Annotated in this window: 58 protein-coding genes; 22 read left to right on the top strand and 36 right to left on the bottom strand. The window is 60.8% G+C overall.

Annotation, left to right across the window (positions count from 1 at the left end; all coding sequences use genetic code 11):
- Positions 1–41: 41 nt before the first annotated feature.
- The 4 genes from zur to AC1RR7_RS07930 are packed head-to-tail and all read left to right on the top strand — an operon-like array spanning position 42 to position 2,841.
- On the top strand, positions 42–524 hold the full coding sequence (gene zur / locus AC1RR7_RS07945; protein WP_011331783.1) for a zinc uptake transcriptional repressor Zur: 483 nt from the start codon (positions 42–44) through the stop codon (positions 522–524).
- Positions 524–1,309 (top strand): zinc ABC transporter ATP-binding protein ZnuC, encoded by a 786-nt coding sequence (gene znuC / locus AC1RR7_RS07940; RefSeq protein ID WP_096822428.1) that lies wholly within the window; start codon positions 524–526, stop codon positions 1,307–1,309. Before zur ends, znuC begins: the two co-directional genes overlap by 1 nt.
- Entirely contained in the window at positions 1,302–2,090 is a 789-nt protein-coding gene (gene znuB, locus AC1RR7_RS07935) for a zinc ABC transporter permease subunit ZnuB (RefSeq protein WP_065260666.1), read from the top strand. The genes znuC and znuB overlap by 8 nt, the downstream gene beginning before the upstream one ends.
- Positions 2,091–2,127: 37 nt before the next feature.
- Positions 2,128–2,841, top strand: coding sequence for a PA5502 family lipoprotein (locus tag AC1RR7_RS07930; protein WP_102621160.1), 714 nt, complete (start codon positions 2,128–2,130; stop codon positions 2,839–2,841).
- A 37-nt stretch (positions 2,842–2,878) separates the two neighbouring features.
- On the opposite strand, the gene katE is transcribed toward AC1RR7_RS07930, so the two are convergent.
- A complete protein-coding gene (gene katE, locus AC1RR7_RS07925; RefSeq protein WP_493157045.1) occupies positions 2,879–5,020 on the bottom strand; it encodes a catalase HPII in 2,142 nt (713 codons plus the stop codon).
- Positions 5,021–5,279: 259 nt separating this feature from the next.
- Here katE and AC1RR7_RS07920 point away from each other — a divergent pair, with 259 nt between their 5' ends.
- The 3 genes from AC1RR7_RS07920 to AC1RR7_RS07910 all read left to right on the top strand — a co-directional run bounded on the left by AC1RR7_RS07920 (position 5,280) and on the right by AC1RR7_RS07910 (position 7,809).
- Entirely contained in the window at positions 5,280–6,287 is a 1,008-nt protein-coding gene (locus AC1RR7_RS07920; RefSeq protein WP_102621158.1) for a methionine ABC transporter ATP-binding protein, read from the top strand.
- Positions 6,287–6,961 (top strand): methionine ABC transporter permease, encoded by a 675-nt coding sequence (locus AC1RR7_RS07915; RefSeq protein ID WP_096822432.1) that lies wholly within the window; start codon positions 6,287–6,289, stop codon positions 6,959–6,961. The genes AC1RR7_RS07920 and AC1RR7_RS07915 overlap by 1 nt, the downstream gene beginning before the upstream one ends.
- A gap of 74 nt (positions 6,962–7,035) precedes the next feature.
- Positions 7,036–7,809 carry a MetQ/NlpA family ABC transporter substrate-binding protein gene (locus AC1RR7_RS07910; RefSeq protein ID WP_102621157.1) on the top strand — a complete coding sequence of 258 codons (774 nt, stop codon included), beginning with the start codon at positions 7,036–7,038 and terminating at the stop codon, positions 7,807–7,809.
- Between the two features lie 159 nt (positions 7,810–7,968).
- On the opposite strand, the gene AC1RR7_RS07905 is transcribed toward AC1RR7_RS07910, so the two are convergent.
- From AC1RR7_RS07905 to AC1RR7_RS07885, 5 genes are read right to left on the bottom strand one after another with little or no spacing between them, the layout of a single operon-like run.
- Positions 7,969–8,604 carry an SCO family protein gene (locus tag AC1RR7_RS07905; RefSeq protein WP_085733848.1) on the bottom strand — a complete coding sequence of 212 codons (636 nt, stop codon included), beginning with the start codon at positions 8,602–8,604 and terminating at the stop codon, positions 7,969–7,971.
- Positions 8,601–9,500, bottom strand: coding sequence for a heme o synthase (gene cyoE / locus AC1RR7_RS07900; RefSeq protein ID WP_085733847.1), 900 nt, complete (start codon positions 9,498–9,500; stop codon positions 8,601–8,603). The genes AC1RR7_RS07905 and cyoE overlap by 4 nt, the downstream gene beginning before the upstream one ends.
- A complete protein-coding gene (locus AC1RR7_RS07895; protein ID WP_096822435.1) occupies positions 9,488–10,567 on the bottom strand; it encodes a COX15/CtaA family protein in 1,080 nt (359 codons plus the stop codon). Before AC1RR7_RS07895 ends, cyoE begins: the two co-directional genes overlap by 13 nt.
- A gap of 10 nt (positions 10,568–10,577) precedes the next feature.
- Positions 10,578–11,171 (bottom strand): PA_0111/PP_0108 family redox-active disulfide protein, encoded by a 594-nt coding sequence (locus AC1RR7_RS07890; protein ID WP_102621189.1) that lies wholly within the window; start codon positions 11,169–11,171, stop codon positions 10,578–10,580.
- Positions 11,137–11,877 (bottom strand): SURF1 family protein, encoded by a 741-nt coding sequence (locus AC1RR7_RS07885; RefSeq protein ID WP_273537544.1) that lies wholly within the window; start codon positions 11,875–11,877, stop codon positions 11,137–11,139. The genes AC1RR7_RS07890 and AC1RR7_RS07885 overlap by 35 nt, the downstream gene beginning before the upstream one ends.
- A gap of 71 nt (positions 11,878–11,948) precedes the next feature.
- Here AC1RR7_RS07885 and AC1RR7_RS07880 point away from each other — a divergent pair, with 71 nt between their 5' ends.
- On the top strand, positions 11,949–12,152 hold the full coding sequence (locus tag AC1RR7_RS07880; protein ID WP_065260656.1) for a twin transmembrane helix small protein: 204 nt from the start codon (positions 11,949–11,951) through the stop codon (positions 12,150–12,152).
- A 9-nt stretch (positions 12,153–12,161) separates the two neighbouring features.
- Here AC1RR7_RS07880 and AC1RR7_RS07875 read toward each other — a convergent pair whose 3' ends face one another.
- The 4 genes from AC1RR7_RS07875 to coxB all read right to left on the bottom strand — a co-directional run bounded on the left by AC1RR7_RS07875 (position 12,162) and on the right by coxB (position 16,450).
- The gene (locus tag AC1RR7_RS07875) at positions 12,162–13,049 is read right to left on the bottom strand and encodes a cytochrome c oxidase subunit 3 (protein ID WP_085733844.1); all 888 of its coding nucleotides are present in this window, start codon (positions 13,047–13,049) and stop codon (positions 12,162–12,164) included.
- A gap of 25 nt (positions 13,050–13,074) precedes the next feature.
- A complete protein-coding gene (locus AC1RR7_RS07870) occupies positions 13,075–13,626 on the bottom strand; it encodes a cytochrome c oxidase assembly protein (protein ID WP_085733843.1) in 552 nt (183 codons plus the stop codon).
- Positions 13,627–13,653: 27 nt separating this feature from the next.
- Positions 13,654–15,240, bottom strand: coding sequence for a cytochrome c oxidase subunit I (gene ctaD / locus AC1RR7_RS07865; RefSeq protein WP_085713028.1), 1,587 nt, complete (start codon positions 15,238–15,240; stop codon positions 13,654–13,656).
- 82 nt (positions 15,241–15,322) lie between these two features.
- A complete protein-coding gene (coxB, locus tag AC1RR7_RS07860) occupies positions 15,323–16,450 on the bottom strand; it encodes a cytochrome c oxidase subunit II (protein ID WP_102621154.1) in 1,128 nt (375 codons plus the stop codon).
- A gap of 369 nt (positions 16,451–16,819) precedes the next feature.
- Between coxB and AC1RR7_RS07855 the strand changes: the two genes are divergently transcribed.
- A complete protein-coding gene (locus tag AC1RR7_RS07855; RefSeq protein ID WP_096822440.1) occupies positions 16,820–17,452 on the top strand; it encodes a hypothetical protein in 633 nt (210 codons plus the stop codon).
- A gap of 51 nt (positions 17,453–17,503) precedes the next feature.
- Here the strand turns inward: AC1RR7_RS07855 and AC1RR7_RS07850 are convergent, their stop codons facing one another.
- From AC1RR7_RS07850 to AC1RR7_RS07840, 3 genes are all read right to left on the bottom strand, one after another.
- Entirely contained in the window at positions 17,504–19,030 is a 1,527-nt protein-coding gene (locus AC1RR7_RS07850; RefSeq protein WP_102621153.1) for a SulP family inorganic anion transporter, read from the bottom strand.
- Between the two features lie 90 nt (positions 19,031–19,120).
- On the bottom strand, positions 19,121–19,852 hold the full coding sequence (locus tag AC1RR7_RS07845) for a carbonic anhydrase (protein WP_096822442.1): 732 nt from the start codon (positions 19,850–19,852) through the stop codon (positions 19,121–19,123).
- 238 nt (positions 19,853–20,090) lie between these two features.
- The gene (locus tag AC1RR7_RS07840) at positions 20,091–21,149 is read right to left on the bottom strand and encodes a PA0069 family radical SAM protein (RefSeq protein ID WP_493157041.1); all 1,059 of its coding nucleotides are present in this window, start codon (positions 21,147–21,149) and stop codon (positions 20,091–20,093) included.
- 233 nt (positions 21,150–21,382) lie between these two features.
- Here AC1RR7_RS07840 and AC1RR7_RS07835 point away from each other — a divergent pair, with 233 nt between their 5' ends.
- A complete protein-coding gene (locus AC1RR7_RS07835; protein ID WP_102621151.1) occupies positions 21,383–21,685 on the top strand; it encodes a hypothetical protein in 303 nt (100 codons plus the stop codon).
- A 53-nt stretch (positions 21,686–21,738) separates the two neighbouring features.
- On the opposite strand, the gene AC1RR7_RS07830 is transcribed toward AC1RR7_RS07835, so the two are convergent.
- Genes AC1RR7_RS07830 through AC1RR7_RS07820 form a run of 3 tightly spaced genes read right to left on the bottom strand, consistent with a single transcriptional unit; the run spans position 21,739 to position 25,586 of the window.
- Positions 21,739–23,040 carry a c-type cytochrome gene (locus tag AC1RR7_RS07830; protein WP_493157039.1) on the bottom strand — a complete coding sequence of 434 codons (1,302 nt, stop codon included), beginning with the start codon at positions 23,038–23,040 and terminating at the stop codon, positions 21,739–21,741.
- Positions 23,041–23,052: 12 nt separating this feature from the next.
- Complete coding sequence (locus tag AC1RR7_RS07825) at positions 23,053–24,837, bottom strand: GMC family oxidoreductase (RefSeq protein ID WP_096822445.1); 1,785 nt, start codon at positions 24,835–24,837, stop codon at positions 23,053–23,055.
- Positions 24,838–24,839: 2 nt separating this feature from the next.
- Positions 24,840–25,586: a gluconate 2-dehydrogenase subunit 3 family protein gene (locus AC1RR7_RS07820; RefSeq protein ID WP_102621149.1), complete on the bottom strand. Its 747-nt coding sequence runs from the start codon at positions 25,584–25,586 to the stop codon at positions 24,840–24,842.
- A gap of 298 nt (positions 25,587–25,884) precedes the next feature.
- On the opposite strand from AC1RR7_RS07820, the gene AC1RR7_RS07815 reads away from it, so the two are divergent.
- A complete protein-coding gene (locus AC1RR7_RS07815) occupies positions 25,885–26,529 on the top strand; it encodes a dual specificity protein phosphatase family protein (RefSeq protein ID WP_096822447.1) in 645 nt (214 codons plus the stop codon).
- Here the strand turns inward: AC1RR7_RS07815 and AC1RR7_RS07810 are convergent.
- The 3 genes from AC1RR7_RS07810 to prlC form a co-directional block, all read right to left on the bottom strand.
- A complete protein-coding gene (locus tag AC1RR7_RS07810; RefSeq protein ID WP_493157037.1) occupies positions 26,516–28,567 on the bottom strand; it encodes a M3 family metallopeptidase in 2,052 nt (683 codons plus the stop codon). The genes AC1RR7_RS07815 and AC1RR7_RS07810 overlap by 14 nt on opposite strands.
- Positions 28,568–28,679: 112 nt before the next feature.
- Positions 28,680–28,970, bottom strand: coding sequence for a YheV family putative zinc ribbon protein (locus tag AC1RR7_RS07805; protein WP_007953955.1), 291 nt, complete (start codon positions 28,968–28,970; stop codon positions 28,680–28,682).
- Positions 28,967–31,045, bottom strand: coding sequence for an oligopeptidase A (gene prlC / locus AC1RR7_RS07800; protein ID WP_493157035.1), 2,079 nt, complete (start codon positions 31,043–31,045; stop codon positions 28,967–28,969). The genes AC1RR7_RS07805 and prlC overlap by 4 nt, the downstream gene beginning before the upstream one ends.
- Positions 31,046–31,107: 62 nt before the next feature.
- On the opposite strand from prlC, the gene AC1RR7_RS07795 reads away from it, so the two are divergent.
- Together AC1RR7_RS07795 and AC1RR7_RS07790 are read left to right on the top strand one after the other, a co-directional pair.
- Positions 31,108–31,653 (top strand): gamma carbonic anhydrase family protein, encoded by a 546-nt coding sequence (locus tag AC1RR7_RS07795; protein WP_085647197.1) that lies wholly within the window; start codon positions 31,108–31,110, stop codon positions 31,651–31,653.
- A gap of 28 nt (positions 31,654–31,681) precedes the next feature.
- Positions 31,682–32,332, top strand: coding sequence for an HAD family hydrolase (locus AC1RR7_RS07790; protein ID WP_493157033.1), 651 nt, complete (start codon positions 31,682–31,684; stop codon positions 32,330–32,332).
- Positions 32,333–32,335: 3 nt separating this feature from the next.
- Here AC1RR7_RS07790 and AC1RR7_RS07785 read toward each other — a convergent pair whose 3' ends face one another.
- Positions 32,336–33,421 carry an aminopeptidase gene (locus tag AC1RR7_RS07785; RefSeq protein ID WP_493065541.1) on the bottom strand — a complete coding sequence of 362 codons (1,086 nt, stop codon included), beginning with the start codon at positions 33,419–33,421 and terminating at the stop codon, positions 32,336–32,338.
- Positions 33,422–33,480: 59 nt separating this feature from the next.
- Between AC1RR7_RS07785 and AC1RR7_RS07780 the strand changes: the two genes are divergently transcribed.
- The gene (locus tag AC1RR7_RS07780; RefSeq protein ID WP_096822451.1) at positions 33,481–33,903 is read left to right on the top strand and encodes a PA0061/PA0062 family lipoprotein; all 423 of its coding nucleotides are present in this window, start codon (positions 33,481–33,483) and stop codon (positions 33,901–33,903) included.
- Positions 33,904–33,943: 40 nt separating this feature from the next.
- Positions 33,944–34,363, top strand: a complete 420-nt coding sequence (locus AC1RR7_RS07775; RefSeq protein ID WP_096822452.1) for a PA0061/PA0062 family lipoprotein — start codon at positions 33,944–33,946, stop codon at positions 34,361–34,363.
- Between the two features lie 6 nt (positions 34,364–34,369).
- On the opposite strand, the gene AC1RR7_RS07770 is transcribed toward AC1RR7_RS07775, so the two are convergent.
- A complete protein-coding gene (locus AC1RR7_RS07770) occupies positions 34,370–34,609 on the bottom strand; it encodes a DUF1161 domain-containing protein (protein ID WP_074689739.1) in 240 nt (79 codons plus the stop codon).
- 102 nt (positions 34,610–34,711) lie between these two features.
- Positions 34,712–35,143, bottom strand: coding sequence for an OsmC family protein (locus AC1RR7_RS07765; protein ID WP_096822453.1), 432 nt, complete (start codon positions 35,141–35,143; stop codon positions 34,712–34,714).
- A gap of 241 nt (positions 35,144–35,384) precedes the next feature.
- Here AC1RR7_RS07765 and AC1RR7_RS07760 point away from each other — a divergent pair, with 241 nt between their 5' ends.
- Complete coding sequence (locus AC1RR7_RS07760; protein ID WP_039764807.1) at positions 35,385–36,386, top strand: LLM class flavin-dependent oxidoreductase; 1,002 nt, start codon at positions 35,385–35,387, stop codon at positions 36,384–36,386.
- A gap of 79 nt (positions 36,387–36,465) precedes the next feature.
- Here AC1RR7_RS07760 and AC1RR7_RS07755 read toward each other — a convergent pair whose 3' ends face one another.
- Together AC1RR7_RS07755 and AC1RR7_RS07750 are read right to left on the bottom strand one after the other, a co-directional pair.
- Entirely contained in the window at positions 36,466–36,690 is a 225-nt protein-coding gene (locus AC1RR7_RS07755; protein ID WP_096822454.1) for a DUF1161 domain-containing protein, read from the bottom strand.
- A gap of 128 nt (positions 36,691–36,818) precedes the next feature.
- Positions 36,819–37,034 (bottom strand): dodecin, encoded by a 216-nt coding sequence (locus AC1RR7_RS07750; protein WP_096822455.1) that lies wholly within the window; start codon positions 37,032–37,034, stop codon positions 36,819–36,821.
- A gap of 156 nt (positions 37,035–37,190) precedes the next feature.
- On the opposite strand from AC1RR7_RS07750, the gene AC1RR7_RS07745 reads away from it, so the two are divergent.
- The gene (locus AC1RR7_RS07745) at positions 37,191–37,517 is read left to right on the top strand and encodes an ElaB/YgaM/YqjD family protein (RefSeq protein WP_007953918.1); all 327 of its coding nucleotides are present in this window, start codon (positions 37,191–37,193) and stop codon (positions 37,515–37,517) included.
- On the opposite strand, the gene AC1RR7_RS07740 is transcribed toward AC1RR7_RS07745, so the two are convergent.
- Positions 37,490–38,407 (bottom strand): LysR family transcriptional regulator, encoded by a 918-nt coding sequence (locus tag AC1RR7_RS07740; RefSeq protein ID WP_493157031.1) that lies wholly within the window; start codon positions 38,405–38,407, stop codon positions 37,490–37,492. The genes AC1RR7_RS07745 and AC1RR7_RS07740 overlap by 28 nt on opposite strands.
- 112 nt (positions 38,408–38,519) lie before the next feature.
- Here AC1RR7_RS07740 and trpB point away from each other — a divergent pair, with 112 nt between their 5' ends.
- The 3 genes from trpB to AC1RR7_RS07725 all read left to right on the top strand — a co-directional run bounded on the left by trpB (position 38,520) and on the right by AC1RR7_RS07725 (position 41,128).
- A complete protein-coding gene (gene trpB, locus AC1RR7_RS07735) occupies positions 38,520–39,752 on the top strand; it encodes a tryptophan synthase subunit beta (RefSeq protein ID WP_085713009.1) in 1,233 nt (410 codons plus the stop codon).
- A complete protein-coding gene (gene trpA, locus AC1RR7_RS07730) occupies positions 39,752–40,564 on the top strand; it encodes a tryptophan synthase subunit alpha (protein WP_007953915.1) in 813 nt (270 codons plus the stop codon). The genes trpB and trpA overlap by 1 nt, the downstream gene beginning before the upstream one ends.
- A 120-nt stretch (positions 40,565–40,684) precedes the next feature.
- Complete coding sequence (locus AC1RR7_RS07725; RefSeq protein ID WP_102621142.1) at positions 40,685–41,128, top strand: anti-virulence regulator CigR family protein; 444 nt, start codon at positions 40,685–40,687, stop codon at positions 41,126–41,128.
- A 70-nt stretch (positions 41,129–41,198) separates the two neighbouring features.
- Here AC1RR7_RS07725 and AC1RR7_RS07720 read toward each other — a convergent pair whose 3' ends face one another.
- From AC1RR7_RS07720 to AC1RR7_RS07670, 11 genes are all read right to left on the bottom strand, one after another.
- Complete coding sequence (locus tag AC1RR7_RS07720; RefSeq protein ID WP_102621141.1) at positions 41,199–43,160, bottom strand: DUF7844 domain-containing protein; 1,962 nt, start codon at positions 43,158–43,160, stop codon at positions 41,199–41,201.
- Entirely contained in the window at positions 43,157–43,477 is a 321-nt protein-coding gene (locus AC1RR7_RS07715; protein ID WP_065260625.1) for a DUF2388 domain-containing protein, read from the bottom strand. Before AC1RR7_RS07715 ends, AC1RR7_RS07720 begins: the two co-directional genes overlap by 4 nt.
- A gap of 28 nt (positions 43,478–43,505) precedes the next feature.
- Positions 43,506–43,814, bottom strand: coding sequence for a DUF2388 domain-containing protein (locus AC1RR7_RS07710; RefSeq protein WP_102621140.1), 309 nt, complete (start codon positions 43,812–43,814; stop codon positions 43,506–43,508).
- A 107-nt stretch (positions 43,815–43,921) separates the two neighbouring features.
- Positions 43,922–44,239 carry a DUF2388 domain-containing protein gene (locus AC1RR7_RS07705; protein ID WP_085713004.1) on the bottom strand — a complete coding sequence of 106 codons (318 nt, stop codon included), beginning with the start codon at positions 44,237–44,239 and terminating at the stop codon, positions 43,922–43,924.
- 135 nt (positions 44,240–44,374) lie between these two features.
- The gene (locus tag AC1RR7_RS07700) at positions 44,375–44,584 is read right to left on the bottom strand and encodes a DUF1127 domain-containing protein (RefSeq protein ID WP_192559423.1); all 210 of its coding nucleotides are present in this window, start codon (positions 44,582–44,584) and stop codon (positions 44,375–44,377) included.
- 257 nt (positions 44,585–44,841) lie between these two features.
- Positions 44,842–45,057, bottom strand: a complete 216-nt coding sequence (locus tag AC1RR7_RS07695; RefSeq protein ID WP_003220409.1) for a DUF1127 domain-containing protein — start codon at positions 45,055–45,057, stop codon at positions 44,842–44,844.
- Between the two features lie 321 nt (positions 45,058–45,378).
- Positions 45,379–46,872 carry a succinyl-CoA:acetate CoA-transferase ScpC gene (scpC, locus tag AC1RR7_RS07690; protein ID WP_493065540.1) on the bottom strand — a complete coding sequence of 498 codons (1,494 nt, stop codon included), beginning with the start codon at positions 46,870–46,872 and terminating at the stop codon, positions 45,379–45,381.
- A gap of 215 nt (positions 46,873–47,087) precedes the next feature.
- Positions 47,088–48,521, bottom strand: coding sequence for an NAD(P)(+) transhydrogenase (Re/Si-specific) subunit beta (locus AC1RR7_RS07685; protein WP_102621138.1), 1,434 nt, complete (start codon positions 48,519–48,521; stop codon positions 47,088–47,090).
- The gene (locus AC1RR7_RS07680) at positions 48,521–48,841 is read right to left on the bottom strand and encodes an NAD(P) transhydrogenase subunit alpha part 2 (protein ID WP_003187417.1); all 321 of its coding nucleotides are present in this window, start codon (positions 48,839–48,841) and stop codon (positions 48,521–48,523) included. Before AC1RR7_RS07680 ends, AC1RR7_RS07685 begins: the two co-directional genes overlap by 1 nt.
- 15 nt (positions 48,842–48,856) lie before the next feature.
- Positions 48,857–49,978, bottom strand: a complete 1,122-nt coding sequence (locus AC1RR7_RS07675; protein WP_102621137.1) for a Re/Si-specific NAD(P)(+) transhydrogenase subunit alpha — start codon at positions 49,976–49,978, stop codon at positions 48,857–48,859.
- A gap of 434 nt (positions 49,979–50,412) precedes the next feature.
- Positions 50,413–51,312, bottom strand: a complete 900-nt coding sequence (locus AC1RR7_RS07670) for a LysR family transcriptional regulator (RefSeq protein WP_102621136.1) — start codon at positions 51,310–51,312, stop codon at positions 50,413–50,415.
- 158 nt (positions 51,313–51,470) lie between these two features.
- On the opposite strand from AC1RR7_RS07670, the gene AC1RR7_RS07665 reads away from it, so the two are divergent.
- Both AC1RR7_RS07665 and AC1RR7_RS07660 read left to right on the top strand, forming a co-directional pair.
- Entirely contained in the window at positions 51,471–52,652 is a 1,182-nt protein-coding gene (locus tag AC1RR7_RS07665; protein WP_085712999.1) for an acyl-CoA dehydrogenase, read from the top strand.
- A 13-nt stretch (positions 52,653–52,665) separates the two neighbouring features.
- Positions 52,666–53,886: a CaiB/BaiF CoA transferase family protein gene (locus AC1RR7_RS07660; RefSeq protein WP_192559427.1), complete on the top strand. Its 1,221-nt coding sequence runs from the start codon at positions 52,666–52,668 to the stop codon at positions 53,884–53,886.
- Positions 53,887–54,067: the final 181 nt, after the last annotated feature.

Raw genomic sequence — 54,067 nt, 5'->3', positions numbered from 1 at the left:
GGGTAACATAATAACGTCTCTAACCAAACTCGTCGCCGCTCATGCCTATTACCCCGATTGCCAGCCGTCCCCACGACCACTCCCATTGCGTCCACAGCGCCCTGTCCGAGGCCGATGCCTTGTGTGCACAGAAAGGCCTGCGCCTGACCGCATTGCGTCGGCGGGTGCTGGAACTGGTCTGGCAGAGCCACAAGCCGCTGGGTGCCTACGACATCCTCGCTGTGCTCAGCGAGCAGGATGGCCGCCGCGCCGCGCCGCCGACCGTGTACCGCGCACTGGATTTCCTGCTGGAAAATGGCCTGGTTCACCGCATCTCCTCGCTGAACGCCTTTGTCGGCTGCGTTCACCCGAAACATTCGCACCAGGGGCAGTTCCTGATCTGCCGCGAGTGCCACGCCGCCATCGAGCTTGAGCAAAAAACCATCAGCGATGCGATCGTCCACAGCGCCAAGGACGTCGGCTTCATCGTCGAGGCCCAGACTGTCGAAGTGGTCGGCCTCTGCTCCGGTTGCCGGGGGGCTTGATGAGTGATGCGTTGATCCGTCTGGAGCAGGTGGCTGTCCGGTTTGCCGGGCAGAACGTGCTGGACAACATTCACCTGAGCGTCGAACCGGGGCAGATCGTCACCCTGATCGGCCCCAACGGCGCCGGCAAGACCACGCTGGTGCGCGCCGTGCTCGGGCTGTTGAAGCCCGACAGCGGCAGCGTCTGGCGCAAGCCGAAACTGCGCATCGGCTACATGCCGCAAAAACTGCACGTCGATCCGACCTTGCCGCTGTCAGTGCTGCGCTTCCTGCGGCTGGTGCCGGGTGTTGATCGTCCGCGTGCGCTGGCGGCACTCAAGGAAGTCGGCGCCGAGCACGTCATCGACAGCCCGGTGCAAAGCGTTTCCGGCGGCGAAATGCAGCGCGTGCTGCTGGCCCGGGCGCTGTTGCGCGAGCCGGAACTGCTGGTGCTCGACGAGCCGGTGCAAGGTGTCGATGTGGCCGGGCAAGCCGAGCTGTACAGCCTGATCACCCGCCTGCGCGACCGTCATGGCTGCGGCGTGTTGATGGTCTCCCACGACCTGCATCTGGTGATGAGCACCACCGACCAGGTGGTGTGCCTCAACCGTCACGTCTGCTGCTCCGGGCATCCCGAGCAGGTCAGTGGCGACCCGGCTTTCGTCGAGTTGTTCGGCAATCACGCGCCGAGCCTGGCGGTCTATCACCACCATCACGACCACGCCCACGACCTGCACGGTTCGGTGGTCAAAGGGCCTGTGACGGGCCAACCTCACGTTCACGGAGATAGCTGCAAGCATGGCTGATTTTCTGTTTTACGCCCTGCTTGCAGGTCTGGCGCTGGCGGTGGTCGCGGGGCCGCTCGGCTCATTCGTGGTCTGGCGGCGCATGGCCTATTTCGGCGACACCCTGTCCCACGCCGCGCTGCTCGGCGTGGCGCTGGGCTTTCTGCTGGATGTCAGCCCGACCGTTGCGGTCACCGTGGGCTGCCTGCTGCTGGCGGTGCTGCTGGTAACCCTGCAACAACGTCAGCCACTGGCGTCCGACACGTTGTTGGGCATTCTTGCGCCGAGCACGCTCTCTCTCGGGCTGGTGGTACTAAGCTTCATGCATGAAGTGCGGATCGACCTGATGGCCTATCTGTTTGGCGATCTGTTGGCGATCAGTCCGACTGACCTTGCATGGATCCTCGGTGGCAGCGCGGCGGTGCTGGTGCTGCTGGTGACGCTGTGGCGGCCGCTGCTGGCGATCACCGTGCACGAAGAGCTGGCCCGGGTCGAAGGCCTGCCGGTGGCTGGTTTGCGCATGGCGCTGATGTTGCTGATCGCAGTGGTGATCGCCGTGGCGATGAAAATCGTCGGTGTGTTGCTGATTACGTCGTTGTTGATCATCCCGGCAGCTGCGGCACAACGTCACGCCCGCTCGCCGGAGCAGATGGCACTGGGCGCGAGCCTGCTGGGCATGCTCGCCGTGTGTGGCGGGCTGGCGTTGTCCTGGTTCAAGGACACCCCGGCCGGCCCGTCAATCGTTGTGACGGCGGCCGCACTGTTTCTGCTGAGTTTTGTTCTGCCCCGTCGAGGGGTGTAGACTTGCTCGTTTTTTGCGCAAATAGAGAGTCGCAGGAATGAAGCCGTTCGCCTCCCGTTATCTGCTCCTTGTCGCATTTTCAGTGCTGCTGGGCGCCTGCCAAAGCACGCCGCCGGTGGCCGAAGCCCCCGATGCGCGGGCCACGGCCATCGCACAGCTGGAGCAAAGCCTGGCCAGCAGCGAACTGGCCACAGCCGAAGACCAATTGGCAGCCTTGCAGGCCGAAACGCCCAACGATCAGTCCCTTGAGCAATACCAGCGCCAGTTGGCCGAAGCCTATCTGCGCCGCAGCCAGATCGTCCTGCAGAAGGGCGATGTGAATGCTGCCGCAACTGCTTTGGCCCGCGCCCGCGCGCTGATGCCCAAGGCCCCGGCGCTGACCGGTGGCGTCAACGGCGCCATCACCGAAGCCCGCAAGGCTGAGCTGGAGAAAGCCGAAGCGGCACTTCAGGCCGCCGAAGCCAAGCCGAAAGCCAAGGTGATCGATCCGACCGCCGAAAGCACCACGGTTGCGCTGAATATCACCGATAGCCGCAAACTTCGCCGTCAACTCGACGCGATCGCCGCCGATGTGGTGAATTACGACTGTGCGGTGAGCATTCAGGCGCCGCGCACCAATGATTACCCATGGCTGGCGACGTTGATCACCAAGCGCGTGAAGAAGCTCGATCCGGATTTCGATCTGCAGATCGAGAAACAGATCTTGCGCACAGTTCCGGCACAGATGGTCTTGAGCCCACGCAAACCTTGAATGACCGCAGCCTGCATTTCGCAGGCTGCGGTTTTTTTCAGGCCGGAATCGCCTTGGCCTTCGCTTCCCGATCCCAGACCCGATGCTGCCCGATCGCCGCAAAGAACGACTTGGTCAGCGCTTTCACATCCTTGCCCTCGATCAGCCCGGCATCCACCTCCAGCTTCAACACATCCAGTAACTGCCTGGCGTCGCCTTGCAGCGCAATTGCCTTCAGGTGTTTGTAAGCCTCCAGCAGGTAATGCAACGCCACGCCGTCACCACTCAACACCTTGACCGACGCCGCGCCACCCGGCACGAACACCGCGTCGAACGCCACCGAAGGCAAACCTTCCATCGACGCATCAACCGCCAGGCTTTTGCCATCGGCTGTCTTTACCGGCGCCGAGGTCGGGCCGAGCAATTTGGCGTGCGCGCCTTCCGCTGCCAGAGCTTTCTTCATCGCATCGATCGCTGCACCATCGACACCATTGGCCGCCAGAATCGCCACTTTTCGCGTCTTGATGTTCTCCGGCAACAGGTTGGCCTGACTCAGGGCCGGCGAGTGATCCAAAGATGTCTTGCGTGCCTCGACCGTGCCTTTGGCCGGCGCTGGCAACCCAAGGTTGTGCGCCACGCGCTTGGCCAGTTCCAGGTCGATGTTGGCCAGAATCTCGTTCACTTCCCGGGCCCGAATGTGCTCCCGCTCAACCTTGCCCAGTTCGAAGCTGTAGGCCGAAATGATGTGTTCCTGTTCGTGCTTGCTCATGCTCTTGAAGAACAGCCGCGCCTGGGAGAAGTGATCGCTGAACGACTCGCTGCGCTGACGGATCTTGTTGGCGTCGATGCGTTCCGGGTAGCTTTCGAACCCGCCGTCCTGCGCGGCCGGTGGAGTTTCTTTCGGCCAGCCGCCATCAATCGAGTTCGGCTCGTAGGACGCGCGACCCTTGTCGATTACCGTGCGGTGCTGGGCATCGCGCTGGCCGTTGTGGAAGGGCGCGACCGGGCGATTGATCGGCAGCTCATGAAAGTTCGGCCCGCCGAGTCGGCTGATCTGTGTGTCGGTGTAGGAAAACAGCCGACCTTGCAGCAACGGGTCATTGGAGAAGTCGATGCCCGGCACGATATGGCCGGGGCAGAACGCGACCTGTTCGGTTTCGGCGAAGAAGTTGTCGGGGTTGCGGTTGAGGGTCATCTTGCCCAGCGGCGTGATCGGGACGATTTCCTCGGGAATCAGTTTGGTAGGGTCGAGGATGTCGAAATCGAAGTCGTGCTCGTTTTCCTCCTCGATGACTTGTACGCCAAGTTCCCATTCCGGGTAGTCCCCGGTCTCGATGGCCTCCCAGAGGTCGCGCCGATGGTAGTCAGTGTCTTTACCCGCCAGCTTCTGCGCTTCGTCCCACACCAGCGAACAGGTGCCGGCGGTGGGGCGCCAGTGGAATTTGACGAAGCGCGACTTGCCCTCGACGTTGATCAGCCGGAAGGTGTGCACGCCGAAACCCTGCATGCTGCGCAGGCTTTTCGGGATGGCCCGGTCGGACATGGCCCAGATGACCATGTGCGCCGATTCCGGCACCAGCGACACGAAGTCCCAGAACGTGTCGTGAGCCGAGCCGCCGGTGGGCATTTCGTTGTGCGGCTCGGGTTTTACCGCGTGGACGAAGTCGGGAAACTTGATCGCGTCCTGAATGAAGAACACCGGCATGTTGTTGCCGACCAGATCGAAGTTGCCTTCGTCAGTGAAGAACTTCACGGCAAAACCACGGACGTCGCGTACGGTATCGCCGGAGCCGCGTGGCCCTTGCACCGTGGAAAAGCGTACGAAAACCGGGGTTTTCTTCCCCGGGTCCCGTAGGAAACCAGCCTTGGTCAGCGCGGAATGGTTCTCGTAGGTTTGAAAGAAACCATGTGCACCCGTGCCGCGGGCATGGACGATACGCTCGGGAATCCGCTCATGGTCAAAGTGCGTGATTTTCTCACGCATGATGAAGTCTTCGAGAAGCGACGGCCCACGGGGCCCGGCCTTCAGCGTGTTCTGATTGTCAGCGATCTTCACACCCTGATTGGTGCGCAGGGCCTGGCCGGTGGCGTCGGAGCGAAACTTTTCCAGGCTGTCGAGTTTGGCGTTGGTGTTGGCGCGATCCGGGGTGTTGGTCCCGGCCAGTTGGCTTTTGTCGTTGGCAGGCTTTTTGGTACTCATCAGACGTAAACTCCTCGTTTGACCCCGGTCGCGCCGGGGCTCTTGAGTGGTTCCCGGGCACGGTACCCGGAGTTTCAAGTCGCTTAACTAGTGACTGACGAGGGTTTTTGCCGTTCCTTTTTTATGACCTTTGATCGCGTTATTGCCAAATGAAAGGTTGAATGCGGAATAAATGCTAATAACCTCTATACGGACAGGCTAAAATGCGCGCCCGGCTAACCGCTGATCCTTTTCCAACGCGCCCCACAAGGTTCGCTACGTGATCGAGTTTCAAAACGTCCATAAGACTTACCGCGTCGCCGGTAAGGACATCACCGCGCTGCATCCGACCAGTCTCTCCATCGAGAACGGTCAGGTGTTCGGCCTGATTGGCCATTCCGGTGCGGGAAAAAGTACCCTGCTGCGTCTGATCAATCGCCTGGAAGAATCCAGTGGCGGCAAGATCATTGTCGACGGCGAAGAAGTCACCGCGCTGGACGCCAACGGCCTGCGCCGTTTCCGTCAGCAAGTCGGGATGATCTTCCAGCACTTCAACCTGCTGGCGTCCAAGACCGTGGCCGACAACGTCGCGCTGCCGCTGACCCTCGCCGGTGAACTGTCCCGCGCCGAGATCGACCAGCGTGTGGCCGAGTTGCTCAAGCGCGTCGGTTTGTCCGATCACGCGAAAAAATTCCCGGCGCAGTTGTCCGGTGGCCAGAAGCAGCGCGTCGGTATTGCCCGTGCCCTGGCGACCAAGCCGAAAATCCTGCTGTGCGACGAAGCCACCAGCGCCCTCGACCCGCAGACCACCGCGTCGGTGCTGCAACTGCTGGCCGAGATCAACCGTGAGCTGAAGCTGACCATCGTGCTGATCACCCACGAGATGGACGTGATCCGCCGTGTGTGCGATCAGGTGGCGGTGATGGACGCCGGCGTGATCGTCGAGCAAGGCTCGGTGGCCGACGTGTTCCTGCATCCGAAGCACCCGACCACCAAGCGTTTCGTCCAGGAAGACGAGCAGATCGACGAAAGCGAGCAGCGCGATGACTTCGCTCACGTGCCGGGCCGCATCGTACGTCTGACCTTCCAGGGCGAAGCGACCTACGCGCCGTTGCTCGGAACCGTCGCCCGGGAAACCGGTGTGGACTACAGCATCCTGGCCGGTCGTATCGACCGCATCAAAGACATTCCTTACGGGCAATTGACCCTCGCCGTCACCGGTGGCGACATGGACGCGGCGTTCGCCCGCTTCACCGCCGCTGACGTTCACATGGAGGTGTTGCGCTAATGGCAGACCTGATGAGTTTCTTCACCAATATCGACTGGTACGAAATCTGGCTGGCCACTGGCGACACCATGATGATGCTCGGCGGTTCGCTGCTGTTCACCGTGTTGCTCGGCCTGCCGCTGGGCGTGTTGCTGTTCCTCTGCAGCCCGCGTCAGTTGCTTGAAGCCAAGGGCGTATATGCGCTGCTGTCGCTGGTGGTGAACATTCTGCGTTCGTTGCCGTTCATTATTCTGTTGATCGTGATGATCCCGTTCACCGTACTGATCACCGGCACCTCGCTGGGTGTGGCCGGTGCGATTCCGCCGTTGGTGGTGGGTGCAACGCCGTTCTTCGCGCGGTTGGTGGAAACCGCCCTGCGTGAAGTCGATCGCGGCATTATCGAAGCGACCCAGTCGATGGGCGCGACCACTCGGCAGATCATCATGAACGCCTTGTTGCCGGAGGCCCGTCCGGGCATCTTCGCGGCGATTACGGTGACGGCGATTACACTGGTTTCCTACACCGCAATGGCCGGTGTGGTCGGCGCCGGTGGCCTGGGTGACCTGGCGATTCGTTTCGGCTACCAGCGTTTCCAGACCGACGTGATGATCGTCACCGTGGTGTTGCTGCTGATTCTGGTGCAAGTGCTGCAAATGGCAGGCGACCGACTGGTCGTTCACTTTTCGCGCAAATAACCGGTTTTGTAATGACATGAGCCGGCCATTCGCTGGCAGGCGCCAGACGGGCGCCGTAAAAAGGAGTTAGCTGAATGAAAAAACTGATCGTTGCCCTGGCTGCCGTTGCAGCGTTCTCGGCTCACGCCGACGAAACCCTGACCGTTGCCGCCACCCCGGTGCCGCACGCGGAAATCCTCGAATTCGTGAAGCCGGTTCTGGCCAAAGAAGGCGTGGATCTGAAGGTCAAGGTCTTCACCGATTACATCCAGCCGAACGTGCAGGTGGCCGAGAAGCGTCTGGACGCCAACTTCTTCCAGCACCAGCCGTACCTCGATGAGTTCAACAAGGCCAAGGGCACCAGCCTGGTCGCCGTGACCGGCGTGCACCTGGAGCCGCTGGGCGCTTACTCCAGCAAGATCAAGAAGCTCGACGAGCTGCCAAGCGGCGCCAACGTGGTGATCCCGAACGACGCCACCAACGGCGGCCGTGCGCTGTTGCTGCTGGCCAAGGCTGGCGTGATCACCCTGAAGGATCCGACCAACATCCTGTCGACCGTCAAGGACATCGCCCAGAACCCGAAAGACCTGAAAATCCGTGAACTGGAAGCCGCGACCATCCCGCGCGTGCTGACCCAGGTCGACCTGGCGCTGATCAACACCAACTACGCGCTGGAAGCCAAGCTGGATCCGTCCAAGGACGCGCTGATCATCGAAGGCAGCGACTCGCCTTACGTGAACATTCTGGTGTCCCGTGCGGACAACAAGGACAGCGACGCCATGAAGAAACTGGCCGCTGCCCTGCACAGCCCGGAAGTGAAGAAATTCATTACCGAGAAGTACAAAGGCGCGGTGTTGCCGGCGTTCTAATCTGATCGTGCCCATGCTCTGCGTGGGCATGCATCCCCGGACGCTCCGCGTCCACTGGGACGCAGAGCGTCCCTTGCTGCATTCCCACGCAGAGCGTGGGAACGATCAAAAACGAAAAAGGGGACGCCAGTGGCGTCCCCTTTTTTGTGCATTCAGCGTTTACTTGCGGTTCAACATCACCGGCAACTGCGCGACCAGTTTGGCGTTGTTCAACGGCGCACGAATAAACCCACGCTGCGTCCCGTCCGGCCCGATCACCGCAAGGTTTCCGCTGTGATCAACGGTGTAGTTCGGCTTGCTGGTGTCCGCCGGAATGAACGGAATGCTCACCGCGTTGGCTACCTTCTGCAGCTCCTCGATCGACTTCGGTGTCAGGCCGATGAACTGCGGATCGAAGTAGCCCAGGTACTGCTTCAACTGCGCAGGGTTGTCGCGGTTCGGGTCGACGCTGACCAGCACGATCTGCAACTTGTCCACAGCATCCTTCGGCAATTCGCTCTTGATCTGGCGCAGTTGGGCGAGGGTGGTCGGGCAGATGTCCGGGCAGAAGGTGTAACCGAAGAACAGCAGGCTCCACTTGCCCTTGAGCTCGTTGACCGTGACCGGTTGGCCGTCCTGATTGGTCATCGTCACGTCCGGCAGGTTGCGGCTTTGCGGCAGCAGGATGATGCCGGCGTCGATCAGCGCCGTCGGGTCGCCCTGGCCCTTGCCGCTCAGCACTTTGTTGACGGTCAGGCCGAGGATCAGCGCGATCACGGCCACGAGGATGAAGACGGTTTTCTGGGTTCGAGTCATAGGTTCAACAGTAAGTAGTGGTCTACGAGCAGGGCGATGAACAGCAGAAACAAGTACCAGATAGAGTACTTGAAGGTGTTGATCGCCGCGTGCGGCCGAGTGCCACGGTACAGCACCACGGCCCATTGCAGAAACCTTGCGCCCAGGCCGAGGGCGCAGATCAGGTACAGCGCGCCGCTCATGTGGATCACGTACGGCAACAGGCTGACCGCCAGCAGGGCGAAGGTGTACAGCAGAATGTGCACCTTGGTGTAGTGCTCGCCGTGGGTGACCGGCAGCATCGGGATGTCGGCTTTCGCGTATTCCTCCTTGCGGTGGATCGCCAGCGCCCAGAAGTGCGGCGGGGTCCAGGCGAAGATGATCAACACCAGCAGCAACGGTTCGGCGCTGACGTGGCCGGTGGCGGCGGTCCAGCCAAGCAGCGGCGGTGCGGCGCCGGCGAGGCCGCCGATGACGATGTTCTGCGGCGTCGCGCGCTTGAGGAATCCGGTGTAGATCACCGCGTAGCCGAGCAGCGAGGCCAGGGTCAGCCACGCGGTCAGCGGATTGGTGAAGGTCAGCAGCAAGGCCTGGCCGAGCAGCGCCAGCACCAGTGCAAAGGTCAGTGCCGCCGTGGGCGAAACCCGGCCCTCGGCCAGCGGCCGTTTATGGGTGCGCGCCATGACGGCGTCGATGCGCCGGTCCACCACATGATTGACCGCCGCCGCACCACCGGCACACAGCGCGATCCCCAGGTTGCCGAACACCAGCACCGTCCACGGCACGCCAGCGCGGGTCGCGAGGAACATGCCGACCAGCGAGGTGATCAGCATCAGCACCACAACTTTCGGTTTGGTCAGCTCCAGATAGTCTCGCCACAACGCCTGCGCGGGACGTTCGCCGATCAGAATCGCCATGGCGTCTCTCCTTTTATCGTGATGGGCGCCGCCGACTGTTTACGCGGGCTCAGGTGCCAGCGCGCAAGCATCGGTTGCTTGACCCGAACCAGACTGGTTCGCGCGTGATAGTTGACCAGCACCATGGTCAGCAGCAGGGCAGCGCCGCCGGCGTTGTGCGCCACGGCCACCGGCAGCGGCAGGTGAAACAGCACGTTGCTGATGCCGAGGGTGATCTGCGCGCCGAGGGCGATCAGCACCAGCCCGGCCAGCCGCGTCATGCCCACGACTTTCAGTTGCCAGGCCAGACCGAGCAGGACAATCGTCACCAGCAGGGCGCCGATGCGGTGGGTCAGGTGAATCGCCGTGCGCGCATCGCTGTCGAGTTGCCCGCCGAGGTAATTGGGGCCGATGTGTTGGGTCAGGTGAAAGCCGTTGGCGAAGTCCGCCGGCGGCAGCCATTGGCCGTGGCAGGTCGGGAAGTCGATGCAGGCCACTGCCGCATAGTTGGAACTGACCCAGCCGCCGAGGGCGATCTGACCTATTACCAATAGCAGCCCGGCGGTGGCCCAATATTGAAGACGCTTGGGCACGGTCAGCGCCGGCAGCACGCCGGACAGTCTCAATGTCAGCAGAAATAGCAGGCTCAAGGTCGCGAAGCCTCCAAGCAAATGCCCGGTCACCACTTGCGGCCAGAGCTTGAGCGTCACCGTCCACATGCCGAACGCGGCCTGGGCGAACACCACCGCCAGCAGAAACAGCGGCAGCTTCAGCGGTTGGCCCGGATGACGGCGGTTAACCCACGCCCGCCCGGCCAGAATCGAGATCAGCATGCCGAGGGTGCCGGCGAAGTAACGGTGGATCATCTCGTTCCAGCCTTTGTGCGCCTCCACGGGCGAGTCGGGGTAATGCAGTTCGGCATGGGCCAGTTGGGCTTCGCTTTTCGGCACGCTGATAAACCCGTAGCAGCCGGGCCAGTCCGGGCAGCCGAGTCCGGCGTGAGTCAGGCGGGTGTAGGCGCCGAGCAGCACCACGATCAGTGCGAGCAGGGTGGCAAACAGCGCGAGGCGAAATCCAGGTTTGGCCATGACGATGCCCTTATCCGATGTTCGACAGTTTCAGCAGGTGGCGCAGGTCGTTGAGCAGATCCTTGCCCTTGACGCTCGGGTCGTAGCGCAGCACGAGATTGCCGTGGGGATCGACGATCCACAGCTGTGGCGTGGTTTTGTCACCGGTGGCTTTGCCGAACGCGGCGGTGTCCAGCGGATAGCGTTGCAGTTGCGGATATTCGCGGCTCAGCTTGGCTTCGTAGTCGGCCGTCAGCGGTTGCGCGGAAGCGAGTGCATGGCTGGCGCGACCGGCATCGCGGCCGAGGCCGATCTGAATCTGCCGCGCCAGGTACACCAGTTGCTGGCAGTCCACCGCGCAGTCCTTCGGCGCGGTTACCAGCATCTGCCAGCGTTCTTCGTCAGCCGCTACGCCGAGGTCGGCACGGCTCTGGCCGTTGCCGATCAGTTCACCGTGATAGCTGCGACCGTCCGGCACCCAGAACTGCAGCTTGTACATGCCGGTGGCGAGGATCATCGGGCCGATCACGCCGAGCAGGATCAGCAGCAGTTGAATGCGGCCGCGACGGCGACTGGCCGGGGCTTTTGCTTCAGACATGCTGGGTGGATTCATGGCCGCTCCCATGGTGTTTCTCCTTTGCGTTGTGCCAGCCGAGATAGAGGTAAAGACCGAACAGGGCGGTGGCCATGGCGAACCACTGCACGGCGTAACCGAGGTGTTTTTCCGGGCCCATGGCAACCACCGGCCAGTCGACCTGATAGCTGGCGGGGCCGGGTTCTGCGCGTAATTCATAGGCGAAGCCGTCGCGCTCGAGGGTTTTCCACCATTTGGCGGGTTCGACGGCGGTGACGGTTTGCGGCCAGGTGCTGCTGACCGGGTCGGCGTGCAACTGGAAGGTCGCGCCGGGGGCGACATACACCCAGGCGTCGACATTCACGGCATCGGCCGGTGTCTTGAATTGCGGGGTAACGCGCCGGTCCGGCCACGGCAGCCAGCCACGATTGACCAGCAGCCACAGGCCGGTGCGCTGATCCTGAAACGGTTGCAGCAGCTCGACGCCGACCTTGCCGTCACGTTGACGGTTGTCCAGCAGCAGGCTGTGGGCGGCATCGAACTGGCCGTGCAGATGCACCCGGCGAAAGGCCGGATCGGTGCTGTGCACGAGCTCGGTGCTGGCCATCGGTTCGGCGGCGCGGCGTTCGGCGTAGCTGGCGAGCAGGGCGGTTTTCTCCGCGCCCCGGCCCAACTGCCAGAAACCCAGCGAAATCAGCAGCGGCAGCAGCAAGGCGACCACCAGCGTCGGCACGACGCCCGGCCGAAAGCGCTTCATGGCCGCGCCAGAAAAGCAGTGAATGCGACCGCTATACTTGATTGCATCGCCTGTACCCCCGGAGTCTTCCCATGCTCAAAGCAGCTATCGTCCTGATGCTGATTGCCACGGTGATCAGCCTGTTCAGCGGCCTGTTTTTCCTGGTCAAGGACGACAGCAGCTCGAATCGCCTGGTCATCGCCTTGAGTGTTCGGGTGGCATTGGCCGCTTGCACCGTCGGCTTGATTGCCTGGGGTTTCTACAGCGGCCAACTGGTGTCGCACGCGCCTTGGTAGCTCTGTCCTTCAGAGCACGTAAACGAAGATGAACAAGCCGATCCACACCACATCGACGAAGTGCCAGTACCAGCTCGCGGCTTCGAAGCCGAACTGGTGCTCGTTGTCGAAGTGGCCGCGCATGATCCGCATCAGCATCACGAACAGAATGATCGTGCCGATGGTCACGTGGGCGCCGTGGAACCCGGTGAGCATGAAGAACGTCGCGCCGTAGATGCCGGAACCGAGGGTCAGGCCCAGCTCGTGATAGGCGTGCATGTACTCCTCGGCCTGCAAGGCGAGGAAGCCGCAACCCAGCAGCACGGTGATCAACAGCCACAGCTTCAGCGCACCGCGATGACCTTTCTTCAGGGCGTGGTGAGCGATGGTGATGGTCACGCTGGAGCTCACCAGCAGGATGGTGTTGATCAGCGGCAGGCCCCACGGGCTGATGACTTCCTTGGGCGGCGGGAACAGTTTCGGATCCGGCGTGTGCAATAGCGGCCAGGTGAACTGGAAGTTCGGCCAGAGCATGTGGGCGATGCCTTTGGTACCTTCGCCGCCCAACGCCGGACCGGAAATGTGCCGCACATAGAACAGCGCGCCGAAGAAGGCGATGAAGAACATCACCTCGGAGAAGATGAACCAGCTCATGCCCCAGCGGAACGAGCGGTCCAGCTGCGGGCTGTACAACCCCGCGCGGCTTTCCTTGATCACTGTGCCGAACCAGCCGAACAGCATGTACGCCAGCAACAGGCCACCGACGAAAAAGATCAGCGGGCCGTGGGATTCAGGGCGCGCTGCCTTCAGATCGTTGAACCAGGTCGCCAGGCCGTACACCGTGGTGACCATGCCGATGGTCGCGACGATCGGCCATTTGCTCTGGGCCGGGACGTAATAGTGCTCATGAGTTGCCATTTATTGTTCTCCTTATCGGGCACGCTTAACCGCCAGTGTTTGCAGCCACCGGAGGATGTCGGGCGGTGATATCGAACAGCGTGTAGGACAGCGTCAGGTGCTTCACGTCCTTGGGCATGTCGCGGTCAACGATGAAACGCACCGGCATCTCGATCTGCTGACCGGGCTGCAGCACCTGCTGGGTAAAGCAAAAACATTCGGTCTTGTGGAAATACGCCGCCGCTTCGCTCGGGGCGATGCTCGGTACGGCCTGGGCGCTCATCGGTTTGTCGGTGGGATTGCGCGCGATGAAGATCATCTCGTTGACCGCGCCGGGGTTGGCCGTCAGTTCGTCATGCTTGGGATAGAAATCCCAAGGCATGTCGACATTGTTGGTCGACAGGAACTGCACCCGCACCTGCCGGGACTTGTCCACAACCTGCTCGCCTTCGTACTGCCCGGCGGTCTTGCCGTTGATGCCGAACGCCTTGCACATCACGTCGTAGATCGGCACCAGGGCAAAACCGAAGACAAACATCGCCACCACCACGCCGAGCAGTCGGGTCACCAGTTTCTTTAGCGATATCGAGTCAGCCATGGCGGCGGCCCTCAAGGGCTAGGGGTTTCATTTCACTTCCGGCGGCGTGGTGAAGGTGTGATACGGCGCCGGCGACGGCACGCTCCACTCCAGGCCTTCGGCGCCATCCCACGGTTTGGCCGGTGCCGGCTCGCCGCCGCGGATGGTCTTGATCACGATGAACAGGAAGAAAATCTGCGTGGCGCCGAACATGAACGCGCCGATCGACGAGACCATGTTGAAGTCGGCGAACTGCAGGTTGTAGTCCGGAATCCGCCGTGGCATCCCCGCCAGTCCCACGAAGTGCATCGGGAAGAAGGTCAGGTTCATGCCGACGAAGGACAGCCAAAAGTGCAGCTTGCCCAGGGTCTCGTCGTACATGTGGCCGGTCCATTTCGGCAGCCAGTAATAAGCCGAGGCGAAGATCCCGAAGATCGCCCCCGGCACCAGCACGTAGTGGAAGTGCGCCACCACGAAGTAGGTGTCCTGGTACTGGAAATCCGCCGGGGCGATGGCCAGCATCAGCCCGGAGAAACCGCCGATGGAGAACAGGATCACGAACGCCACGGCAAACAGCATCGGCGTCTCGAAGGTCAGCGAGCCTTGCCACATGGTGCTGGCCCAGTTGAACACCTTCACCCCGGTCGGCACCGCGATGAGCATCGTCGCGTACATGAAGAACAGCTCGCCCACCAGCGGAATGCCCACCACGAACATGTGGTGCGCCCAGACGATGAACGACAGGAACGCGATGCTCGCCGTGGCGTAGACCATCGAGGTGTAGCCGAACAGCGGCTTGCGCGAGAAGGTCGGGATGATCTGGCTGACGGCGCCGAAGGCCGGCAGGATCATGATGTACACCTCGGGGTGGCCGAAGAACCAGAACACGTGCTGGAACAGCACCGGGTCACCGCCACCGGCGGCACTGAAGAAACTGGTGCCGAAGTGGATGTCCATCAGCATCATCGTCACGCACCCGGCCAGTACCGGCATCACCGCGATCAGCAGGAACGCGGTGATCAGCCAGGTCCAGACGAACAGCGGCATTTTCATCAGCGTCATGCCGGGGGCGCGCAGGTTGAGGATGGTGGCGATCACGTTGATCGCGCCCATGATCGAACTGATCCCCATCAAGTGGATGGCGAAGATGAAGTAGGTCACGCTTTCCGGCGCATAAGTCGTGGACAGCGGCGCGTAGAAGGTCCAGCCGAAGTTCGGCCCGCCGCCGGCGGTGAACAGGGTCGAGACCAGCAGCAGGAACGCCGCCGGCAGCAGCCAGAAGCTGAAGTTGTTCATCCGTGGCAGCGCCATGTCCGGTGCGCCGATCATCAACGGGATCATCCAGTTGGCGAGGCCGACGAACGCCGGCATCACCGCACCGAACACCATCACCAGCCCGTGCATGGTGGTCATCTGGTTGAAGAACGCCGGTTCGACGATCTGCAGACCGGGCTGGAACAGCTCGGCACGGATCACCATGGCGAACGAGCCGCCGAGCAGGAACATGCAGAACGCGAACCACAGGTACAACGTGCCGATGTCCTTGTGGTTGGTGGTCAGCACCCAGCGCATCAGGCCTTTGGCGGGGCCGTGGGCGTGGTCGGCATGACCGTGGTCATCGATGACAGCGCTCATGGCCGGTCTCCTTCAAGTGAGTGGACTTGGCAGGCCGGGGCGCCTTGCCCCGGCCGGTTCACGAAGTACGCAATAGACCGGCTCATTTGCTTTCCGCCTGTTTCAGCTCCAGCACTTCTTTTGGCGTGACCATGTCGCCCTTGTTGTTGCCCCAGGCGTTACGTTCGTAGGTCACGACCGCTGCGATATCGACTTCCGAGAGTTGCTTGCCGAACGCCGCCATGGCGGTGCCCGGTTTGCCGAAGTACACGCGGTGCAGGTGATCGGCTTTCGGCCCGGTGGCAATCGGCGAGCCCTTGAGCGCCGGGAACATCGGCGGCAGGCCCTGGCCTTCGGCCTGGTGACAGGCTACGCAGGTGGTGTGGTAGATCTTGTCGCCGCGCTCCTTGAGCTCGTCGAGGGTCCATTCCTTGCTCGTCAGCTCTTTGAGCTGCGCAGCCTCGGCCTTGCGATCGGCGAGCCATTTTTCGTAGTCCGCTTTCTCTTTGACCTCGACCACGATCGGCATGAAGCCGTGATCCTTGCCGCACAGCTCGGCGCACTGGCCACGGTAGAGGCCGGGCTTGTCTATGCGCGTCCAGGCTTCATTGACGAACCCGGGGATCGCATCGCGCTTGACCGCGAAGGCCGGCACCCACCAGGAGTGGATCACGTCGGCAGAGGTGACGAGGAAACGCACCTTGGCCCCGGTCGGCAGCACCAGCGGCTTGTCGACCTCGAGCAGGTAATGCTCGCCCTTGGCTTCCTTGTTGTGAATCTGTTCGGCGGGGGTGGCCAGGTTGCTGAAGAACTCGACGTCCTGGCCCAGGTATTTGTAGTGCCACTTCCACTGATAGCCGGTGATCTGGATATCGATATCCGGCTCACTGGTGTCGTACATGCGGATCAGGGTGGCGGTCGCCGGAACCGCCATCGCCACCAGGATCAGCAGCGGGACGACGGTCCAGAGAATCTCGACGGTGGTGCTTTCGTGGAATTTTGCGGCGACCTGCCCGGTAGAACGGCGGTGCACCATCATCGACCAGAACATGGCGCCGAAGACGATGATCCCGATCACCACACAGATCCAGAAAATGGTCATGTGCAGGTCGAATACTGCGTGACTGATTTCAGTCGCTCCAGGCGCCATATTCACAGTCCAGGCAGCGTGCACCGGGCTGAAAATCGACCACAACAGGAGGCCCATCCAGACGTGTGGATGTCGCATCATTGCGGGTTCCCCTTATCGTTCTTGTTATCCCGCCGGCTTTCGCCTGCGGCAAGGGAGCGGCTGCATCAGACTACGAACTTGAATCGCCGGGCCTTGCTGCGGGTGCAGTCGGGCGTCATCAGCTAACTCCATTCAATGGCGAGTATAGACAGCGGCTGAAAAATGCAATGCGCGGACGTCAATCGAGTGAAACAGCTGGCACTTGCGTTCCGGGGCACGAATGGAGAAGGATGCAGACGAGTGGTGGCAAACCGATATAACGCAGGTGTATCAAGGATGAAATAATTATGACAAATGCGTCTTAGCATTTTTCGTAAGCCAGCTAAGTTATGTCTTCCCTATTTCATTGCCTTGTTTCCTGGAGTTTTCATGAACACCGCCGCATTGCGCGAGCAGATCCACATAGCCCGACAACACGAGATTGAAACCGGAAAGCTGACCCGTCAGCTGGAAGCCCAACTGCAACACCTGCACCCGGCGATCCAGTTGCCGGAAACCGACGCCAATGGCGTGCTGACGCGTTTTGTCGCCGCCTACATCGATGAAGTGCCAGACCTGCTGGATGCAGCCAATGAAGTCGCCAGGGAAGCGGGAATCGAGTCACAGATCAAACCGGTGCTGAAAATCGCCGAACAGTACTTTCTCCAGCCGCCGGTCGGCCTGGACAGTCTGCTGGACGAAGCCTATCTGGCGCACCGCTTTGTCGAAGAGGTCAACGACCTGTACATCAAGCATTTCGGCCAGCCACTGATCCCCCTGGACATGACGGTCGCCAATCTGATTGCTCACCAGTTGCTCGGTGAGGAATTTGCCAATCAACTTGATGAAGTGGTGCACCACGCGGTGGACAGCATGCTCGACGACGACAGCTTTGCGCTGGAGTCGGTGGAAGCCTACCGCGAGAAACTCAGCAGCCCGGACACCGGTGCGGCGTGGAAACGCTGGCCGTGCATGAGTCGCCGTCTGGGCGTGGGCCTGGAACTGGATCAGCCTGCGGCTTGATCTCTGCGCAAACGATTGGGGGAACAGATTGCTCTGTTCCCCCAAATGTTTTCAGCCTGCCGCACCGATCCCGGTGGTGGTACGGATTCGTCCCTCAAGCCGTCGCTTCAATCCCCGCGACTCGATCAACAGCTTCGAACCCTTGGCCGCATTGGCCCGGCCCCACTCTTCCAGCAATTCCAGACACGAATGGTCGATGTAGCTCAGGTTGTTGAGTGGCACGTGCACCGTCGTGCCCGCAGGAATGCTGCCGAGCACCTGAGTCAGCGCCGGCACTTTGAGGAATGTTGCCGCGCCCACCAGACGCAACTCCATTTCCCCGTCCTGCGGCAGATCGATCAGGCTGATCTTCAGCCGCGAAGCCTTGAACGCCAGTTTCACCAGGGTCAAACCGAAACCGATCAGCACGCCGGTCAACAGGTCGGTGAAAATGATCGCCAGCGCCGTCGCGGCGTAGGTGAACATCGGCATCCGGCCATACCGCCCCAGACCGCGAAAGGCTTTCAGATCCACCAGTTTGAAACCGGTGTAGACCAGCACCCCAGCCAGGCTCGCCACCGGAATGCTTTGCAGCACACTCGACAGCAACAACACGAAGGCCAACAGCCACAGGCCATGGAAAATCGTCGAGTAGCGCGTGGTGGCGCCGGCCTGGACGTTGGCCGAGCTGCGCACTATCACCCCGGTCATCGGCAGCGCGCCGACCAGCCCGCAGAGCATGTTGCCGACCCCTTGCGCCGACAGTTCGCGGTCGAAGTCCGAGCGCGGGCCGTTGTGCATGCGATCCACCGCGGCGGCGGAGAGCAGGGTTTCTGCGCTGGCGATGAAGGCCACGGCAAACGCGGCAATCAGCAGGGTCGGATCGGCCAGGCTCAGCAGATCCGCCGGTTTCAGCCAGTCGATGGCTTCTGCCAGGTTCGCCGGTACTTCAACCCGCTTCACTTGCAGCGCCAGCAACAGACTGGCGCCTGTCGCCAGCCCGACACCGAGCAGCGCGCCGGGAATGAAACGCAGTGAATGTGGACGGCATTTCTCCCACAGCCACATCACGGCGATGGTCGATAGCCCGAGCAACCCGGCCTGCCATCCAAACGACGGCAAGGCCTGGGCCACCGCACCGGGGAACGCTGTGAGGTTGTCCAGCCCCGAGGGCTTCGGCGCGGCATCCAGCATCACATGCACTTGCGAGAGCACAATCAGCACGCCGATCCCGGCGAGCATCCCGTAGACCACCGCTGGCGCCGTGACCCGAAACCAGCAACCGAGCTTCAGGCGCCCGGCCACCAGTTGCAGCAATCCCGCCAACAACAGGATCGGCCCGAGCATCTCGATCCCGTGCTGGCGCACCAGCTCGAACACCAGCACCGCCAGACCCGCTGCCGGCCCGCTGACCTGCAACGGCGAACCCGCCAGCCAACCCACCACCAGTCCACCGATGATCCCGGTGATCAAACCTTTGGCCGGCGGCAGCCCCGAAGCAATCGCAATGCCCATGCACAGTGGCAGGGCGACCAGAAACACCACCACCGAAGCCAGCAGCTCCCGTGGCAACACAGCTTTCAATTGAGCCGCACGCATGATGACTCTCCCGAAGTTTTCTTCAGGCGTGGCGAAGCCTGGCCGCTGAAACAGCGACCGGCGTCAGACCACACGGATTTTTAGGAGGATTTAGAAGCGCGCTTTGGGCGTCGCCACCGGAATCGGATGGCTGCCATCGAGCGGCAGGAAGCGTCCCTGATCCGCGTCGTAAGCTTTGATTTCGCTGGTTTCGATGTTGTAGACCCAGCCATGGATGAACAGATGACCGTTCGCCATGCGCGAGGCTACCGAAGGATGGGTACGCAAGTGCTGCAGTTGGGCGATGACGTTTTCCTCGGTGAGGATCGGCATGCTTTCTTTTTCGTCGGTGCAGTTGCAGTTGTCATGCACCATGGTTTTCGCGACTTCGGCATGGCGCAGCCAGGCTTTGACTGTCGGCATCTTTTCCAGGCTGTCCGGATTGAGCACTGCGCGCATGGCGCCGCAATCGGAGTGGCCGCAAATGATGATGTGCTGCACGCCAAGCGCCAGTACCGCGTATTCGATGGCGGTGGAAACGCCACCGTTCATCTGGCCGTAGGGCGGAACGACGTTGCCGACGTTACGGGTCACGAACAGATCGCCGGGGGAGCTCTGGGTGATCAGTTCCGGGACGATGCGCGAGTCGGCGCAAGTGATGAACATCGCCCGTGGCGACTGGGCCGTGGCGAGTTTCTTGAAGAGTTCTTCCTGTTGCGGAAAGACCTCATGATGAAAATGCAAAAAGCCGTCAACGATATGTCGCAGCGCTGCATCGGCGGATTCCGCCCCAGGGACGGCTTGCGCCGACGCAGCCAACGGCTGTTTATCCTTGTCACTCATGATTCATCCTCTTTGGCGGATTCGGGGAGTCGTTCCCGTGTATTCCGGTATGAAGCCAGTGGCTGTTTAAAAACATCCGGGTCATCCCGACCCGTCAGTCACTCGATGAACAAGGTAACCGCCGAAACTTAACTCAAACTGAATCAAGCGCTCTAGAACGTGTGTTCCAGGTCACAAAAAACGTGACCAGCGTAACCGGGCAAGCAATTCCCTCCACTCAACCATAGGCCAATTGTCCCTAAATCAGCGCCATCTGGCGACCCGGCGGACAAAAGGCTGTGCAATCCAGATTGAAACCTTCGCGGTGATTGAGTCCCAGGCGTTTCAACGCCTTGGCGAAGCGTTGCGCGAGCAGGTCGGCGAACGGCCCTTCACCGCGCATCCGTGCGCCAAAACGGCTGTCGTACAGCTCGCCGCCACGACTCTGGCGGATCAGGCTCAGCACATGGGCGGCGCGCTGCGGGTAATGTGCTTCAAGCCATTCCTCGAACAGCGGCGCCACTTCCAGCGGCAGGCGCAGCATCATGTACGCGGCGCTCTGGGCACCGGCGGCGTGGGCTTCGGTCAGCAGGCTTTCGATTTCGCTGTCGTTGATCATCGGAATCATCGGCGAGCACAGCACACCGACCGGGATACCCGCTTCGCGCATCACCCGGATCGCCCGCAACCGGGCCTTGGGCGCGGCGGCGCGGGGTTCGAGAATGCGTTTGAGCTCATCGTCCAGGGTGGTGAGGCTGATCATCACCGCCACCAGCCGTTGCTGCGCCAGTTCGGTGAGCAGATCGAGGTCACGCAGGATCAGCGAGCCCTTGGTGACGATGGTCACCGGGTGCCGGTAGCGCAGTAATACTTCGAGGGTCTGGCGAGTGATTTTGTGTTCGCGTTCGATCGGTTGATACGGGTCGGTATTGGAGCCCAGATTGATCGGCGCACATTGATAGCCTTTTTTCCCAAGCTGCTCTTCCAGCACCTGGGCGGCGTTGGTCTTGGCGATCAGCTTCGTTTCGAAATCCAGCCCCGGCGACATGTCCCAATAGGCGTGGCTCGGCCGCGCGTAGCAATAAATGCAGCCATGTTCGCAACCGCGATAGGGATTGATCGAGCGGTCGAAGGGCAAGTCCGGCGAGCTGTTGCGGGTGATGATGGTTTTCGCTGTTTCGATGCTGACTTCGGTGCCCTGGGTCAGTGGCACTTCCTGATACCAGCCATCGTCTTCGGCCACCGAACGACTGGGTGCGAAGCGGTTGTGCGGGTTGGTCGCGGTGCCGCGACCGCGCGGGGGCAAGAGGCTGGTCATCACAGGTGTCCTTTGTCTGTATATGCATACAGTATCCGCAAGGTGGCAGATGATCCACTACCGTTCGGCCGTCCATCAAGAAATCGCGCGGTTAGTTGTAAGTTTATTTAGATGTAAAGTTGTAGTTGCGAAAATTAAAGAAACATAAGTTGGCTGTTCGTTTACTGTTCAAGTTCGTAGTATTCACTCCGCTTCACAACACTTGATCATATAAAAGACAAAAGGAATTGATGATGTCGTTTTTTAATTCGCGCGGTATTTTTCTGCAATTGATGCAACCCGGCCCATCGGAGCCCAATACACTGGTTTCCATGGAACTTGCGCGTAAAGAGTTGGGTTGGGATGCCGAAGCCGGCGTACAGACTGAAATGCTGGTTGACCCGATTTTCGTCACCGCGACCTCCAGGGATGGCGGCCATACCTTCAGCATTGGCCGTCTGGAGCACGATGTGGATCGCGACGGTGAGATCGGTGAGCAGGATCGAGCCAAGCTGGTTGCCCTGGCCAAAGCCTATGCCAGTATTACCAATCCGTAACAACTATTGAATGAACAACCCCTGCATGATTGATCATGCAGGGGTTGTTGTGCTTAGTTGTGACTGGTTACTTGTCCAAGGTCGCCGGCTGATGTTGTAGTCATATCGTCGGTTCGTAACTTGGCAACATCTTTCGCAGTAATGGCGGAGGCCTTGTTACCCCAACTTCCACGAATAAAACTCACGACATCCGCCACTTCCTGATCCGACAGACGCCAGGCGAAGCCAGGCATGGTGAAGGTCGACGGAGCAGTGTGCGTCGCAGGCAGCGTGCCGCCCTTGAGCACGATGTGGATCAGCGACGTCGGGTCTTCCGATTGCAACACCGGGTTGCCCGCCAGCGCCGGGAACACCCGGGTGTAACCGTGGCCATCGGTGCGGTGGCACGCCGCGCAGTTGTCGATGTACACCGACGCGCCACGCTGACTGTCATCACCGTTCCATAAAGCCTTGGCGGCTTTCTCGTCGTACTGATGTGGCTGGTCGGCAGGATCATTGGCCGGCAGCGACTTCAGGTATCGGGCGATCGCAGTCAGGTCGGCGTCGGTCATGTACTGCATGCTGTGGGTGACCACGTCGCTCATGCCGCCGAACACCGCACTGCGGTCGCTGCGGCCGGTCTTGAGGAACTGCACCAGTTGCTCCTCGCTCCAGCCGCCGAGGCCGTCCTTGTGGTCGCCACGCAGGTTCTTGGCGATCCAGCCTTCCAGCGGCGCGCTGCCTGACAGAAAACTGCTGCCTTCGGCCGCGCTCAGGGATTTTTCCTGCATGGTCAGGGCCCGTGGCGTATGGCAGGCGCCGCAATGTCCGAGGCCTTCTACCAGATACGCCCCACGGCTGACGACGGCATCGTCCGACGCGGGTTTGTAGTCCTCGACCTTCGGCGCAAACAACCAGCGCCAGCCCATCAGCGGCCAGCGCATGCTCAATGGCCACGGGATGTCGCTGGCCTTGTTCTCCTGCGCCACCGGTGCAACGCCGTGCATGAAATAGGCGTAGAGCGCCTGCATATCATCCTGACTGACACGGGCGTAGGACGGGTACGGCATCGCCGGGTACAAGGTACTACCGTTTTTGGCGACGCCATGACGCACAGCCTGGTCGAACTCCTCGAAGCTGTAGCCGCCCAGCCCGGTGTTGTCCGGGGTGATGTTGGTCGAGTAGATCGTGCCGATCGGGGTTTCCATCGGCAGGCCGCCGGCGAACGGCTTGCCGTCCTTGGCCGTATGGCAAGCCACGCAGTCACCGGCACGGGCGAGGTATTCACCTTTTTTGATCAAGGATTGATCAACTTCGGCGCCGTAAAGGGAAGCGCTGCCGAGCAGTGCCAGGGTCGCGATAACGAGAGTTTTCATGGTCATCGCTCCTTAAGCCTGAACCAGCGGGCCGGGGTTTTTCAGGTATTGCTCGCGGATCGCTTTCGCCGACCAGTAGGTCAGCGCGGCGACCAGCCCGGTCGGGTTGTAACCCAGGCCCTGCGGGAATGCCGACGCGCCCGGGACAAACACGTTGTGCACGTCCCAGCTCTGCAAGTAGCGGTTCAGCGCGCTGGTCTTCGGATCGGTGCCCATGATCGCGCCACCGTTGAGGTGGGTGGTCTGGTACGACGCAGTGTTGAAGTGCTCACCGACTTTCTTGCCAAGCACGGCAATGGCTTTCGGGCCCATGGCTTGCGCGACCTTGCCCATTTTTTCGACCATGAAGCGGTTCATCTTGATGTCGTTTTCCTGCCAGTCGAAGGTCATCCGCAGCAGCGGCAGGCCGTAGGCATCGCGGTACACCGGGTCCAGATCGAGGTAGTTGCCCCGGTAGGACTGATGCGCGCCGTGAGCGTCCATCGACACTTGGTGGGTGTAGTAATCGGCGGTCGCGCGTTTCCAGTCGCTGCCCCAGGCCGGGGTGCCCGGCGGGTTGGAGGTGCCGGCAATCGGACGGCTGCCGGCCTGGTTGACCCACATCGGCGAGCCCCCGACGAAACCGTGTGGCCCGTGGTCGAAGTTGTCGGCGTTGAAGTCGTCCAGCGCCACGCCGTTGCCGCCGGCGCCGATGAAGTTGTTGGTGTGGGTGTCCTTGTCAAAGAACGCCTTGATGGTCGCCATGTTCTGGTAGGCGAAGTTACGCCCGACTACACCTTCGCCGCTGACCGGGTCGTACGGTTTGCCGATGCCGGAGAGCAGCATCAGGCGCACGTTGTGCAACTGGAACGCGCCGAGGATCACCAGATCCGCCGGTTGCTCGATCTCGCGACCCTGGCCGTCGATGTAGGTGACGCCGGTGGCTTTGGTTTTCGTGCTATCGAGATTGACCCGCAGGACGTGGGCGTTGGGCCGCAGTTCGAAATTCGGCAGCGGTTTCAGCGCCGGCAGAATATTCACGTTCGGCGACGCCTTGGAATACATGTAGCAAACGTAGCCGCTGCAGAAGCCGCAGAAGTTGCACGGGCCCATCTGCGCGCCGTAAGGGTTGGTGTACGGCCCTGACGTATTCGCGGAAGGCAGGTTGTAGGGTTTGTAACCGACTTCGGTAGCCGCTTTGCCGAACAGTTGTGCGGAAACCGTGTTCTTCTGCGCTTCCAGCGGAAACGGGTTCGAACGATCCGGCGCGTATGGGTTACCGCCCTTGCCCTGGCCGACCAGTTGGCCTTTCACGGTCCAGGCCTGGCCGGAGGTGCCGAAGACTTTTTCGGCGAAATCGAAGAACGGTTCCAGTTCTTCATAGCTGACGCCGAAGTCCTGGATGGTCATGTCCTTGGGGATGAAGCTTTTGCCGTAACGCTCTTCGTAGTGGCTGCGCATGCGCAGCTCGATTGGATCGACACGAAAGTGCACGCCCGACCAGTGCAGCCCGGCGCCGCCCACGCCATTGCCCGGCAGGAACGCGCCCAACTGGCGGTTCGGCAGGGCGATGTCATTGACGCTGTGACGGATGGTGACGGTCTCTTTGGAGATGTCCTGGAAGAGTTTTTTCCGCACGCTGTAGGTGAGTTCGTCGATCACCTGGGGATAGTTGCCGTCAGGGTAGGTGTCCTGCATCGGCCCGCGTTCCAGCGCCAGCACGTTGAGACCGGCTTCGGTCAGCTCCTTGGCCATGATTGCGCCTGTCCAGCCGAAACCGACGATCACTGCGTCGACCTTCTTCATTACCGTTGCCATGCTCACGCCCTCTCGCCGCGAATCGAAACTGCCGGGAAGGGGTATTGCTCGTTACGTTCCACCCAATCCATGAAATCGGCGCGGGCGCCGGGGAAGCCGATCATGGTCCAGCCGACCATGCCTTTATTGCCACCGTGGATCGGGTCGCAGAAGAACCCCTCCTTGGTGTTTTGCAGCAAAAGATTGAAGAAAATCTTCGCGGGAACAGCGTCGAATTGCGGTTTTCCGGCTTCAAGCTGCTTGAGCAGATCGTCTCGGGTAGCGCTGTCTTGCTCGGCAAATGTTTTGCCATTGAGGGATTTTGCCCACTGATCCGTGGCGGCGATGCCGAGGCGATAGATCTCTTTTGGCACCAGTTTGCTCTGCCAGCCCATCTCGGGCGCAGCGTCGGCATTGAACGGGCCTTGCATGTACCAGAGAGCACCGGCGGCGTACGGCGTGTTCATCTGACGGTCGATGTATTCCGGCACGCCAGCCTCGAGAGCGCCAGGGCCCTGGGCATCGTTGGGGATCAGTTGCGCGACGGCGGCATTGATGAATGCCCACTCTTCGGCGGTGAAGTAGTTCGGCTGATAGACGCCCGCGTCAGCGCCGGCCGGTTTTGCCGGTGCCGCAGCCGGTGCGCTTTCCGGGGCGGCTTGCAGCACGCTGCTACCGAGTCCGGTGCCGGCGAGGGTGACCACCGGGATCAGGGTCAGGGATTTGCGCAAAAACTCACGCCGCGGGTTGTCTCGATCTTGATCAGACATGGGGTACACCTCATCAGGCATTGATGGTTATCAGCCGCTTCTGGGGACGGCTTTTGAGTGGTCGGTTGCGACGTGGCCGGAAATGACCCGGAAAAGGGGGACGCGTCTGCAACATGATGTGACAAATGGTAGCAGCCTAACCAACCGGATGAATCGATTCAGCCGAAAAAAAGCCCGGATTTGCGACGAAGGATGTCCCTGGCTTCACGTTTCTTTGACAAACGCCTCACAGGGATTTGACTGGACAACCCTCAAGCTGCGGCCCTCACTGACGAATCCCACACGGTCACCACTCAGCATGTCCTTGAAGCGTTTTTCCTCTGCGATCTGTTTCTCGCTGCTTGCCCTGCTCGGCTCGATCCCGGCCCATGCCGCAGATGCGCCGGTTTCTCGTCCTCCGGAATGGGCGCAACCGGTCGAAGTGAAATACAACTTCTTTCAGATGTCGCCCACGCTTTATCGCAGTGCGCTGCCTGACGCCGGTGCCGTGCCGTTGCTGCAAAACCTGAAAGTGGCCACGGTCATCAACTTTCTGCCGGAAGCGGATTCGAGCTGGCTGAACGCTCCTGGCATCAATCAGGTGCAACTGCCGTATCGCACCAATCATGTCGATGACAGCGACGTGCTCAAGACCTTGCGCGCGATCCAGACCGCCGAAGCCAACGGCCCGGTGTTGATGCATTGCAAGCACGGCTCCGACCGCACCGGCCTGATGGCCGCGATGTACCGCATCGTGGTGCAGGGCTGGAGCAAGGAAGACGCCCTGAACGAAATGACCCAGGGCGGTTTCGGTGAAAGCGGTCACTTCAAGGACGGCGTTCGCTACGTCATGCAGGCTGATGTCGAGAAGCTGCGTACCGCGCTGGCCAATGGCGATTGCAGCACCAGTGCGTTCGCTACTTGCTCGATGAAGAGCTGGTTCCAGACCGTCAATCTGAAGTAACCCGCCGGATGATCGAACGGCCGGCACCCACGTCTTCACTGACCGGCCGGCCGACGAATGCTTCTACCGCTTCCAGCAAGGGGCGTCCGGCCCCGGGTGCAAAGAACGTTTCGCGTAATGCCCGGCCGGTTTGCGCGTTGAACACCCAGTCGCGGCTGAAACGCTTGAACGCTTCCTGAGCCAGCACTCCCGACCAGATATAGGCATAAACCGACGCGTCGTACTGGGTCACCATGTAATCGAAACCATTGGCGAACCGGTGACCGTCCGGTAGTTGCAGGTGAGCCATTGTCCGCTGCACGTCGGCGCAAACCGTTTCGACAGAGCGGCCATCGCCGTGGGTCAGGTGCAGCTCGAAATCGATGATCGCGCCCATCAGCAGCAAGGCTTTGTGCCGGCTGGCGTGGGCCTGACTGGCCGTCAGGGCGGCGTCGACCCGTGAGGCACTCAGGCGTTCGCCGGTCTGGAAATGCGCGCCGAGCCACAGCACAAACTCTCGCGACTGACACCACTGCTCGAACAGTTGCCCGGAGAATTCCGCTGCCTCATGGCCCAGTTGCAGGATGCCGGACAGGGTGTGATGAGGTGAACGCGTCAGTACGTGCTGAAGGCAGTGGCCAAACTCATGAAAAAGTACCTGCAGGTCGTCGAGTTCGAGACGGCACGGATGGCTGTCAGTGGCCGGAGTGAAATTGCTGTAGAGCACAGCAATGGGGAGCGCCGGGCGCCCTTCGGCATTGATCCGGCGGTTGCGCAGCGTGGAGGTGCCGGCGAAATCCGCAGCGTTTTCGCGGTGAAACGGGTCGAGGTAGATGTAGCCGATGATCTGCTCGTGCTCGCTGATTTCCAGCAGCCGTACATCGTCATGCCAGTGCCTGCCGCCGATTTGCTCGACGATGCGGATCCCGAACATGCGCTCACAGAACAGACAGAGCCGGCGCAGGGTGCCCTCGAGCGGGAGGTAATCACGCAGGTCGTCCAGCGCACCGGGAAACTGCTGCTGGCGCCATTGTTCGGCGAGAAAGTCTTCATCCCATGGCTGAATCCGGTCGATGCCGCGTTGCAATGCAAAGGCGGCCAGTTGTATGGAGTCTCGCTCGAGAGCCGGCGCCAACTGCGCAACCTGGCGCTGGAGAAAATCACTGACCCACGCTGTCGTCCCGGACATGGTTTTTGCCAGCGTCAGTTGCGCGGCGTTTTCGTGGCCAAGTAAACGGGCTTTCTGTTGGCGCAAGGCAAGCAACGCCGTCAGTACCGGGCCGTTATCGAAGCGGCCGGCCAACGGCCCCTGATCGGAGGCGCGGGTCGCGTAGGCCACACAGCATTCTTCCCGCAAGGCACGGTTCTCGGCGTACTTGAGGATGTGATTGCAGGTGTTCTGATCCAGACGGATCAGCCAGCCGTCATGGCCGGCCTCGCGTGCGGCGCGCGCCAGGCGATCCCTCATCGCCGGTGACAGACCCGCGAGCAGTGCAACGTCGTCGATACGTTTGCTCCAGGTCTCGGTCCAGCGTTCGAGGTGGGTCAAAAACACGGATTCCAGGCCGCCGATTTCAAGGTTCAACCGGGCCAGTTCCTGCTGTTGCTCAGTGGGAAGCTCGATGCCCGACTGCCTGAATTTGCGCAGTATCCGCGCCAGCACGATCTTGCGTGACTCATCGAAGTTGGCCGCGATCGAGCTCCGCGCCAAACGCTGGCAGGCCTCGTACAGCGGGCGATTGCGGGATTTTTCGGAACGATACTGATTGATCGCCAGATGCGCCTTGGCGCTTTCCACGAGCCACGTGGCATCGTCGGACCTGACCATCGACAACGTTTCGAGAATCGAGCGGACTTCATTGAGACGGGCATCCGCTTCATCGATGCTCAGCACCAGATCATCCCAGCCGGGGTGCTCGGCCTGACTGGCGATTACTTGCGCAATGATTTGTCGGTTGACGGCAATGATGCTGTTGATCGCCGGTAGCAGATGCTCGGTGCGAATATCCGGCCAGGGTGGCAGGGTCCAGTGTTGCAGGAGGGGATTGGAGTCAGGCATGGCAGCTTCCTTCGAGGCATGGCGGAAACGGCCAGCCTACGAAGCAAGTGCAGAGGACGGGTGTTAAGCCAATACCACCTTCCACCGGGATTCGGCAGAAGGTGGTTCTGGATCAGTGTTGCTCGTCGGGCTTCTTCTTCAGTTTCGGATTCGGGAAGAACTGCACCGCCTGAACCGTTTTGTCCGGGGCCGGCTTGAGCGCGCTGGTGTTGACCCGCGTGCCCAGCTCTTTTGGAACCGACAACCCTTGTGCGTTCAGCGTATCGCTGTAGCCGCACGCCACGCATTCGCGGTGCGGGACATCGTCCTCGCTCCACATCATCAGCTTGTCCGGCTCGCTGCACGCCGGGCAGACGGCCCCGGCGATAAAGCGTTTTTTGGTCTTCACAGGTGCCTCACTCATGCTGCCGCGCCCTCACTCAGGCCGCTGTGGCGCAAGAGTGCGTCAATCGATGGCTCACGGCCACGGAAGTCGACGAACAGCACCATCGGCTCCTGCGAGCCGCCGCGGGCCAGGATCGCCTCGCGGAAGGCGCGACCGGTGTCGGCATTGAGCACGCCGTCTTCTTCGAACTTGGAGAAGGCATCTGCCGACAGCACTTCCGCCCACTTGTAGCTGTAGTAACCCGCCGCGTAACCGCCGGCGAAGATGTGCGCGAAGCTGTTCGGGAAGCGGTTATAGGCTGGAGGGCGCATCACCGAGACTTCGTTGCGCACGCCTTCCAGCACCTGCGCGACGCTGCGACCGTCACCGTGGGTGGCGTGCAGTTCGAAGTCGAACAGCGAGAACTCCAGCTGACGCACCATCATCAGGCCGGACTGGAAGTTCTTCGCCGCGAGCATTTTTTCCAGCAGATCCTGCGGCAGCGGCTCGCCGGTTTCGTAGTGGCCGGAAATCAGCGCCAGGCCTTCCGGCTCCCAGCACCAGTTTTCCATGAACTGGCTCGGCAGCTCGACCGCATCCCACGCCACGCCGTTGATGCCCGATACGCCGGCATGCTCGACGCGGGTCAGCAGGTGATGCAGGCCGTGACCGAATTCGTGGAACAGGGTGGTCACTTCATCGTGGGTCAGCAGCGCAGGCTTGCCGCTGTCGGCCGGCGTGAAGTTGCACACAAGGTTGGCCACCGGGCTTTGCAGCACGCCGTCGAGGGTGCGGCGACGGTCGCGGGCGCCGTCCATCCACGCACCGCCGCGCTTGTTGGCGCGGGCGTAGAGGTCGAAGAAGAAGCGGCCGACGTGCTGGCCGTTTTCCTTGATCTCGAACAGGCGCACGTCCGGATGCCAGGTATCGAAGCCTTTCAGTTCGGCGATCTCGATACCGTAAAGACGTTGAACGATAGCGAACAGACCGCCCAGCACTTTGTCGATCGGGAAGTAGGCGCGCAGGGTTTCCTGGGCGACGCTGTAGCGTTGTTCACGGAGTTTTTCACCGTAGAAACCGCTGTCCCAGCTTTGCAGATCGGCGCAGCCCTGTTCGGCGGCGTAAGCCTTGAGCTGTTGCAGATCCTGGGCAGCGAACGGTTTGCTGCGCTTGGCCAGGTCGCGCAGGAAGCTCAGCACCTGGTCGCTGGATTCGGCCATTTTGGTCGCCAGGCTCAGTTCGGAGAAACTGGAGAAACCGAGCAGTTTTGCCAGCTCCTGACGCAGGTCGAGGATTTCGCCCATCACCGGGCCGTTGTCGTTCTGGCCGGCGTTCGGGCCTTGATCCGACGCACGGGTGCAGTAGGCGGCGTAGACTTCTTCGCGCAGCGCACGGTCCTGGGCGTAGGTCATCACCGCGTAGTAGCTCGGGAATTCCAGGGTGATCAGCCAGCCGTCGAGGCCTTTGGCCTGTGCCGCAGCAGCCATTTGCGCCTTGGCCGAATCGGTCAGGCCGGCGAGGGCGGCTTCGTCGGTCAGGTGCTTGGTCCAGGCCTGGGTGGCGTCGAGCAACTGGTTGGAGAAGCGGCTGCCCAGCTCGGACAGCTTGCTCTGCACTTCGGCGTAGCGCTTCTGTTCGGCTTCCGGCAGGTCGATACCCGACAGGCGGAAATCGCGCAGGGCGTGTTCCAGGATAGTTTTCTGCGCCACGTCGAAACCGGCGGCTTCCGGGCTGTTTGCCAGGGCTTCATAGGCCTGGAACAGTTCGCGGTTCTGGCCCATCTCGGTGGAGTAGGCACTCAGGGCCGGCAGGCACGACTCGTAGGCTTCACGCAGTTCGGCGCTGTTGCACACGGCATTGAGGTGGCTGACCGGGCTCCAGGCAGCGCCCAGGCGATCATTGAGTTCGTCCATCGCCAGCACCAGCCCGGCCCAGGTCGGGTTCTGGCCCTGGGTCTTGAGGATCTCGGCGATGGCGGCGCGGTTGTCGGCCAGGATGGTTTCGATGGCCGGCTGCACGTGTTCGGCACGGATCGCGGAGAACGGCGGCAGGTCGTAGGACTGCAGAAGAGGGTTGTTCACGCTCACGGTTGGCACCTTGGCTGGAAGAAACATGCGCCCATCTTAATTACAATCGACACCCACCGCAGCTATCGGCGACAGAGAGAGAACTAATCGTGTCCCTTCGCAAGTACCAGAATCACACCCCACGCTTGAGCAAAGGCGCTTTTGTCGACGGCTCCGCGGTGGTGATCGGCGACGTCGAAATCGGCGAAGACAGCTCCGTGTGGCCGCTGACCGTGATCCGCGGCGACATGCACCGCATCCGCATCGGCGCGCGCACCAGCGTGCAGGATGGCTGTGTGTTGCACATCACCCACGCCGGCCCGTTCAATCCGGACGGCTTTCCGCTGCTGATCGGTGACGACGTGACCATCGCCCACAAGGTCATGCTGCATGGCTGCACCGTCGGCAGCCGCGTGCTGATCGGCATGGGCAGCATCGTCATGGACGGCGCGGTGGTCGAGGACGACGTGATCATCGGCGCCGGCAGCCTGGTGCCACCGGGCAAGCGCCTGGAAAGCGGTTTCCTGTACGTGGGCAGCCCGGTGAAACAGGTTCGCCCGCTGACCGACAAGGAAAACGCCTTTTTCACCTACAGCGCAGCGAACTACGTGAAGCTCAAGGACCTGCATCTGGCCGAAGGCTACGACCAGCTCTGACTTTTCTCTCTATTGCTCGGGATTTTTCATGCATTACCAGACCGTACTGTTCGACCTCGATGGCACCCTGACCGATCCGCGCGAGGGCATCACCCGCTCCATCCAGTTCGCCTTGAGCAAACTCGGTATTGATGAGCCGGACCTGACCAAGCTGGAACACTTCATCGGCCCGCCGCTGTTGCAGGCGTTCATGCAGTTTTATGGTTTTGATGAAGCCAAGGCGTGGGAGGCGGTGAATTTCTACCGCGAGCGTTTCAAGGTCACCGGGTTGTACGAGAACCGGGTGTTCGAGGGCGTCACGCCGTTGTTGGAAACCCTGAGTGGCCAAGGCCGGCAGCTGTATATCGCGACTTCAAAACCGTGGGTGTTCGCCCGGGAAATCGCTCGGCACTTCGATTTCGCCAAACACTTCAAAGTGATTTACGGCAGCGAGCTGGACGGCACCCGTACCAACAAGGTCGAGCTGATTGCCCACCTGATCGCAGAAGAAGGGCTGGATCCGGCCAATACGCTGATGGTCGGTGACCGCAAGCACGACCTGATCGGCGCCCGCAGCAACGGTCTGGATGCAGTGGCGGTGGGGTATGGTTTCGGCAGCCATGAAGAGCTGAGCGCCGAGGCGCCGGCTTATCACTTCGAAACCCTGGCCGAGTTGCATCAGGCGTTTCTGCAGCGCTGATCGTCAATCGGAGCGAAGGGCGGCCAGCTCACGCAGGGCTGTCTTTCGCTTGTCAGCCGGCAATCCGCCCAGTTTCTCCACCTGTGCATAGAACTTCAGCCAATCCCCGCCCACCTGCCTGAACAAGGCTGCAAACGCCGGCACCCACTGGTCATACAGCCCGAACGGCAACAACCGCGCATTGTTCAGCGGTGCATTGACCCAGGTGTCGTAGCGTTTGTCCCCGGCCCACTGGCTGTCGCGCATCGCCCGATAATCCCGGCGAAACCGTTCGAACTCGGCAGCCTTGTGTTCGCGCATGTGTTCGACGGGCATCGACTGGGCGTACAGCTTCTCCAGCCGGGTTCGGGTGTCGAGGATCAGTTGAATGAACTGGTCACGACGTTTGAGTTGAGCGTCATTTTCTGGCGGCAAGCCACGAAACGCCCGCCACTGCCGGGTGCCTTCCTGCTCGACGAAGGTCGCGTAAGACTCGTTGAACTCGGTGTCGTCCTTCACATAGAAACGTTGATGGCCCAGCTCATGGAATATCAGCGTGGCCAAGCGTTCGTCACCCCAGCCCATCATCGAGTTGAGGATCGGGTCATTGAACCAGCCCAGGGTCGAATAGGCTTCGACGCCGCCAATCGACACGTCCATGCCTTGCAGGCGCTGAATCGCCGCCTCGCCCCGCGCCGCACTCTGGCTGTAGTAGCCGCGATAGGCCACGCAGCCGGCAATCGGGAAGCAATGGTTTTGCGGGCTCAGGGAAAACTCCGGGGTGGCGAACACGTTCCACACCACGTACGGGCGATGGATATCGGCGTACAGGCGATAGCTCTGGTTATCCGGCAGGTGCAGGTGTTGGCTGGCGAAGTCCCGGGCCTTCTGCGACTGGGCCAGGTGGGCACGCAGTGTGGCGTCCCGGCTCGGGTCGGCGATCACCTCGGCCACTGGCTCGCGCGCGCGCAGCAATTGCAGCTGACCACTGGCCAACTGACTGTAATAGCTGACGCTGGAACAACCGTTGAGCAGCAAAAGCAATGTGCTCGGAAACAAAACCCGCAAAACGCGATCAAGTAACCCAAGGCTTGGAAACGGCCTGATCACAATAAGAAATCCCCCGGAAAGTCTGATCGCAAGACTATCCCGCCCATTGGAGCTCCGCCATGCGCATGTTGATACTGACGGGAGGCCTGCTGACGCTGGCCGGTTGTGCCGGATTCGGAATGCCTTCGCCCGACCCCACGCAAGCCTGGATCGACCTGGATACACGGCAACAGGACACGGCGCTGCAAGCGCTGGAAGTCGACAAGAAGGCTGCCGTCGACAAACGTTACTTCGAAGTACAACCCGGCAGCCATGAACTGAAGGTGCGTTACCAGTTTCCGGTGGAGGCAACCAACATCGGCCCCGACGCGGAGCCCCTGTGGCGCGATTGCCAGTTGAACGTGACATTCAAGGACTTCAACGCCGGCCAGCGCTATCAGCTCCAGGCCGGCAATATCGGTTTCCGGCCTTGGGCCAAACTCTATGACCAGCAGCGCAACGTAGTCGGTCAGGGCAAACCGGCAGGCTGTCAGCGCACCTGATCGGCGTTATGCTGGATGTCCGAATTCACGGACATTCATCATGCGCAAGACGATGCTGTTACTGGTTGCCGGTGTACTCGCCGGTTGTCAGACGCCGATGCCTCCGGTCGACCCCAACATGGCCTGGGTCGAGTTCTCGACGCCGACCCCGGGCGGAAAACTGCTGATGGCCGAACGTCTCGACAAGCAGCGCCTGACTGACGGACGTTTTTTCCAGGTAACGCCCGGCAGCCATGAGTTGCTGGTGCGTTTCGATTTCGAGGCGCCTGGTGGAGGCGGCGGTCTGTTGAACGACCCCGTGGAGCGCCTGTGCTACCTGACCATCCGCTTCGACCATTTCGAAGCGGGTCAGCGTTATGTGCTGGAGGGTCGCTCCCTGATGTTTACTCCCAGTGCCCGGCTGTATAACGCCAAGCGGGAAATTGTTGCCGAGGATCGCGACACCTATTGCGCCATCTAACCTGAATCAGCGGTCGTTCTTCTGGTAGATGATGGCCTTCGTACCGTTGTCGCAAGTGCCGACGATCATGGCGACGTCGTGCTTTTCGGCTTCCTCTTTGGAGACTATCTCCAGGGTGTAGGAAGGCACGGCATTCGCCTGAATCTTGATTTCGATCTCTTGCTTGAGTTCTTCGCAATCTTTTGGCGCCGCGAAGGCCGACGTTGCCAGCACGCCACAGATAACCGCCAAAGCAAAACGTTTCATGGTTGAAGCTCCTGGGAGCAGCGCGCACGAAGATGCGCGAAAGCTGCTGTCATTTATTCGACCACATTTTTGCCTGGCGGGTTCTGATTCGGCGCAAGTCAATCAACTGACCAGTGACGCATCCAGGCTGATCTTCGCGTTCAGCACCTTCGATACCGGACATCCTTCCTTGGCCTTGTTGCTCAGCTCCTCGAATTGCGCCTGGGTGGCACCTGGGATTTTTGCTTTGAGGATCAGCTTCACGGCGGTGATCGCGAAACCACCCTCTACCTGATCGAGAGTGACCTCGGCCTGGGTGTCGATGCTTTCGGCCTTCAGCCCGGCGTCGCCGAGGATCATCGAGAACGCCATGGAGAAACAGCCGGCATGAGCGGCGCCGATCAGTTCTTCCGGGTTGGTGCCCTTGCCGCCTTCGAATCGGGCCTTGAAGCCGTAAGGCGCTTCCCGCAGGACGCCGGTTTCGGTGGAGATCGAGCCGATGCCGGTTTTCAGGTCACCTTCCCAATGTGCGGATGCCTTCTTCACGATAGCCATGTGTGCCTCCTCAAATCGGCGCGAAACGCCGCGCCATCAGGGTTTCTGCTTGCAAGGCTTCTGAGGATAGACGCCGGGACAAAGTTCAGCTCATCTGAATCGTTGACTTTTTTAGTAGGAAATTTCGGATCGGCTATTGAAACTCGGGTATATGCCCTTATTGCACAGAACACGCTTATGAATTGGGCAGGTTTGCGTTCGCCAAGAACAAACCTGCGCCCTCAATCGGAGATGCAGGTTTATGAAGCAACTGTCCGACGTAAAGTTTTCCACCCTCGATCTGGTGCCGGTGCGCGAGAACGGTAGCCCGGCCCAGTCGCTGCGCAACTCGCTGGATCTGGCGCAGCATGTCGAAAAATTCGGCTACACCCGGTTCTGGGTCGCCGAGCACCACAACATGGACGGCATCGCCAGTTCTGCGACGTCGGTGTTGCTGGGCTATCTGGCCGGCGGCACGTCGACCATCCGCGTCGGCTCCGGCGGCGTGATGTTGCCCAACCACGCGCCGCTGGTGATTGCCGAGCAGTTCGGCACCCTTGAAAGCCTGTATCCGGGGCGGATCGACCTCGGCCTGGGCCGCGCGCCCGGCTCCGACCAGATGACCGCCCGAGCCCTGCGCCGTGAACGCTCCGGCAGTGCCGACGACTTCCCGGAAGACGTGGCCGAACTGGCGCGTTTCCTCGGCCCGCGTACGCCGGATCAGCGTGTGATCGCGATGCCGGGCACCGGCACCAACGTGCCGATCTGGCTGTTGGGTTCCAGCCTGTTCAGTGCGCAACTGGCCGGCGAGCGCGGTTTGCCCTACGCCTTTGCCTCACATTTCGCACCGCGCTTCATGCACGAGGCGATTCGCGTCTACCGCAACCACTTCAAGCCATCGGCGGTGCTCGACAAGCCGTACGTGATGCTCGGCGTGCCGCTGGTGGCCGCCGACACCGACGAGCAGGCCGATTACCTGGCGACCTCGGTGTACCAGCGAATTCTCGCGCTGATGCGTGGGCAAAGTCTGGTGCAGCGTCCGCCGGTGAAAACCATGGACGGCCTGTGGCTGCCCCACGAGCGTGAAGCGGTGGGCGATTTCCTCGGTCTGGCGATGGTCGGCAGCCCGCAGAAAATCCGCGCAAAACTTGAGGTGCTGATTGAACAGACTCAGGCGGATGAGCTGATCTTCACCTGCGACCTGTACGAACACGCCGATCGCCTGCATTCCTACGAATTGCTGGCGCAGGTGATGAAGGGCTGAAGTCCGATAGTTGTGCAAAAAAGATAGCCGGGCACAAAAAAGCCGACGCATTGCGTCGGCTTTTGCATTTCAGGCGCGATCAACCGCGCTTGTAGACGATTTCCTTGGTGCCGCCCTCGCATTTGCCGACGACCTTGCCGCCAGCGGCAGCACCTTTATCGACGATTTCCAGCGAATAACCGGAGACGTGTTTCGCATCCAGTTTTGCCGCGATCGCGGCTTTCACTTCTTCACAGGGCTTGCCGGCAGCAAACGCACCACCCGCAAGGCTCAACAAACCTACTGCCAACATGAACTTCTTCATCGGTCGCACTCCCTGGTCGGATTAAAAAAGGCGGGCATCGAGCGATCTACCCGATGCGCTCACCCTGTAGCGCTTTGCCATTCCTATGGCATTCGGCCAGCGCGCAAGTTCAGAAGCGTAGACCAAACTCAGCTGCTGGCAATCCGGAACCCGACTTTCAGGGTCACTTGAAAGTGGGCGGCCTTGTTGTCCTTGATGTGGCCACGGGTATCGACCACCTCAAACCATTCCAGATGCTTGATGCTCTTGCCGGCCTCGGCCAGCGCGTTGTTGATGGCGTCTTCGATGCTGCTGGGGGACGAACCGACCAGCTCGATTTTCTTGTAGGTGTGATGGTCACTCATGGCGATCTCCTTGACGTGTGGAATTGAGCCTAGCAGCGATTTGCAGTGTTGATTTCGTTCGCTTCGGGAAAGGCGAGTTCAGATTTTCTGCACTTTCCAGACCCCGTGAAGTCCCAAACAACACACGCCACTCATCACCAATGCAGGAGAGCCACCATGGCCAACACCTCGTTACGCAAAGCCTCGTTGCAAAGCATGGAAGCGGAGATCGAGAGTCTGCTCAAGTCGTTGGAAAGCCTGAAGGACGACGCTTCGGACGAGTCGCGCAAGACCCTCAAGGCGCTCAAGGGCAACGCCGAAAGCGCGCTGAAACACTCGCGCAGCCTGCTCAGCGATGCCTACGAAGAAGTCAAAGTCAAAACCCGCGAAACCGGGATCGCCACCCGTGATTACGCGCAGGAACATCCGTGGACGACCGCCGGTGTGGCGGTCGGTGCACTGGGTCTGCTGGCCGCTTATCTGCTGTTCAAGCGCGGCGAGTGATCCGCCTGGCACAGCTCGTTCTTGAGCCATTGCGCCAGTTGCCGGGCGCGCCCGTCTGCGGCGCGCTTGGGTAGCCACAGCGCCAGTTGCGCTGGGGTTTCGCAAAAGCCCCATGGCGCGACCAGGCGCCCGGCTTTCAAGTCTTCGGCCACCAAGGGTTCCGGCGCAATCGCCACGCCCAATCCGGCGACGGCCGCTTCCAGCAAGTAATACAGATGCTCGAAACCTTGCCCCAGCTTCAATGCCTTGGCGTCGAGGCCGGTTTGCTGCGCCCAGCTCGGCCAGGCTTGCGGGCGTGAAGTCGTGTGCAGCAACGGTTCGCCGAGCAGGGCAATGGGCGGTGCCGATTGCAGTTGTTGGTAGCCGCTGAACAGCGGGCTCATGACCGGGCCGATGCGTTCGCTGGCCAGCTCGTAGACTTGCATGTCCGCCGGCCATGGCGGTTCGGCGAACAGCAGCAAGGCATCGAGTCCCGGGCGGCGCGGATCGAGGTCGCCTTCTCCGGCCGACAGGTGCAGACGCAAGTCCGGCAGATCGGCATTGAGCCTTCCCAGTCGCGGAATGAACCAGCGCGCCAGCAGGCTGCCGGAGCAGCCGAGCACGAAGGGAGCGTCGGCGGTGCTTTGGGTCAGCTCGGCACAAACACTGCGCAAGCGGTCGAACGCCTCGCCGCTGGCATCGCGCAGACGGATACCGGCATCTGTGAGTTTCAAGCCGCGACCGTCCTTGACGAACAGGCTGACGCCCAGGTGCTCTTCAAGCACCTTGAGCTGGCGGCTGACCGCGCCGTGGGTGACGTGCAGCTGCTCGGCGGCCTGGCTGACGCTGTTCAGCCGGGCGGTGGCTTCGAAGGCGCGCAGGGCGTTCAGCGGGGGAAGGTCATGGCTCATGATATCTGTGAGTTTTCCTGACAGGTTGTGGCGATCTTATCGGTTTTCAGCCTGCAAGGTCAGGGGTAGAGTGAACGCCATTGTCTTCTCGTGAAATCCGCTGGAGCGAACCATGACCCAGACTTCGAACACCTCCGATCTGCGTAACGGCCCTGACGCCAACGGCCTGTTTGGCTCGTTCGGCGGCCGTTACGTTGCCGAAACCCTGATGCCGTTGATCCTCGATCTGGCCCGCGAGTACGAAGCGGCCAAGGAAGATCCGGCGTTCAAAGAGGAATTGGCCTACTTCCAGCGCGACTACGTCGGACGTCCGAGCCCGCTGTATTTCGCCGAGCGCCTGACCGAGTTCTGTGGTGGCGCCAAGATCTACCTCAAGCGCGAAGAGCTGAACCACACCGGCGCGCACAAGATCAACAACTGCATCGGCCAGATCCTGCTGGCGCGGCGCATGGGCAAGAAACGCATCATCGCCGAGACCGGCGCCGGCATGCACGGCGTGGCAACCGCCACCGTGGCTGCGCGCTTCGGTCTGGACTGCGTGATCTACATGGGCACCACTGACATCGAACGTCAGCAGGCCAACGTGTTCCGCATGAAGCTGCTGGGCGCCGAGGTGATCCCGGTGGTCGCCGGTACCGGCACCCTGAAAGACGCGATGAACGAAGCACTGCGTGACTGGGTGACCAACGTCGACAGCACCTTCTACCTGATCGGCACCGTGGCCGGCCCGCACCCTTATCCCGCGATGGTTCGCGACTTCCAGGCGGTGATTGGCAAGGAAACCCGCGAGCAGCTGCAAGCTCAGGAAGGTCGCCTGCCGGACAGCCTGGTGGCGTGCATCGGCGGCGGTTCCAACGCCATGGGCCTGTTCCACCCGTTCCTCGACGACAAGAGCGTGGAAATCATCGGCGTCGAAGCCGCCGGTTACGGCATCGAGACCGGCAAGCACGCGGCCAGCCTCAACGGCGGCGTACCGGGTGTGTTGCACGGCAACCGAACCTTCCTGCTGCAGGACGACGATGGTCAGATCATCGACGCCCACTCGATTTCCGCCGGCCTCGACTATCCGGGCATTGGCCCGGAACACGCGTGGTTGCATGACATCGGCCGCGTCCAGTACACCTCGGTGACCGACGACGAAGCCCTTGCGGCATTCCACCAGTGCTGCCGTCTGGAAGGGATCATTCCGGCACTGGAAAGCGCCCATGCCCTGGCTGAAGTATTCAAACGCGCGCCGAAGCTGCCGAAGGATCACCTGATGGTGGTCAACCTGTCCGGCCGCGGTGACAAAGACATGCAGACTGTCATGCACCACATGGAAACTTCCAAGCAGGAGAAACACTGATGAGCCGCCTGCAAACCCGCTTTGCCGAACTCAAGGAACAGAACCGCGCCGCACTGGTGACCTTCGTCACCGCCGGTGATCCGGATTACGACACTTCGCTGGCGATCCTCAAGGGCCTGCCGAAAGCCGGTGCCGACGTGATCGAGCTGGGTATGCCGTTCACCGACCCGATGGCCGACGGTCCGGCGATCCAGCTGGCGAACATCCGTGCTTTGGGTGCCAAACAGAACCTGATCAAAACCCTGCAGATGGTCCGCGAGTTCCGCAAGGACAACAGCGATACGCCGCTGGTATTGATGGGTTACTTCAACCCGATCCACAAGTTCGGTGTCGAACGCTTCATCGCCGAAGCCAAAGAGGCCGGCGTTGACGGCCTGATCGTGGTCGACATGCCGCCGGAGCACAACTCGGAGCTGTGCGACCCGGCTCAGGCTGCAGGCATCGACTTCATCCGCCTGACTACGCCGACCACGGATGATGCACGTCTGCCGAAAGTGTTGAACGGCAGCTCCGGGTTCGTTTACTACGTGTCGGTCGCCGGTGTGACCGGTGCCGGTGCGGCGACTCTGGAACATGTCGAGGAAGCGGTGGCGCGTCTGCGTCGTCATACCGACCTGCCGATCAGCATCGGTTTCGGTATCCGTACGCCGGAGCAGGCTGCGTCCATCGCGCGTCTGGCCGATGGCGTGGTGGTGGGGTCGGCGCTGATCGATCACATCGCCAACGCGACCACGCCGGACCAGGCCATCGACGGCGTACTGAGCCTGTGTTCGGCACTGTCCGAAGGCGTGCGTAAGGCCCGCGTCAGCTGAAGGTAAAGTTCCTGATACAGAGGAATTAGCACCTCGCGGCACAGACTAATCAAGCAAGACCGAGGGATTCAGAACCACGTTCTGAGTCCCTTTTTGCTGTTAGTGCAGTGAGGAAAATCCATGAAAATGCCGAAACGTCTGATTGCCAGTCTGGGCGTGCTGATGATCAGCGCGACGCCGCTGCTGGCCAGCGCTGACCCACGCGACGATCACGACCACGGCGGCCCGCAACAGGGTCAGTACGACAATCGCGGTGGCGATCACCATGATTGGCAAAGCAGCCATCGGGGTGGCCCGCCACCGCGCGACTTCGGGCCGGTGCGTCAGGTGATTCGTGACAATCACGGCTACTTCGTTCGCGGTGCACCTCCGCCTCCGGGTATTCGCCTGGAACGCGGCCGGCCGTTGCCGCACGGCTATTACGGCGAACGGCTGGATGCCCGGGCGTTGGGACGTTTGCCGGTGTATCCGGGCTATGAATGGCGTCGGGCCGGTGGCGACATCGTGTTGATCGCGATCGGTACCGGGATCGTCTACGAAGTGCTGGATGGTGTTCTGTACTGATTTGCAGGCAATAAAAAAGACCGCAGCCTTTCGCAGGCTGCGGTCTTTTGTTTTTCAGGGGCGTTGTTTTTCAGGGCAGCTCCAGGCCGCCCGAGGCTTTGTGCAGTTTGCGCAAATGCTCGCCGATCTGCTTCACGTTGGCCTCGTTGGCGGCAATCTCCGCTGCCCGCTTCGGTTCCAGCAGCGCTCGCACTTCCTTGTCCAGATCACCGCTCAGCACCAGTAGCTGTTTCTGGCGCTGACTGCTTTCGGCTTCCAGTCGGCTGAACTCGCTGGGTTGTGGCAGGCCATAACCACGAGAGTCGAGCAGTTCTGCCGGGCGACTGAGGAAGCCGCTGTTGGCGAGGATCTGCTGCAACGTCGCGTTGGCCTTGTCCATGCCGCCGTTTTCCAATTCCCGGGCACCGAGGTAGCGTTGCTTGACCTCATCCTGGGCCAGCAGCAACTGGCGACGGAAGCTTGCCTGCTCCAACAACAGCAGTGCGGCGCTGGTGCGCAAGTCCGCGCGTTCAAACCATGGTCGCCGTTCTTCGGCAGACAGCGACAGCCATTCCTCGACGCTGGCCTGCTTGATCGGCAATTGCTTCTTCAGCACCTCGAACATTGCCTGATAGCGATCGCGGAACGAGTCGAAGCGGTAACCCAGGCGCAACGCCTCTTTGGGGTTGTCCAGCACGCTGGTATCCGCCAGGCCTCGGCCCTTGAGCACTTCCAACAGGCCATTGGGCATGATGCTGTCGAGGCCGGTGAGCTGCGCATTGTTGCTACCGCTGCGCAGCAGTTTCAGGCTTTCCACCGCGCAGTTGTTGGACAGGAAGAAGTAATTGCCGTCGTAGCTCCAGTGCATTTCGGCGGCGTGTTCGACGACGTCTTCGATCTCGCTGCGGGACAGGTTCAGCGGCACCGAGGCGAGGCTGCGCAGTTCGGTCTTGGTGTATTCGTCGATCACCTGCGCCAACGGCAGGACGAACAGGCGCGAAGGGTACTTGCCGACCAGTCCGTCCCAGCTCGACAGCTGCACATCGCCGACGAATGCGCGGTAGGACAGCACCAGATGCTGGTCCAGATCCAGTCGGCAATCCGGTCCGCGTGGCCGGCCCGGGGCGCAGATCACCAGGCGCAACATGCTGTGCCCCCAGCGGCTGACCCAGTTCTGGTTCGCTTCGGCCAGCAGGTAGTCGATGGCGTAGACCCGCTCCGGATCGACCTGGCCCAGCGGCTGTTTGGCAAAGTCGTTGCCGGCATTGAGGAAGGCGAAGGATTTGGCGCAGGAGTCCTTTTCCGGCGGCGCCCAGCCGAAGTGTTCCTTGTAATAGCGATACAGCGCCGGACGGCGGCAGGCGTAGCTCGGGTCGAGGAGGAAATACTCCATGTTGACCGCGACGAACTCCTTCGGACTGGAGATCTCGTACAGGTCCGGGCTGCGGGCGATTTGCCGGTTGTGCTGTTCACGTTCGCCACGGCGGCCGACGTATTGCTGCCAGCCGGCGAGGTCGAGCAGGCGCGGGTCATCGCTGAGGGTGAAGCGCCGGTCATTCTGCCCCCGACACTCATCCGGCAGGCCGATCAGCCCGGCGCTGTTGTTGCGGCGCGTGCAGCGCTGGATCAGCGTGCGTTCGGCGGCCGGCCACAGGCGTGCGCGGTCGTAGATATGGGTGATTTCGTGCAGCACCGTGGCCAGCAGTTCCTGCCGCACCGTGCCGTGGGGGCGATTGGTTTTTTGCGTGGCCGCGCTGCCGTCGGTGAGACTGGCGAGCAGTCTGCGGTTCAGGTCCAGCTCGGAGACGAGCGTCGCCTGGCCATAGGCATTGGCGGGCATGTCGTCGGTCCAGCCGACATCGATGCGTCGATCCAGGCGTTCGATGAAGCTGGGCGGCAGTTTCTGCATCGCTTCATCAAGCAACGCCTGGCTGGCCTGTTGTTGGGCGGGGCTCAGGCCGTCGGTCTTGAGCCGCAGTTGCAAGCTGGCGTGGGCGTTGCTGCCGATCAGCAGCAGCGCCCCGGCCAGCAGCCAGGCGTTGAGAGACTTCACAATGCGAGGATGGCTTCGGCGAGTACCTGATCACTGGCGTCGCGGGCTTCCGGCACGCGGGTGCGCAGGGTGTTGAGGGCGGCTTCCAGGTGCGCGCCACGGATATCTCCGTTGCTGGCGACGAAGCTGGCGGCGTCATCGTGGGCTTCGCGGATGATTTTCGAATCGCGGATCGAAGTGGTGGTATCGGAAGTGAAATCGATGGTGCGCTGGGAGGCACGAACGATGATGTTACTGGTGGCTACCAGGGTGTGCGCCTGGGCCATATCGGCCAACAACAACAGGCCAAGGGCGGCAGCAATCAGCGGGCTACGCATGGAACGACTCCGGAGGGGGCAAGAATAACTATTGGACGAGAATTGCCTGTGCCAGTTCAAGGTCGCTTACATGAAGTTTTGGCCGGGATTTGCGCAGGTAATGCAACGCGGATTCCAGCTGAGCGCCTCGCAACTGGCCGTCACTGGCAACGAATGCCGCCGCATCGTCGTGGGCGGCGAGCAGCAGTTTACGGTCGAAAGGCGCGGAAGACACCATGCTGGTGGCGTAACCGCTGACAACGGTGTTTTGCGTCGAGACGTCAAAGGCATCGACCGAGGTCGTCCAGCAAGCAGTGACCAGAACAGAAGGGATAAGCAGATTTGAAAGAAAACGCATGAGTCTCAGGTGCTGTTAGCGAGTCCCAAGGCTAGCGTAATGCCCGGGCCAGAGCCAGCGGCGAAACATCGGGACATGACTGGCATGTCCCTTCCAGCAATGCCGGCTCAGATCGCCAGAATGGCTTGTGCCAGTTGTGCGTCGGTCGCATTCAGTTGCGGGGCCTGATGGCGGATGAGGTCCAGAGCGCTCTCGAGTTTCACGCCGCGGATCTGGCCTTCGCTGGCAACGAAGCTGGCAGCGTCGTCACGGGCAGCGATCACGACTTTGTTGTCACGCAGCGAAGAGCTGACGTCGGAAGTCGCGTCCGAAGAGGACTTCAGCGCGCCAACAACGGCGTCGGTGGTCACGATGAAACTGGTAGCGCTGGCATTGGCAGCCACGGCCAGCAGGGCGGCAGCGCTGAGCAGGCGAAGACGGGACATGGTGTAACTCCTCTGGAAATATCGTATTGAGAGGTGGCTTGGTGTCTGGGAAGTCAGACGCCAGTCGCACGGCATTCGCCACGTTCTGCCCGGATATTAGGCCTGTGTGGGAGGTTTCGCACAGAGGGCAAAATGCTAGCGCCAGAAGGGTTTCTCCAGTTCGTTCTGTCGATCGGCGTGGCTGAGGCCAAGATCAGCGAGATCCCGACCATCGAGTTGAGCCAGCAGGCGCCGCGTCCTGGCGCGCTCCAGGCCTTGCCAGAAACCTCTGAATAGCCGTCGTAGACGACCGAAGCGAGGAGAGCGTTCGACCGCGACTGCTGAAACATCCTGTAAGTGATTCATGACGTCTTCCTTTTGCCGATGGAGGCGGAAGGTCATGTTGAGCCGAATGCAATGAGCACGGCAGATACACCACAGTAAAATTGTACTGGTTCAGTTGTTTATTAATTAAAACTGTACCTGTCATTGATACAGGCCCCTGTACCGGATGTTTTCCGGGCCCAAAACGACAAGACCCGTCGCGGTTTCCCGCGACGGGTCTTGTGTGTTCAATTCGGGTTGCTGGCGGTGGGTCTAGCGACCAGAGCCAGCGACGCTACTTAGCGCCAGAACGGCTTGCTCAGCTCTTCGTAGCGTTGTGCTTCGCTAATCCCGGCGTCAGCCAGCAGACGCGAATCCAGACGAGCCAGTTGGTGGCGGCTGGAGATGCGGCGCTGCCACAACATCAGGTTGGCGATAACGCGCAGAGGCAGGGAAGCCTGGGTTTTTGCAGCTTTGTCTTCGAAGAACAGTTCGGAACTGAGTGTACGTTCCATGGTTGACATCCTTCCGCTTGTGGCGGGATCAGGTAGTGGTTTAACTGGTGCCCATGATCCTCTCGTTTGGCCAGACTCTCTAGATACAGTTCACCTGTATTGTGAGTGACCAGTTAACTGTTTATAGGGGGTGTACGGGTCAAAATTGCGCAAACTGTACCTGTCTGCGCCCATTTGGTGCATATTTACTCAATTCGGTGATTCGAGTAGGCAAAAGCCTTAGGAAAAGACCGGTACAGCAGTACAGTTTTTGACGGTAATGGAGGTTTTCAGAATCCCGCTGGCGAAACTGTGTTTGCGCCAGCGGAAAATCTGTGCGGATTACGCCTTCAGCATGCGTCCGGTTTCTTCCAGATTGATATGCCAGCTCAGGGCGTCGCGCAGAATGTGCGGGGTGTGACCGCCGATGGCGCAGGCCGTCGTGAAGTAATCGTTCAGCGCCTGGCGGTAGTCCGGGTGCACACAGTTGTCGATGATGACCCGGGCGCGTTCACGTGGCGCCAGGCCACGCAGGTCGGCCAGACCGACCTCGGTCACCAGGATGTCGACGTCATGCTCGGTGTGGTCGACGTGGCTGACCATTGGCACCACGCTGGAAATCGCGCCGCCCTTGGCGATCGACTTGGTCACGAACACCGCCAGGTGCGCGTTGCGCGCGAAGTCACCCGAACCGCCAATGCCGTTCATCATCCGCGTGCCGCAGACGTGGGTGGAGTTGACGTTGCCATAGATGTCGAACTCGAGCGCCGTGTTGATACCGATGATGCCCAGGCGACGAACCACTTCCGGATGGTTCGAGATCTCTTGCGGGCGCAGCACCAGTTTGTCCTTGTATTTCTCCAGGTTGCCGAAGACGTCGCTGTTGCGCCGCTCCGACAATGTGATCGAACTGCCCGAGGCAAAGCTCAGCTTGCCCGCATCGATCAGGTCGAAGGTCGAGTCCTGCAGCACTTCGGAGTACATGGTCAGGTCTTCGAACGGTGAATCGATCAACCCGCACATCACCGCGTTGGCAATGTTGCCGATCCCGGCCTGCAACGGGCCGAGCTTGTTGGTCATGCGTCCGGCATCGACTTCCTGCTTGAAGAAGGTGATCAGGTGATCGGCGATGGCCTTGGTGTCGACATCCGGCGCCGACACGGTGGACGGCGAATCCGACTGCTGGGTGATGACGATCGCGACGATCTTCTCCGGAGGGATCGGGATCGCGGTGCTGCCAATACGGTCGTCGACCTTTACCAGCGGGATGGGCGTGCGGGTCGGGCGATAGGTCGGGATATAGATGTCATGCAGACCTTCGAGGTTGGCGTTGTGCGCCAGGTTGATCTCGACGATCACGTGTTTGGCGAAGATTGCGAAGCTCGCCGAGTTGCCCACCGAGGTGGTCGGCACGATGTGGCCCTGTTCGGTGATGGCCACGGCTTCGATCACGGCGATGTCCGGCAGCTTCAGTTGCTGGTTGCGCAGTTGCTCGACGGTTTCCGACAGGTGCTGGTCGATGAACATCACTTCGCCGGCGTTGATCGCCTTGCGCAAGGTGCTGTCGACCTGGAACGGCATGCGCCGCGACAGGACGCCGGCCTCGGTCAGTTGCTTGTCGAGGTCGTTGCCCAGGCTGGCACCGGTCATCAGGCTGATCTTCAGCGGCGTGACCTTGGCTCGCTCGGCCAGTGCATGGGGAACGGCCTTGGCTTCGCCGGCGCGGGTGAAGCCGCTCATGCCGACGGTCATGCCGTCCTCGATCAGCGCAGCAGCGTCGGCGGCGCTCATCACTTTATCCAACAACGAAGGCAGGCGAATACGGTCACGGTACATGGATTATTTTCTCGGGCAGCGAGTAGCAGGATGCGCAGTCTAGTGAATTTCGCGGGCGCCTGTCCCGCTACCAAGGTCGCAAACGAGGCGTCTATTTAGCGGGTTTCAAGTAAAACACCATTACCGGATCTGCAACAACGCGGCAAATTGTCCGACGTTTTTCGCAAACAAAAACGCCCCGACAAGTCGGGGCGTCCGGTGAAGCAGCGAGCGAGTTACTCGACTGCTTTGACCATGTCTTCGATGACTTTCTTCGCGTCGCCGAAGACCATCATGGTCTTGTCCAGGTAGAACAGTTCGTTGTCCAGACCGGCATAGCCGCTGGCCATCGAGCGCTTGTTGACGATGATGGTCTTGGCCTTGAACGCTTCGAGGATCGGCATGCCGGCAATCGGCGATTTCGGATCGTTCTTGGCAGCCGGGTTGACCACATCGTTGGCACCGAGCACCAGCACCACGTCGGCCTGGCCGAACTCGGAGTTGATGTCTTCCATCTCGAACACCTGGTCGTACGGCACTTCGGCCTCGGCCAGCAGTACGTTCATGTGTCCGGGCATCCGACCGGCCACCGGGTGAATCGCGTACTTCACGGTCACGCCATGGTGGGTCAGCTTCTCGGTCAGCTCCTTCAGCGCATGCTGCGCACGGGCCACCGCCAGACCGTAACCTGGCACGATGATCACGGTGTCGGCGTTGGTCAGCAGGAAGGTCGCGTCATCAGCCGAACCGGATTTCACCGGGCGAGCTTCTTTTTCACCGGCAGGGCCGGCGTCTGCTGTATTACCAAAACCGCCGAGCAGTACATTAAAGAAGGAACGGTTCATCGCCTTGCACATGATGTACGAGAGGATCGCACCGCTCGAACCCACCAGGGAGCCGGCAATGATCAGCATCGAGTTGTTCAGCGAGAAACCGATACCCGCCGCCGCCCAGCCGGAATAGCTGTTGAGCATCGACACCACGACCGGCATGTCGGCGCCGCCGATCGGGATGATGATCAGCACGCCCATGATGAAGGCCAAGGCCAGCATCAATGCGAATGCGGCGAGGTTGCCGGTCAGCATGAAGGTGATGCCGAGGATCAGCGTCGCCAGACCCAGTACCGCGTTCAGCTTGTGCTGACCGCTGAACTGTACCGGTGCGCCCTGGAACAGACGGAACTTGTACTTGCCCGACAGCTTGCCGAACGCGATCACCGAACCGGAGAAGGTGATTGCACCGATGGCTGCACCAAGGAACAGCTCCAGACGGTTACCCGCCGGGATCGAGTCGCCCAGTTGCTTGACGATGCCCAGCGACTGCGGCTCGACCACCGCAGCAATGGCGATGAACACCGCTGCCAGACCAATCATGCTGTGCATGAAAGCGACCAGTTCCGGCATCTTGGTCATTTCAACGCGCTTGGCCATGATCGAACCGGCGGTGCCGCCGATCAGCAGGCCGACGATCACATAGCCAATACCGGCAGTCGCCAACTCAGCACCGAGCTTATAGATGAGGCCGACAGTGGTGATGATTGCCAGTGCCATGCCGAGCATGCCGAACAGGTTGCCGCGGCGCGACGTGGTCGGGTGCGACAGGCCTTTGAGGGCCTGGATGAAGCAGATCGACGCGATCAGGTAGAGCGTCGTGACGAGGTTCATGCTCATTACTTAGGCGCCTCTTCTTTTACTTTCGGGGCTTTCTTCTTGAACATCTCAAGCATGCGGCGGGTGACCAGGAAGCCACCGAACACGTTGACCGCTGCCAGTGCCACGGCGAGGGTGCCCATGGTCTTGCCCAGCGGGGTGACGGTCAGTGCGGCGGCGAGCATGGCACCGACGATCACGATCGCCGAAATGGCGTTGGTCACCGCCATCAGCGGCGTGTGCAGCGCGGGTGTAACGTTCCAGACCACGTGGTAACCGACATAAATCGCCAGCACGAAGATGATCAGGTTGTAGATACCGGGGGAGATAAGCTCTTCCATCGTCTGAATCCCTGCTTAGGCGTTTTTGCGGATGACTTGGCCGTCGCGGCACATCAGGCACGCGGCGACGATGTCGTCTTCGAGGTTCACTTCGAACTGGCCTTCTTTGGTGAAGACCAGCTTCAGGAAGTCCAGCAGGTTGCGTGCATACAGCGCCGAAGCGTCTGCGGCGACTTCACCGGCGAGGTTGGTCGGGCCTACGATGGTCACCCCGTTCTCGATCACGACCTGATCGGCCACGGTCAGCGGGCAGTTGCCACCCTGGGCTGCAGCGAGGTCGATGACCACCGAGCCGGGTTTCATCTGCGCCACGGTGTCCGCGCTCAACAGCGTCGGAGCCTTGCGACCCGGGATCAGAGCGGTGGTGATGACGATGTCCGCCTGCTTGGCGCGTTCGTGCACGGCCTGGGCCTGACGCTGCATCCAGCTTGCCGGCATCGGGCGTGCGTAACCGCCGACGCCGACCGCGCATTCGCGTTCTTCTTCGGTCTCGTAAGGCACGTCGACGAATTTGGCGCCGAGGGACTCGATCTGTTCTTTCACGGCCGGACGTACGTCGGACGCTTCGATGACGGCACCCAGACGTTTCGCCGTGGCAATCGCCTGCAAACCGGCCACGCCCGCGCCCAGAATCAGCACACGCGCCGCTTTCACGGTGCCCGCAGCGGTCATCAGCATCGGCATGAAGCGCGGATAGTAGTGGGCGGCCAGCAGAACCGATTTATAGCCGGCAATGTTCGCCTGGGACGACAGCACGTCGAGGCTCTGGGCCCGGGAGGTACGTGGTGCTGCTTCCAGGGCGAACGCGGTGATCCCGCACTCGGCCATTTTGGCGATGGTTTCATTGTTGAACGGATTGAGCATGCCCACCAGCACCGTGCCGCGCTTGATCAGCGCCAGTTCGGTGTCGCTGGGGGCGACCACTTTGAGAATCAGCTCTGCACCAAACGCATCGCTGGCACTGCCAATGGTCGCGCCTGCCGCTTCATAGGCACTGTCGACAACGCTGGCCTTGATGCCAGCGCCGCTTTGTACAGTGACCTTATGACCCTGGCCGATCAGCTTTTTGATGGTTTCCGGGGTTGCAGCAACCCGTGTTTCACCCGTCTGGGTTTCGAGAGGAACACCAATGTGCACGTCAAATCTCCTGCGTGATCTTATTGAGTAAACCCATGCACTACGGATGGTGCGACTGGGGCGGCCGATCAGCACGATCCCGCCAAATCAGGGCGGGGCGCGGCATTTTGCAGGCGAAGTTTATGCCCTTCAAGGGATTATGACGGGTGACGGAAAATTAACTACAAGTCATCCCGTGACCGAATGTCGCAGATGGCTGGCTGAATCCCTTGCAGGCCGTGCCTTGCAAGGAGTGTGGATGAATTTGAAGAATTTTCTCATCGGTGACGTGAATAGGTCGTAATGAGTCGCGAATGAAGGCTCAAAGCCACGTCGCCAGCCGCTTGTGGGACGTCTGTACGACTTTCGGATACAGTCTGTCGATTTGCGACAAATAGTTATATCTGTAGGGCTTTGAATATCCTGACTACGGGGTTAGTAATCGCTGAAAGCCTTTATCCTTCTAGGTTGTAGCTGTGTGCCTGGTTCACCAGCCAATCGCGAAATGCCTTGAGTGACGCGGATTCGACCTTTCGCTCCGGAATCATCAGGTAATACGCCTTGATGCTGGAGAGTGCGTTCGGGTTGGCAATCACCAGGCGTTTCTCGGCCAGTTCACGTTGAATCAGGAACGGTGGGATCAGCGCGATACCCATGTCGTGCATGGCCGCTTGGGCCAGCATGGAGAATAGCTCGTAGCGTGGGCCTGTCATGTCGCGGGGAATGTTCAGGTGCTGCGAGTTGAACCACTGCCGCCAGGCGTAGGGGCGGGTGGTTTGCTGGAGCAGAGGCAGATCGGCGATCTCTTCGGGTGTGAGACTGTTCTTGTTACCGAGCAAGGCAGGGCTGCACACCGGCATCGGATTTTCACCCATTAATCGGTGGGATTCCGTCCCCGACCAATCGGCATCGCCGAAATAGATGGCGGCATCGAAATCGGTGTCGGCAAACAGGAACGGGCGGGTGCGGTTGGTCAGGTTGACCGTTACTTCGGGGTGCTTGAGCTGGAAGTCCTTCAGTCTTGGCAGCAGCCATTGCGTGCCGAAGGTGGGCACCACAGCGAGCTCGATCACATTGGTACCTTGCTGACCCATCACCGAGAGGGTGTCGCGCTCCACGGCGTCGAGTTGAGTGGCAACCCGGCGGCTGTAGGAAAGACCTGCTTCCGTCAGCTTCACCCCGCGACGGGAGCGTCGGAACAGTTCGACGCTGAGGAAGTCCTCAAGGCTGGCGATCTGTCGGCAAATGGCGCCCTGGGTGAGAGAAAGTTCTTCGGCGGCCTTGGTAAAGCTCTCGTGACGGGCGGCGGCTTCAAAGCTGATCAGGGCGGTGGTGCTGGGTATCTTTCGGCGCATGTACGTCAACCTCACTAATACATCGCTCAATCGGCATTTCGCGACGTTTCGGAGTGAGAAATTAGCACAACAGGATGCGAAATCCTCGTTTGCCGGGATGACGAAGCGGGCCTAGGATCAATGCCACGTTAATTCACCCGATTTGCGAGGACTCACTCATGGGCGGTAAAGCTAGCTTCAACTGGATCGATCCACTGCTGCTGGATCAACAGCTGACTGAAGAAGAACGCATGATCCGCGACACTGCCGAGCAATTCGCCCAGCAGAGCCTCGCGCCGCGCGTCCTCGAAGCCTTCCGCCATGAGAAGACTGACCCGGCGATCTTCCGTGAGATGGGTGAGGTTGGCCTGTTGGGCGCGACCATCCCCGAGCAGTACGGTGGCAGTGGTCTCAACTATGTCAGCTACGGTCTGATTGCTCGTGAAGTCGAGCGCGTCGACTCTGGCTACCGTTCGATGATGAGCGTGCAGTCTTCGCTGGTCATGGTGCCGATCAACGAATTCGGTACCGAAGCACAGAAGCAGAAGTACCTGCCGAAACTGGCTTCCGGCGAATGGATCGGCTGCTTCGGTCTGACCGAACCGAACCACGGTTCCGACCCGGGCGCGATGATTACTCGTGCACGCAAAGTGGAAGGCGGCTACAGCCTGACCGGCGCCAAGATGTGGATCACCAACAGCCCGATCGCTGATGTGTTCGTGGTCTGGGCCAAAGACGACGCTGGGGACATCCGCGGCTTCGTGCTGGAGAAGGGCTGGAAAGGCCTGAGCGCTCCGGCGATTCACGGCAAGGTCGGTCTGCGAGCCTCGATCACTGGCGAAATCGTCATGGATAACGTGTTCGTGCCGGAAGAGAACATCTTCCCGGACGTGCGTGGCCTGAAAGGTCCGTTCACCTGCCTCAACTCTGCACGTTATGGCATCTCCTGGGGCGCGCTGGGCGCGGCGGAGTTCTGCTGGCACACCGCTCGCCAGTACACCCTGGACCGTCAACAGTTCGGCCGCCCGTTGGCTGCGACTCAGTTGATCCAGAAGAAGCTCGCGGACATGCAAACCGAGATCACTCTGGCGCTGCAAGGCTGCCTGCGTCTGGGTCGCATGAAAGATGAAGGCACCGCTGCGGTTGAAATCACTTCGATCATGAAGCGCAACTCTTGCGGCAAGTCTCTGGATATCGCTCGTATGGCGCGTGACATGTTGGGCGGTAACGGGATCTCCGATGAGTTCGGGGTGGCCCGTCACTTGGTCAACCTGGAAGTGGTGAATACCTATGAAGGTACTCACGACGTTCATGCGCTGATCCTCGGTCGTGCACAGACCGGCCTGCAGGCGTTCTATTAATAGGAGAGCGACCATGGGCGCGCTGTCGCATCTGCGGGTACTGGATTTGTCGCGAGTGCTGGCCGGCCCATGGGCCGGGCAGATTCTTGCCGACCTTGGGGCGGAAGTGATCAAGGTCGAGCGCCCGGGCAATGGTGATGACACTCGTGCCTGGGGGCCGCCCTTTCTGAAAGACGCTTACGGCGAGAATACGTCGGAGGCGGCGTATTACCTGTCGGCCAACCGCAACAAACAATCGGTGACGATCGACTTCACGCGTCCTGAAGGTCAGAAACTTGTACGGGAGCTGGCAGCCAAGTCGGACATCCTGATCGAGAACTTCAAGGTCGGTGGGTTGGCGGCTTATGGTCTGGACTATGAGTCGCTGAAGGCGATCAATCCGGATCTGATCTATTGCTCTATCACTGGTTTTGGCCAGACCGGGCCGTATGCCAAGCGCGCGGGTTATGACTTCATGATTCAGGGGCTCGGCGGGCTGATGAGCCTCACCGGGAGACCTGAAGGTGATGAGGGCGCCGGGCCGGTGAAGGTCGGTGTGGCGCTCACGGATATCCTCACGGGGCTGTATTCGACCGTGGCGATCCTGGCGGCACTGGCTCACCGTGATCACGATGGCGGCGGTCAGCACATTGATATGGCGCTGCTGGATGTACAGGTGGCATGTCTGGCTAACCAGGCGATGAATTACCTGACGACGGGCAATGCACCGAAGCGGTTGGGGAATGCACATCCGAATATCGTGCCGTACCAGGATTTTCCTACGGCCGATGGCGACTTCATTCTTACCGTGGGCAATGACGGGCAGTTCCGCAAATTTGCAGAAGTGGCGGGGCAACCGCAGTGGGCGGACGATCCGCGTTTCGCGACTAATAAGCTACGGGTGGCGAACCGGGCGGTGCTGATTCCACTGATCCGCCAGGCGACGGTCTTCAAGACGACCGCCGAGTGGGTGGCTCAACTGGAGCAGGCGGGTGTGCCGTGCGGGCCGATCAATGATCTGTCGCAGGTGTTCGAGGATCCGCAGGTGAAATCCCGTGGGCTGGCGATTGAGCTGCCACATGCTCTGGCGGGGATGGTGCCGCAGGTGGCCAGTCCGATTCGGTTGTCTCGCACTCCTGTTGAGTACCGTCGTGCGCCTCCTTTGCTGGGCGAACATACGCTGGAGGTTTTGCAGCGGGTGCTGGGTCTGGGGGCTGGGGCGGTGGCTGCGATGAAAGAGGATGGGGTGCTTTGATGGCTTCCTCTATATAGAAGGGGTGATATCTCTTTCTTCTATATAGAGGGAATCGGGTGCTTTTTTGACCTGTCGGCAAGTTATTGAAAGAAAAGCGAAATTAAGGGTTGACGGCAGATTCTGGAGGCCTATAATTCGCCCCACTTCCGGCGCAGTCGAAACGGAAAACTCCTTGAAACTC

The organism is Pseudomonas sp. GW821-FHT11G12 (genome assembly GCF_058808055.1).
This window is presented reverse-complemented; position numbering and strand designations above follow the sequence as displayed.

Coding starts and splice junctions, on each gene's coding strand:
- AC1RR7_RS07775 (WP_096822452.1), top strand. CDS start 33,944: ATGCGCAAGACGATGCTGTTACTGGTTGCCGGTGTACTCGCCGGTTGT.
- AC1RR7_RS07765 (WP_096822453.1), bottom strand. CDS start 35,143: ATGGCTATCGTGAAGAAGGCATCCGCACATTGGGAAGGTGACCTGAAA.
- znuC (WP_096822428.1), top strand. CDS start 524: ATGAGTGATGCGTTGATCCGTCTGGAGCAGGTGGCTGTCCGGTTTGCC.
- AC1RR7_RS07930 (WP_102621160.1), top strand. CDS start 2,128: ATGAAGCCGTTCGCCTCCCGTTATCTGCTCCTTGTCGCATTTTCAGTG.
- AC1RR7_RS07875 (WP_085733844.1), bottom strand. CDS start 13,049: ATGGCAACTCATGAGCACTATTACGTCCCGGCCCAGAGCAAATGGCCG.
- AC1RR7_RS07755 (WP_096822454.1), bottom strand. CDS start 36,690: ATGAAGAAGTTCATGTTGGCAGTAGGTTTGTTGAGCCTTGCGGGTGGT.
- AC1RR7_RS07855 (WP_096822440.1), top strand. CDS start 16,820: ATGAACACCGCCGCATTGCGCGAGCAGATCCACATAGCCCGACAACAC.
- AC1RR7_RS07680 (WP_003187417.1), bottom strand. CDS start 48,841: ATGGAAGAGCTTATCTCCCCCGGTATCTACAACCTGATCATCTTCGTG.
- AC1RR7_RS07725 (WP_102621142.1), top strand. CDS start 40,685: ATGAAAATGCCGAAACGTCTGATTGCCAGTCTGGGCGTGCTGATGATC.
- AC1RR7_RS07905 (WP_085733848.1), bottom strand. CDS start 8,604: ATGACTCGAACCCAGAAAACCGTCTTCATCCTCGTGGCCGTGATCGCG.
- prlC (WP_493157035.1), bottom strand. CDS start 31,045: ATGTTTCTTCCAGCCAAGGTGCCAACCGTGAGCGTGAACAACCCTCTT.
- AC1RR7_RS07780 (WP_096822451.1), top strand. CDS start 33,481: ATGCGCATGTTGATACTGACGGGAGGCCTGCTGACGCTGGCCGGTTGT.
- AC1RR7_RS07840 (WP_493157041.1), bottom strand. CDS start 21,149: ATGACCAGCCTCTTGCCCCCGCGCGGTCGCGGCACCGCGACCAACCCG.
- AC1RR7_RS07700 (WP_192559423.1), bottom strand. CDS start 44,584: ATGAATCACTTACAGGATGTTTCAGCAGTCGCGGTCGAACGCTCTCCT.
- AC1RR7_RS07825 (WP_096822445.1), bottom strand. CDS start 24,837: ATGGCAACGGTAATGAAGAAGGTCGACGCAGTGATCGTCGGTTTCGGC.
- trpB (WP_085713009.1), top strand. CDS start 38,520: ATGACCCAGACTTCGAACACCTCCGATCTGCGTAACGGCCCTGACGCC.
- AC1RR7_RS07715 (WP_065260625.1), bottom strand. CDS start 43,477: ATGCGTAGCCCGCTGATTGCTGCCGCCCTTGGCCTGTTGTTGTTGGCC.
- AC1RR7_RS07790 (WP_493157033.1), top strand. CDS start 31,682: ATGCATTACCAGACCGTACTGTTCGACCTCGATGGCACCCTGACCGAT.
- AC1RR7_RS07815 (WP_096822447.1), top strand. CDS start 25,885: ATGTCCTTGAAGCGTTTTTCCTCTGCGATCTGTTTCTCGCTGCTTGCC.
- AC1RR7_RS07670 (WP_102621136.1), bottom strand. CDS start 51,312: ATGCGCCGAAAGATACCCAGCACCACCGCCCTGATCAGCTTTGAAGCC.
- AC1RR7_RS07915 (WP_096822432.1), top strand. CDS start 6,287: ATGGCAGACCTGATGAGTTTCTTCACCAATATCGACTGGTACGAAATC.
- AC1RR7_RS07770 (WP_074689739.1), bottom strand. CDS start 34,609: ATGAAACGTTTTGCTTTGGCGGTTATCTGTGGCGTGCTGGCAACGTCG.
- AC1RR7_RS07665 (WP_085712999.1), top strand. CDS start 51,471: ATGGGCGGTAAAGCTAGCTTCAACTGGATCGATCCACTGCTGCTGGAT.
- AC1RR7_RS07710 (WP_102621140.1), bottom strand. CDS start 43,814: ATGCGTTTTCTTTCAAATCTGCTTATCCCTTCTGTTCTGGTCACTGCT.
- zur (WP_011331783.1), top strand. CDS start 42: ATGCCTATTACCCCGATTGCCAGCCGTCCCCACGACCACTCCCATTGC.
- AC1RR7_RS07895 (WP_096822435.1), bottom strand. CDS start 10,567: ATGGCCAAACCTGGATTTCGCCTCGCGCTGTTTGCCACCCTGCTCGCA.
- AC1RR7_RS07910 (WP_102621157.1), top strand. CDS start 7,036: ATGAAAAAACTGATCGTTGCCCTGGCTGCCGTTGCAGCGTTCTCGGCT.
- coxB (WP_102621154.1), bottom strand. CDS start 16,450: ATGATGCGACATCCACACGTCTGGATGGGCCTCCTGTTGTGGTCGATT.
- AC1RR7_RS07845 (WP_096822442.1), bottom strand. CDS start 19,852: ATGAGTGACAAGGATAAACAGCCGTTGGCTGCGTCGGCGCAAGCCGTC.
- AC1RR7_RS07695 (WP_003220409.1), bottom strand. CDS start 45,057: ATGGAACGTACACTCAGTTCCGAACTGTTCTTCGAAGACAAAGCTGCA.
- ctaD (WP_085713028.1), bottom strand. CDS start 15,240: ATGAGCGCTGTCATCGATGACCACGGTCATGCCGACCACGCCCACGGC.
- AC1RR7_RS07760 (WP_039764807.1), top strand. CDS start 35,385: ATGAAGCAACTGTCCGACGTAAAGTTTTCCACCCTCGATCTGGTGCCG.
- AC1RR7_RS07850 (WP_102621153.1), bottom strand. CDS start 19,030: ATGCGTGCGGCTCAATTGAAAGCTGTGTTGCCACGGGAGCTGCTGGCT.
- AC1RR7_RS07750 (WP_096822455.1), bottom strand. CDS start 37,034: ATGAGTGACCATCACACCTACAAGAAAATCGAGCTGGTCGGTTCGTCC.
- AC1RR7_RS07885 (WP_273537544.1), bottom strand. CDS start 11,877: ATGAAGCGCTTTCGGCCGGGCGTCGTGCCGACGCTGGTGGTCGCCTTG.
- AC1RR7_RS07880 (WP_065260656.1), top strand. CDS start 11,949: ATGCTCAAAGCAGCTATCGTCCTGATGCTGATTGCCACGGTGATCAGC.
- AC1RR7_RS07660 (WP_192559427.1), top strand. CDS start 52,666: ATGGGCGCGCTGTCGCATCTGCGGGTACTGGATTTGTCGCGAGTGCTG.
- AC1RR7_RS07745 (WP_007953918.1), top strand. CDS start 37,191: ATGGCCAACACCTCGTTACGCAAAGCCTCGTTGCAAAGCATGGAAGCG.
- AC1RR7_RS07835 (WP_102621151.1), top strand. CDS start 21,383: ATGTCGTTTTTTAATTCGCGCGGTATTTTTCTGCAATTGATGCAACCC.
- katE (WP_493157045.1), bottom strand. CDS start 5,020: ATGAGTACCAAAAAGCCTGCCAACGACAAAAGCCAACTGGCCGGGACC.
- znuB (WP_065260666.1), top strand. CDS start 1,302: ATGGCTGATTTTCTGTTTTACGCCCTGCTTGCAGGTCTGGCGCTGGCG.
- cyoE (WP_085733847.1), bottom strand. CDS start 9,500: ATGGCGATTCTGATCGGCGAACGTCCCGCGCAGGCGTTGTGGCGAGAC.
- AC1RR7_RS07705 (WP_085713004.1), bottom strand. CDS start 44,239: ATGTCCCGTCTTCGCCTGCTCAGCGCTGCCGCCCTGCTGGCCGTGGCT.
- AC1RR7_RS07685 (WP_102621138.1), bottom strand. CDS start 48,521: ATGAGCATGAACCTCGTCACGACGCTCTACCTGATCGCGTCGATCTGC.
- AC1RR7_RS07820 (WP_102621149.1), bottom strand. CDS start 25,586: ATGTCTGATCAAGATCGAGACAACCCGCGGCGTGAGTTTTTGCGCAAA.
- AC1RR7_RS07830 (WP_493157039.1), bottom strand. CDS start 23,040: ATGAAAACTCTCGTTATCGCGACCCTGGCACTGCTCGGCAGCGCTTCC.
- AC1RR7_RS07810 (WP_493157037.1), bottom strand. CDS start 28,567: ATGCCTGACTCCAATCCCCTCCTGCAACACTGGACCCTGCCACCCTGG.
- scpC (WP_493065540.1), bottom strand. CDS start 46,872: ATGTACCGTGACCGTATTCGCCTGCCTTCGTTGTTGGATAAAGTGATG.
- trpA (WP_007953915.1), top strand. CDS start 39,752: ATGAGCCGCCTGCAAACCCGCTTTGCCGAACTCAAGGAACAGAACCGC.
- AC1RR7_RS07740 (WP_493157031.1), bottom strand. CDS start 38,407: ATGAGCCATGACCTTCCCCCGCTGAACGCCCTGCGCGCCTTCGAAGCC.
- AC1RR7_RS07890 (WP_102621189.1), bottom strand. CDS start 11,171: ATGGGAGCGGCCATGAATCCACCCAGCATGTCTGAAGCAAAAGCCCCG.
- AC1RR7_RS07805 (WP_007953955.1), bottom strand. CDS start 28,970: ATGAGTGAGGCACCTGTGAAGACCAAAAAACGCTTTATCGCCGGGGCC.
- AC1RR7_RS07870 (WP_085733843.1), bottom strand. CDS start 13,626: ATGGCTGACTCGATATCGCTAAAGAAACTGGTGACCCGACTGCTCGGC.